The following is a 55,294-nucleotide window of genomic DNA, read 5'->3' on the forward strand; positions in this document are numbered from 1 at the left end:
CAGCGACATCGCTCCGTCGAGCGCCCGTACAGCGGCGCAGCGCCGAACGGCTGACCAGGATCCTCGACGCGTGCGCGGACCTCCTCGACGAGGTCGGCTACGACGCCCTGAGCACCCGGGCCGTCGCCCTGCGCGCCGGCGTCCCCATCGGCTCGGTCTACCGCTTCTTCGGCAACAAGCGCGCGATGGCCGACGCCCTCGCCCAGCGCAACCTGGAGCGCTACACCGAGCGCGTCACCGAGCGTCTCGAGGAGACCGGCGGTGCGGGAGGCTGGCGGGCGGCGATGGACGCCGTGCTCGACGAGTACCTCGCCATGAAGCGCACCGCCCCCGGCTTCTCCCTCGTCGACTTCGGCAACCAGATCCCGGTCGGCTCCGGCTACGCCGAACCCAATCACCGGGTCGCCGACCGGCTCACCGACCTCCTCTCCGGCTATCTCGACCGGGCACCGGACGAGGATGTGCGGCGCACCTTCCTCGTCGCCGTGGAAACCGCCGACACCCTCGTCCACCTGGCCTTCCGGGTGGCTCCGGAGGGCGACGGGAAGATCATCGAAGAGACTCGGGAGCTGCTGCGGGCCTACCTGGCGCGCGTCCTGGACTGACACCTCGGTCCCCTTCCGCCGGCTTCCGCCGGCAGTTCCGTCCCCGTCACCCCTCCCCACACGGCATACCGGTCGGTATGCTCGGTTCCGATCCGAGCGCCACCGTCGCCGCCGTCCTCGGGGAGGACCCGTGTCCCGCACCGCCCTGCGCATCTGCCCCCTCTGTGAGGCCACCTGCGGCCTGACCCTCACCATCGAGGGGACCAGGGTGACCGGCGCCCGTGGTGACCGCGACGACGTGTTCAGCCGCGGGTTCATCTGCCCCAAGGGGGCCTCCTTCGGGGCCGTCGACGGGGACCCCGACCGGCTGTGCACCCCGCTCGTCCGCAAGGACGGCGAGCTGCGCGAGGCCACCTGGGAGGAGGCCTTCGACGCGGTCGCCGCAGGCATCCGGACCGCCGTCGAGCGGTACGGACCGAACGCCGTCGGCGTCGTCCTCGGCAACCCCAACGTGCACACCATGGCCGGCGCGCTCTACCCGTCGGTGCTCCTCGCCGGGCTCGGCACCCGCAGCATCTTCACCGCGTCCACGGTCGACCAGATGCCCAAACACGTCTCCAGCGGGCTGCTGTACGGCGACGCCAACGCGATCCCCGTACCCGACCTGGACCACACCGATCACCTGCTGCTCCTGGGCGCCAACCCCCTGGAGTCCAACGGGAGTCTGTGCACCGCGGCCGACTTCCCCGGCAAGCTCAAGGCGCTCAAGGCCCGCGGCGGCACGCTCACCGTCGTCGACCCGCGCCGCACCCGCACCGCCAAGCTCGCCGACCGGCACCTCGCGATCCGGCCCGGCACCGACGCCCTGCTGCTCGCGGCGATGGCCCACGTCCTCTTCGAGGAAGGGCTCGTGGACCTCGGTGAGCTGGCCCCGCATGTGCAAGGGCTCGGCGAACTCGCCGCAGCCGTCCAGGACTTCACCCCCGAAGCCGTGGCCGAGGCCTGCGACGTGGACGCCGTCACGATCCGCGCCCTGGCCCGCGAACTCGCCGCCGCCCCCACCGCCGCCGTATACGGTCGCATCGGCAGCTGCACGGTCCCGCACGGCACCCTCGCCAGCTGGCTCGTCGACGTCCTCAACATCCTCACCGGCAACCTCGACCGCCCGGGCGGCGCCCTCTTCCCGCAGGCGGCCACCGACAGGACGCCGCGCCCCGCCGGGCCCGGCCACGGCTTCGCGCTCGGGCGCTGGCACTCCCGGGTGAGCGGGCACCCCGAGGCGAAGGGCGAGCTGCCGCTCTCCGCGCTCGCCGAGGAGATCGACACGGCCACCGAGCAGGGCGAACCGGTCCGCGCGCTCATCGCCGTCGCCGCCAACCCGGTGCTGTCCGCCCCCGACGGGGACCGGCTGGACAAGGCCCTCGACTCGCTCGACTTCATGGTCAGCGTCGACCCGTACCTGAACGAGACCTCGCGCCACGCCCACGTCGTGCTGCCGCCGCCCCCGCCCTCCCAGAGCCCGCACCACGACTTCGCCTTCAACACCCTCGCCGTCCGCAACCAGGTCCGCTACACCCGCCCCGCCGTGCCCCTGGAGCCCGGCCGGACGGCGGAGACCGAGATCCTGGCCCGACTGGTCCTGGCCGCGACCGGCATGCACGGCGCCGACCCGGCCGCCGTCGACGCGATGGTGATCGACCAGACCCTCGGCAAGGCGGTCAAGGAGCCGCACTCCCCGGTCCACGGCCGGGACCCGCGCGAACTCGCCGCACAGCTCACCGGTGAGAGCGGCCCCGAGCGGCGGCTCGACCTGATGCTGCGCCTCGGCCCCTACGGCGACGGCTTCGGCGTACGCCCGGACGGCCTGAGCCTGGAGAAACTGCTCGCGCATCCGCACGGCATCGACCTGGGGCCGCTGAGCCGGCGCCTGCCGCAGCCGCTGAAGACCCGCAGCGGCAAGGTCGAGCTGCTGCCGCGGCCGATCGCCGACGACCTGCCCCGCCTCCGGCAGGCCCTGCACGAGCGGCCCGCCGGGCTCGTCCTCGTCGGCCGCCGCCATCTGCGCTCCAACAACAGCTGGATGCACAACGTCCCCGCCCTCACCGGCGGCAGCAACCGCTGCACCCTGCACATCCACCCCGAGGACGCCGAACGGCTGGGCGTACGGGACGGGGCGCCGGTGCGGGTCAAGGGCTCCGGGGGAGAGGTCACCGCGCCCGCCGAGGTCACCGACGGGGTGCGCCGGGGTGTGGTGAGCCTGCCGCACGGCTGGGGCCACGACCGGCCCGGAACCCGGCTCAGCCACGCCTCCGCCGACCCCGGAGTCAACGTCAACCAGATCCTCGACGGCAGCCTGCTCGACCCGCTCTCGGGCAACGCCGTTCTCAACGGAGTGCCCGTCGAAGTCGCCGCCGTGACCGAAAAGTTCCCTGCTCTGACCTGAGCAAAGCTGTGACCAGGAGTTTTGCGCTTATTGCTCGCGTGTCAACGTCTTGTTAACGCCACTTGACGAGTCCTAACGTCGTCGCCACCGCCGGCCCTGGTGGGAGTTCAAGGGCGAACGTTAGGTATCCACTCATGCTGACCATCCTCGGCTTCGCCATGATCGCGACCTTCCTGGTCCTGATCATGATGAAGAAGATGTCGCCGATCGCGGCGCTCGTACTGATCCCCGCACTGTTCTGTGTGTTCGTGGGAAAGGGCGCCAAGCTCGGTGACTACGTCATCGACGGCGTCACCAGCCTCGCCCCCACCGCGGCGATGCTCATGTTCGCGATCGTCTACTTCGGTGTGATGATCGACGTCGGCCTCTTCGACCCGGTCGTTCGCGGGATCCTGAAGTTCGCGAAGGCCGACCCGATGCGGATCGTCGTCGGCACCGCGGTCCTCGCCGCGATCGTCTCGCTCGACGGCGACGGCTCGACCACCTTCATGATCACGGTCTCGGCGATGTACCCGCTGTACAAGCGCCTCAAGATGAGCCTGGTCGTCATGACCGGCGTCGCCGCCATGGCCAACGGCGTGATGAACACCCTGCCGTGGGGCGGCCCCACCGCCCGTGCCGCCACCGCCCTCAAGCTGGACGCCAGCGACATCTTCGTCCCGATGATCCCGGCCCTGCTGGTCGGCCTCCTCGGCGTCTTCATCCTGTCGTACGTCCTCGGCGTGCGGGAGCGCAGGCGGCTCGGCGTGCTGACGCTGGGCGAGGTCCTGGTGGAGGAGAAGGCCGAGAAGAAGGTCGAGGAGAAGGAGACCGAGACGGTCCTCGTCGGCGCGGGCGGTTCCGGCGACGGCACGACCCCGGCCCGTACCGGCGGCGCGGGCTTCGGCACCGACGCCGACGAGGAGGACGAGGACGACTTCCCGGGCCTCGACCAGAACCGGGCCACCCTGCGTCCCAAGCTCCTGTGGTTCAACTTCCTGCTCACGGTCGCGCTGCTCACCGCCATGATCATGGAGTACCTGCCGATTCCGGTGCTGTTCCTGATCGGCGCCGCGCTCGCGCTCACCGTGAACTTCCCGCACATCCCCGACCAGAAGGCCCGCCTCGCCGCCCACGCGGACAACGTCCTCAACGTCTCCGGCATGGTCTTCGCCGCCGCCGTCTTCACCGGCGTCCTCCAGGGCACCGGCATGGTCGACAGCATGGCCAAGTGGATGGTGGACGTCATCCCCGAGGGCATGGGCCCGCACATGGCCCTCGTCACCGGTGTCCTGAGCCTCCCCCTCACCTACTTCATGTCCAACGACGGCTTCTACTTCGGCGTCCTCCCGGTCCTCGCCGAGGCCGGCGCCGCGCACGGCGTCTCGCCGCTGGAGATGGCCCGTGCCTCGCTGGTCGGCCAGCCGCTGCACATGTCGAGCCCGCTCGTCCCGGCCGTGTACGTCCTGGTCGGCATGGCCAAGGTCGAGTTCGGCGACCACACCAGGTTCGTGGTCAAGTGGGCCGTGATGACATCTCTGATCATCCTCGGGGCAGGGATCCTCTTCGGAATCATCTGATGCACACCTCGACCAACTCCCCCTGGAGGGAACAACTGTGAGGCCCGGTGGGAACCGCGGCTGGCTGCTCCGCCTCGTCATCGCCTTCAGCTTCGCGCAGGGGGCGGTGTCGATGGCCCGGCCCGCCGTGTCCTACCGGGCCCTCGCGCTGGGCGCGGACGAGCGGGCCATCGGCGTCATCGCGGGCGTCTACGCGCTGTTGCCGCTCTTCGCCGCCGTCCCGCTGGGCCGCCGCACCGACCACGGCCGCTGCGCGCCCCTGCTGCCGGCCGGCGTGGTCCTGATATCCGGCGGCTGCGCCCTCAGCGGCATCGCCGACTCCCTGTGGGCCATGGCGGTCTGGAGCGGGGTGATGGGCCTCGGCCACCTCTGCTTCGTGATCGGCGCACAGTCGCTCGTGGCCCGCCAGTCCGCCCCGCACGAACAGGACCGCAACTTCGGCCACTTCACCATCGGCGCCTCCCTCGGCCAACTGGTCGGGCCGATCGCGGCGGGCGCCCTGATCGGCGGCCGGGACATGGCGGGCACCAGCGCGCTCGCCCTGGTCGTCGCCGGCGCGGGAGCCGCGGTCGCGTTCAGCTCGCTGTGGCGCATAGAGGACCGTACGGCGCTCACGTCCGGTACGGCACCCGGCGACCGCGTCCCCGTCCAGCGCATCCTGCGCGCCCGGGGCGTACCCGCGGGCATCTTCATCAGCCTCGCCGTGCTGTCCGCCACCGACATCCTCACCGCCTACCTCCCGGTGGTCGGCGAACACCGGGGCATCGCCCCGGCCGTGATCGGCCTCCTGCTCAGCCTGCGCGCCGCGGCCACGATCGCCTGCCGCCTGGTGCTGACGCCGCTGCTGCGGCTGCTGGGCCGGACGGTGCTGCTCACCGTCACCTGTCTGCTGGCGGCCGTGCTGTGCGCCGGCATCGCACTGCCGGTGCCGGTGTGGGGCCTGGCCCTGATACTCGCGGCCCTCGGCTTCTGCCTCGGCGTCGGACAGCCGCTGTCCATGACGACGGTCGTCCAGGCGGCCCCCGACGGCGCCCGCTCCACCGCCCTCGCCCTGCGCCTGACCGGCAACCGGCTCGGCCAGGTGGCCGCGCCCGCCGCCGCCGGCCTGATCGCGGGCGTCGCGGGCGTGGCCGCGCCGTTCGTGATGCTCGGCGCGCTGCTGCTGCTGTCCTCGGGGGTCGCACTGCGGTCGCCGGCCAGGCCGGCCGGGGAACGGGCGCCGGACTCCGAGCCCCGCAGGTCGCGGGTCGCACTGGACCGGAAGAGGGATGTCTGACGGGAGGCAGGTCGCTGCTCCCACCATCCGCGGCGCGGATGTGAAAGAGAGTCAGATCAACTGCGATTTGTACGAAAATCGTCTGACTCGGAGGAATCTGCATGCCCACGACGCCTCTTCTGCGCCGCGCCGGAGCGCGCACCGCCGCTCTCGCGGCGCTCACCGCCGCGGTGACCCCCCTGACGGGGGCGCCGACGGCGGGTGCCGTGCCGATGGCGCCCGGGGACAACGGCACCGTCAAGATCCACTCGGCACCGTACGACGGTGTCGAGCGCACACCCTTCGGCGACCCGCGGGACGAGCCGAAGGTCTGCAAGTTCTACATCGACGCCGCCCAGTTCGACACGATCCAGGCCGTCGACTGGACCATCCAGACGCAGCCGCCGGTGGCGGGCGGCGCGGAACGCCGTGGGGCCATCACGCTCATCGGCGGCTCCGGCCACAGTGAGGACATGGTGCTGCCCGACGGCCAGTACAAGCTCGTCTGGACGATCAGGGGCGGCAACGGCACGGGCAAGCAGAAGGTGTTCAAGGTCGACTGCACGGTGCAGCCGAGCGCGTCTCCCGGCCCCAACGGAGGTCCGCCCGCCGGCGGTGGCGGACTCGCCCGCGGTGAGGCCTTCACGCCGGTCGCCGGTGCCGCCGTCGTCGGCCTTGCCGCGGTGACCGGGACGGTCTGGTTCCGGCTCCGGCGTCGCCCGCATGGCGCGGCGTAGGCGTCCTCGCAGGCGCTGGTACCGCACACGCGCCTACCGCCTGGCCAGGACGGTCGTACTGACCGTCTCCCTGGTGGCGGGCGGCGTCTGGTGCGCCCAGGACGAGGAGCCCGGCGGGGCGGCGGCCGTCGCCCCGCCGGACACCCCGGGGCCGCCGGGGGCCCGGGTCGACGCGCGGGCGGCGCAACAGGAGCGGCTGCCCACCGGCACCGGACTGCACGGACCCCCGCCCGGTCGGGGCGGGACCCGCATCGGCGCCGACACCGGCGAGGCGGAGCCGACAGGGCCGCGGGCCCGCCCCCGGGCAGGCGGACCCGGTCAGCCCTCCGGCACCCGCGTGGACGCGGACGGCGCCCGGCGCGAGCCGCCCCGGCCCCGTGGTGCCCCGGCGGGCGCGGCACAACGGCCGCGTCCGGAGGCGAGGGCCGGCGCACACACGGGCAGGCCGCAGCCGCCCGGCACGCGCACCGACCCGGGCAGACGGCAGCCACCCGGCGCCCGCACCGGCGCGGGCGTGGCACCGCGGCCCAGGGCCGACGCCCGCCGTGCCCCGGCTCCGCCGCCGTACCGCCTCCTGTCCCGGTCCCGTGCGACCCGGCTGGCCATCCCCTACCTGGACGTCGACGCCCCGGTCATGGCGCTCCGTCTCGACCGTGAGCGGCGCCTGCCCGCGCCCCCGGACGACGACCCGAACCTGGTCGGCTGGTACGACGGCGGGCCGTCGCCCGGTGAGCAGGGGACCGCCGTGGCCGTCGGCCACCTCGACACGGACACCGGCCGTGCCGTCTTCGCGGGCCTCACCGAACTGAAGACCGGTCGCCTGATCGAGGCCCGGCGTGCCGACGGCCGGACCGCCGTCTACACCGTCGACGCCATCAAGAAGTACGAGAAGGCGGACTTCCCCGACCGGGAGGTGTACGGCGCCCGCGGCCGCCCCGAGCTGCGGCTGATCACCTGCGGGGGCAGCTACGACCGCAGGTCCGGCTACTCGGGCAACGTCGTCGTCTTCGCCCACCTCGTCAAGATCCGCGAACCGGACCGGCCCGCTCGCAGCCGCTGAACCCGGCCGTCCGCTTTCTCACCAGATGGACCGGGCATCCCGATCCCGCCAAGTGCCTTCCCCGGGCGCACACAATCCGTTAGCTTCCGTGACCCACACGCCCCGTACGACCCGCACGTGGCGTCCGACCGCGGAGCACCAGCGTTCGCTCAGTGAGCCCTCGGGGGCACCTGCCATGACACGCGCCATCTCTCTGCACGACGTGAGCAAGACCTATACGCGAGACGTCCGCGTGGTGGACCGGCTGTCGCTGGACATCGCGCCCGGCGAGTTCCTCGTGCTGCTCGGCCCCTCCGGCTGCGGCAAGTCCACGGTGCTCAGAATGATCGCCGGCCTGGAGGAGATCACCGAGGGGCAGTTGCTGCTCGACGGCGAGTACGCCAACGACCTGATCCCCTCCGAGCGGGACATGGCGATGGTGTTCCAGAACTTCGCCCTCTACCCGAACATGACGAGCCGCGGCAACATCGGCTTCCCGCTGCGCATCGAGGCGCCGGGCGAGGATCCGGCCCCGCGCGTGGACGCCACCGCCCGCATGCTGGGCATCGAGGACCTTCTCGACCGCCTCCCCGGCCAGCTCTCCGGCGGTGAACGCCAGCGCGTCGCCATGGGCCGGGCGATCGCCCGGCATCCCTCGGCCTTCCTGATGGACGAACCGCTGTCCAACCTGGACGCCAAGCTCCGCAACCACCTGCGCGCCGAGATCGCCGCACTCACCCGGCAGCTGGGTGTCACCACGGTGTACGTCACCCACGACCAGGCCGAGGCCATGTCGCTCGGCGACCGGGTCGCCGTCCTGCGCGGCGGCGTGCTCCAGCAGCTGGACACCCCGCGCACGGTGTACGCACTGCCCCGCAACGTCTTCGTCGCCGCCTTCATCGGCACCCCGCGCATCAACCTTCTGCGGGGCATCGTCCGCGCCCCGCTGGACGGCGCGATGACCATCAGCCTCGGCAAGCAGTACCTGCGGCTGCCCGAACCTCTCTCCCTGGACCACCAGTTGCTCCGCGTCCAGCAGGGCCGCGAGGTCATCGTCGGACTGCGCTCGGAGGCCGTCCGCATCGCCAAACCGGCCGCCGCCCGGCCCGGCGAGGTGGCGATCAGCGGGCTGGTGGAGCACGTGGAGTTCCAGGGCCACGAGATCCTGGTCCACTTCGACACCGGCTCCCGCCCCGCCGTCGTCCCGGACCTGGAGGCCCCGCGCCCCACCACCCGCCCGAACCGGCGCCGCCGCCGCGAGGGCACGGTCCTGGACCGCTTCCGGGACCGGGCGGGTGCGTTGCGGGCCGGCCCGGTGGTGGTCCTGGACGACCCGGCCGACCCCACCCCCGAAGCCGCCCCGGCCGAAGCCCGCCTCCCCGGCGACCTCGTCGTCCGCACCACCCCCGACCTCGACCTCCGCCGCGGGATGCACGTCCCGCTCCTCGTCGACATCGCCCACCTGTTCGTCTTCGACCAGCACGGCGAACGCATCTGCCCGGCGCCGGCACGGCTGCCGGACCTGGACGAGTGACGCCCTCGGCTCCCAGGGGGTTTTCGCCCCCGCCGCCCCTTCCCGTTCCCGTCCTTCTGGGGCTCCGCCCCAGACCCCGCTCCTCAAACGCCGGAGGGGCTGAATTTCAGCCCGTCCGGCGTTTGAGGACGAGGCCGTTCAGGCCGAAAAGCGGGGTCTGGGGGCGCAGCCCCCAGGGACGGGACGGGAAGGGGCGGCGGGGGCGGGAGCCTGGCGCATAAAAACTAACGCCGCTAGTTTATGAGGTGGACGACGCAGCCCCGCCCGGGAGGACGCACCATGAAGGCACACGACGGCATGTACATCGACGGTCAGTGGCGCCCCGCCGCCGGCCCGGAGTCGATCGAGGTCGTGAACCCGGCCGACGAGCAGGTCGTCGGCCGGGTCCCGGCCGGTACCGCGGAGGACGTCGACGCCGCCGTACGGGCCGCCCGAGCCGCCCTCCCGGCCTGGGCCGCGACCGCCCCCGCCGAGCGGGCCGCGCGCCTGGCCGCCCTCCGGGACGTGCTCGCGGCCCGCAAGGAGGAGATCGCCGAGACGGTCACCGCCGAGCTGGGCTCGCCCCTGAAGTTCTCGCAGAACGTCCACGCGGCCGTCCCGATCGCCGTCGCCGGCTCCTACGCCGAGCTGGCGGCGACGCACGTCTTCGAGGAGAAGGTCGGCAACTCGACCGTCCACCACGAGCCCGTCGGCGTGGTCGGCGCGATCACGCCCTGGAACTACCCGCTGCACCAGATCGTCGCCAAGGTCGCCCCGGCGCTGGCCGCGGGTTGCACGGTGGTCCTGAAGCCCGCAGAGGACACCCCGCTCGTCGCCCAGCTGTTCGCCGAGGCGGTCCACGAGGCAGGTGTCCCGGCCGGCGTCTTCAACCTGGTCACCGGGCTCGGTCCGGTCGCCGGACAGGCCCTGGCCGAGCATCCGGACGTCGACCTGGTCTCCTTCACCGGCTCCACGGCCGTCGGCCGGCGGATCGGCGCGACCGCCGGTGCCGCCGTCAAGAAGGTCGCCCTCGAACTGGGCGGCAAGTCCGCCAACGTCATCCTGCCGAGCGCCGACCTGGCCAAGGCGGTCAACGTCGGCGTCGCCAACGTCATGTCCAACTCGGGGCAGACGTGCAGTGCCTGGACGCGGATGCTCGTGCACCGGGAGCGGTACGACGAAGCCGTCGAGCTGGCCGCCACCGCCGCCGCGAAGTACGGCGACCGCATCGGTCCGGTCGTCAACGCCAAGCAGCAGGCGCGGGTGCGCGGTTACATCGAGAAGGGGGTGGCCGAGGGGGCCCGCCTGGCCGCGGGCGGTCCCGAAGCCCCGCGCGAACAGGGCTACTTCGTCAGCCCGACCGTCTTCGCGGACGTCACCCCGGACATGACCATCGCCCAGGAGGAGATCTTCGGCCCGGTCCTGTCGATCCTCCCCTACGAGGACGAGGAGGACGCCCTGCGCATCGCCAACGGCACCGTCTACGGCCTCGCGGGCGCCGTCTGGGCCGGCGACGAGGAGGAGGCGGTGGCCTTCGCGCGCCGCCTGGAGACCGGGCAGGTCGACATCAACGGCGGGCGCTTCAACCCCCTCGCCCCCTTCGGCGGTTACAAGCAGTCGGGTGTCGGCCGCGAACTCGGCGCGCACGGTCTCACCGAGTACCTCCAGACCAAGTCCCTGCAGTTCTGAGGAGCGTTCCCGTGGTTCGTGCCGCCGTACTTCCCGCCGTGGGCGCTCCGCTGGAGATCGCCGAGATCGACCTGCCGGACCCCGGCCCCGGCCAGGTCCGCGTCCGGCTCGCCGCCGCCGGAGTCTGCCACTCCGACCTGTCCCTGTCCGACGGCACCATGCGCGTGCCCGTCCCCGCCGTCCTCGGCCACGAGGGCGCCGGCACGGTCGTCGCCGTCGGCGAAGGGGTCACGCACCTCGCGCCCGGCGCCGAGGTGGTCCTCAACTGGGCCCCGTCCTGCGGCGGCTGCCACGCCTGCTCGCTCGGCGAGGTCTGGCTGTGCGCCAACGCCCTGAACGGCGCCGCCGACGTGTACGCGCAACGGGCGTCCGACGGCACCGACCTCCACCCCGGCCTGAACGTGGCCGCGTTCGCCGAGGAGACGGTCGTCTCCGCGAACTGCGTCCTGCCGGCCCCGGACGGCGTCCCCCTCACCGACGCGGCCCTCCTCGGCTGCGCGGTCCTCACCGGCTACGGCGCCGTCCACCACTCGGCCCGGGTCCGCCAGGGGGAGACGGTCGCGGTGTACGGCGTCGGGGGAGTGGGCCTCGCCGCGCTCCAGGCGGCCCGGATCGCGGGCGCGTCCAGGATCGTCGCGGTCGACGTCTCCCCGGCGAAGGAGGAGCTGGCGCGCGGCGCCGGCGCCACCGACTACGTGGTGGCCTCCGACACCACCGCCCGCGAGATCCGCGCCCTCACCGGCAGGCAGGGCGTCGACGTGGCCGTGGAGTGCGTCGGCCGCGCGGCCACCATCCGCACGGCCTGGGACTCCACCCGCCGCGGCGGCCGTACGACGGTCGTCGGCATCGGCGGCAAGGATCAGCAGGTCGCCTTCAACGCCCTGGAGCTCTTCCACTGGGGCCGGACCCTGGCGGGCTGCGTCTACGGCAACTCCGACCCGGCGCGGGACCTGCCGGTCCTCGCCCAACACGTGCGGGCGGGCCGCCTGGACCTGGGCGCGCTGGTGACGGAACGCATCGGCCTGGAGGGCATTCCGGCGGCCTTCGAGAACATGCTGGCCGGCAAGGGCGGCAGGGCACTGGTCGTCTTCTAGCGCCTGCCCCGCGCGTGCCCCGGCCTCCGTGCGGGACCGGGGCACGCGGCATGCCCGCACCCGTTCCCCGTGCCACGTACAGGTAAAACTCCCGGTGTGCGACCCGTTGACGTACATACCGTCCGGTCAGTACGTTCCCCGGAACCCGGGCCACCCCCTGTTCCGTCCCCCTGTTCCGTCCCCGCACCCATCGGAGTGTGCACGCATGGACACGGCACCTTCCGCCCAGCCGCTCACCCCCACCGCCACCGCCGTCGGCAACCGGCGCCGCGTGGCCACCGCGGCGGCGCTCGCCTCCGCCGTCGAGTGGTACGACTACTTCGTCTTCGGCATCGCCGCCGCCCTCGTGCTCGGCGATCTCTACTTCCCGGCGGGCAGTTCCACCGCCGGCGTACTCGCCGCCTTCGCCACCTTCGCCGTCGGGTTCCTCGCCCGCCCGCTCGGCGGCATCGTCGCCGGACACCTCGGCGACAAGCGCGGCCGCAAGCCGATGCTGGTCCTCGCCCTCACGCTGATGGGCCTGGCCACCACGGGCATCGGCCTGCTCCCGACGTACGACACGATCGGCGTCGCCGCCCCGGTCCTGCTGGTCGCCCTGCGCGTCGTCCAGGGCGTCGCCGGTCGGCGCGCAGTGGGGCGGCGCCATGCTGCTGGCCACCGAGTACGCCCCCGAGGGCAAGCGCGGTGTCTACGGCAGCGTCGTCCAGCTCGGCGTGCCCATCGGCGTGGTGACGGCCAACTCGGTCTTCCTGCTGGCCGGCGCGTTCACCACGGACAGCGAGTTCGCCGCGTGGGCCTGGCGGGTCCCGTTCCTCATCGGCCTGTTCGTGCTCGTCCTCGCCTGGTACATCCACACCAAGGTCGAGGAGACTCCCGAGTTCCGGGAGGCCGAGAAGGCGCTCGCCGAGCAGGAGAAGTCCCAGCAGAGCTCCCCGCTGCGCACGATCCTGCGCGACCACCTCGGCACGGTGCTCCTGGCCGGCGGCTCCTTCGCCGTGAACACCGCGACCTTCTACATCCTCATCACCGGCGTCCTCGACTACACGACCCGCGAGCTCGACATGAAGCGTGGCGCGGTGCTCACCGTCTCGCTCTGCGTCAGCCTCACCCAGCTCGTGCTGATCCCGGTCTCCGCCGCGCTCTCCGACCGCGTCGGCCGCATCCGGATCTACGCCTTCGGCGCCGCCGGCATCGCGCTGTGGGCCGTACCGATGTTCCTGCTGATCGACACCGGTTCGCTGCTGTGGCTCGCGGTCGGCACCTTCGTCGCCAGCTGCTTCCTCAGCATCATGTACGGGCCTCAGGCCGCCCTGTTCGCCGAGCTGTTCACCCCCGAGATGCGCTACACCGGCGCCTCCCTCGGCTACCAGATCGCGGCCGTCTTCGGCGGCGGCCTCGCGCCCTTCCTGATGGTGCTGCTGCTGGAGGCCACGGGCACCTCGATGGCGGTGTCCGGCTACATCATCGGCCTCGCGGTGATCTCCCTGCTCTCCATCAAGGTCCTCGCGGACCGGGCCCGGTCACGCTGACCGCCCGGACGCCTTCTCGGGCCGCGGCTCCGGTACCGCTCCCGGAGCCGCGGCCTTCCGCGTGCGCGAGCGGGACACCGCGACCCCGGCCAGGCACAGCAGACCGCCCGCGAGCGTGAGCGGCCCCGGCACCTCGCCGAGCGCCACCCACGACATCAGGACGACCAGGGCGGGCACGGCGTAGGTGGTCGCGCCCATCCGGCTGGCGGTCGTACGGGCCAGGGCGTAGGCCCAGGTGGTGAAGGCCAGCGCGGTCGGGAACACGCCCAGGTAGACCATGTTGAGGGTCGCCGAGACCGGCGCGCCGGCGGCCTCGTGGACGAGCTGACCGGCGAACGGCAGACACACCACGGCCCCGACCAGACATCCGAACGTCGTCACCTGCAACACGCTCGCCCGGCCGAGGGCGGGCTTCTGCGCCACGACACCGGTCGCGTAGCCGACCGCGGCGAGCAGACACAGCACCACGCCGAGCACCGAGGACCCGCCCTCGCCCGCCATCGACAGCCCGACCGTCACGGCGCCCGCGAACGACACCGCCATCCCCACGAGGAGCCGCGGCGGCATGACGTCCCCCAGCAGCCGCGCGCCGAGCAGCGCGACGAGGACCGGCCCGATGTTCACCACCAGGGCGGCCGTACCGGCGTCCACCTGCTGCTCGCCCCAGTTCAGGGCCACCATGTAGAAGCCGAACCACAGCACCCCGGATATCGCGATCCCCCGCCACGCCGCCCGCGGCGGCAGCCCCTCCCGCCGCAGGAGACAGATCACCCCCAGCGTCAGGGCTCCCGTCAACAGCCGCCCGAGAGCCAGCGCACCGGGCGAGTACGCGGTCCCCGCACTGCGGATCGACACGAAGGCGGAGGCCCACAGCACCACGGTGACCGTGGCGGCGCCGGCGGCGAGCAGTTCCGCGCGGCGGCCCGGCCGGGAGGGGGAGGAGTTCATCATGCTCCAGAGGTTAGGAGGGGACAGGGTCAGGAGTCTCGCGGATTTCGGGCATGACGCTGAGCGCTCCACCCCGGCCTGACTCAGCGCAACGCTTGACTCAGTGCATTGACTCAGCGCAACGCGCCCGCCTCGATACCGAGCAGTTCCGACAGCGCCCGCTCACCCGTCGCCGTCACCTTCACCGCGCGCTCGGAGCCGATGCGCACGCACCAGCCCGCGTCCAGGGCATGCCGGCACAGGGCCGCGCCCGCGACGCCCGCGAGGTGGGGGCGGCGTTCGGTCCAGTCGAGGCAGGCGCGGGCGAGGGGACGGCGGCTCGTGCGGTCGAGGTGGATACCGGCCGCCTCGAACCAGTCGAGGCCCGTGTCCGTGAGCGCGAATCCCACGTCCTGACGCAGCAGTTCGCGCGCGGTCAGGGCGTCGGCGACCGCGATGCCGAGCCGCCCGGCGAGATGGTCGTAGCAGGTGCGGCCCCGGGCCATGGCCGAGCCGGCAGCGGCCTCGCGCAGGTTCCGTGGCCGTACGGCGGCACCGCCCGGGGCCACCTGCGCGGCGAAGTCCTCCACCAGCTGGGCGGTCCGCGCGTCGGCCAGCCGTACGTACCGGTGCCGCCCCTGGCGTTCCTCGGTGAGCAGCCCGCCCGCGACGAGCTTGCCCAGGTGTTCGCTCAGTGTCGACGCGGCCACGCCCGCGTGCCGCGCCAGCTCACCGGCGGTCCACGCCCGCCCGTCCAGCAGGGCGAGCAGACACGTGGCCCGGGTCTCGTCGGCGACGAGAGCGGCGAGAGCGGCCAGCCGGGACGCCCGCGGGTCCTTCGAGGTCATGTTCCCCAGCATGGGACACGGACGGTTCGGCGCTCGCCGAAGTGTCCTACGACGCCCGCCTGACCTGCTCGTACTGCAGGGCCAGCCCGTCCAGCAGGGCCGTCAGCCCGGTCTCGAAGGCCCGCTCGTCGATCTTCTCCTGCTGCTCGGCGAGGAGGTGGGCCTGCCCCAGGTGCGGGTAGTCGGCGGGGTCGTACGCGCTCGCGTCGTCCACGAAGCCGCCGGCGAAGGAACCGAGCGCCGAGCCCATGACGAAGTACCGCATCAGCGCGCCGATGGAGGTGGCCTGCGCCGGCGGCCAGTCGGCCGCGACCATCGCGCCGTAGACGGCGTCGGCGAGGCGGAGTCCGGCCGGGCGCCGGCCGGGGCCGCGGGCCAGCACCGGGACGATGTTCGGGTGGTCGCGCAGGGCCGCCCGGTAGGAGAGCGCCCAGTCGTGCAGCGCGGTCCGCCAGTCCCGGCCGTCCTCGAACATCGACAGGTCGACCTGCGCGCTCACCGAGTCGGCGACCGCCTCCAGGATCTCGTCCTTGGTGCGGAAGTGGTTGTAGAGCGAGGGCCCGCTGACCCCCAGCTCGGCGGCGAGCCGGCGCGTCGAGACGGCCGCCAGGCCCTCCGCGTCCACGAGCACCCGCGCGGTCTCGACGATCCGGTCGGTGCTCAGCAAGGGCTTGCGCGGTCGGGCCATGGCGCACATAGTAGGGCTGCGAGAAGAAACTAGCAGTGCTAATTTAAAGGTACGGTCCTCACGGGCCGTCATCTGTGTCCTCAGTGGGGTGACTCGGCATGAACCTGGAGCTCAGCGAGGAGCAGACCGCCGTACGGCAGCTCGCCAAGGACTTCGTGGACCGCGAGATCGCCCCCCACGTCATCGCCTGGGACCGCGCCGAGGAGGTCGACCGGTCGATCGTCAAGAAGCTCGGCGAGGTCGGCTTCCTGGGGCTGACCATCGACGAGGAGTACGGCGGCTCGGGCGGCGACCATCTCGCGTACTGCCTGGTCACGGAGGAGCTCGGCCGCGGCGACTCGTCCGTGCGCGGCATCGTGTCCGTCTCGCTCGGCCTGGTCGCCAAGACCGTCGCCGCCTGGGGGAGCGAGGAGCACAAGCGGCGGTGGCTGCCGGGCCTCACCTCCGGCGCGTACGTCGGCTGCTTCGGCCTGACCGAGCCGGGCACCGGCTCCGACGCCGGCAACCTCACCACGCGCGCGGTGCGCGACGGCGACGAGTACGTCATCAACGGCACCAAGATGTTCATCACGAACGGCACGTGGGCCGACGTCGTGCTCCTGTTCGCCCGCTCCACCGACGCCCCCGGCCACCAGGGCGTCTCCGCCTTCCTCGTCCCGGCCGACACCCCCGGCCTGTCCCGCCGCACCATCCACGGCAAGCTCGGCCTGCGCGGCCAGGCGACAGCGGAGCTGGTCCTCGAGGACGTGCGCATCCCGGCTTCCGCGCTGCTGGCTCCCGAGGGCAAGGGCTTCTCGGTCGCCATGTCGGCCCTGGCCAAGGGGCGGATGTCGGTGGCCGCGGGCTGCGTCGGCATAGCCCAGGCCGCGCTGGACGTGGCCGTCCGGTACGCGGGCGAGCGCGAGCAGTTCGGCAGGACCATCGCCCACCACCAGCTCGTCCAGGAACTGATCAGCGACATCGCCGTCGACGTGGACGCCGCCCGTCTGCTGACCTGGCGGGTCGCCGACCTGATCGACCGCGGCCTGCCCTTCGCCACCGAGTCCTCCAAAGCCAAGCTCTTCGCCTCCGAGGCGGCCGTGCGCGCCGCGAACAACGCCCTCCAGGTCTTCGGCGGCTACGGCTACATCGACGAGTACCCGGCGGGCAAACTGCTGCGCGACGCCCGCGTGATGACCCTCTACGAGGGCACCAGCCAGATCCAGAAACTGGTCATCGGGCGGGCGCTGACGGGGGTTTCGGCGTTCTGAGGGCTTCTGAGTACGTCTTTGAGTACGTCGGCGGATGTGGCACGGGCCACGTCCGCCGATCCTTGTCCCCATGAGCGACTCACAGGGCAAGCAGCAGAACACGGCCGCCTTCTACGGACAGGCCGTCGCGTCCTTCTCCGTGGCCATGGCGGCCACCGGCATCGGCATCTACAACCTCCACGGCGACGCCTGGGTGCGCGGCTTCCTCGCGATCGCCGTCCTGTACCTGGTGACCTCCACCTTCACCCTCTCCAAGGTGATCCGGGACCGCCAGGACGCGGCGAGCGGGCCGTACCACCCCTTCGAGAAGCGCTGAACCCGTTTCGCGCAGCGCTGAGCGGCCACACTAAGCGCTCGCTCACCTTCGGCGGTATGGTGAGGGTCGTGCCAGTGGAGAGGGGCCAGTGATGAGTACGGCGGAGGAGACGGCCGACGGCGAGACGTCGGCGTGGGGCGAGGTCACGCCCGACGCGGCCCGGAGGCTGCTCGTCGCCGCGGTGGAGGCCTTCGCCGAGCGCGGCTACCACGCCACGACGACCCGCGACATCGCGGGCCGCGCCGGCATGAGCCCGGCCGCGCTCTACATCCACTACAAGACCAAGGAAGAGCTTCTCCACCGCATCAGCAGGATCGGCCACGAGAAGGCCGTGGACATCCTGCGGGTGGCGGCCCGGGGCGGGGGCGGCGCGGCCGAGCGGCTCGCCGACGCCGTGAGCTCCTTCGTCCGCTGGCACGCGGGCGGCCGCACCACCGCGCGGGTCGTGCAGTACGAACTCGACTCCCTCGGCCCGGACGCCCGCGCCGAGATCCTCGCCCTGCGCCGGCAGTGCGACGCCGAGGTGCGCGGCATCATCGAGGACGGTGTGGCGGCGGGCGAGTTCGACGTCCTGGACGTGCGCGGGACCACGCTCGCCGTGCTCTCCCTGTGCGTCGACGTGGCCCGCTGGTTCAACGTCGACGGTTCCCGCACGCCCGACGAGGTCGGCGAGCTCTACGCCGACCTCGTGCTGCGGATGGTGGGGGCGAAGTAGCCGTCCGCCGGCCGGGCACCGGGCGTACTAGACGTAGTAGCGCGAGACGGACTCCGCGACGCACACCGGCTTGTCGCCGCCCTCGCGCTCCACGGTGAAGGCGACGCTCACCTGGACGCCGCCCGGGACGTCGTCGACGCCGGTGATCGTGGCGGTGGAGCGCAGCCGGGAGCCGACCGGGACCGGGGCGGGGAAACGCACCTTGTTCGTCCCGTAGTTGACGCCCATCTTCACGCCCTCGACCTTGATCAGCTGCGGTCCGAAGAGGGGCAGCAGTGACAGCGTGAGGTAGCCGTGCGCGATGGTCGTGCCGAACGGTCCCGCGGCCGCCTTCTCCGGATCGACGTGGATCCACTGGTGGTCGCCGGTCGCCTCCGCGAACAGGTCGATCCGCTTCTGGTCGATCTCCAGCCAGTCGGTGTGCCCCAGCTGCTCGCCCACCGCCGCCTTCAGGTCGTCGACGGACGTGAAGATCCTCGGCTCTGCCATGTCCCGGGCCTCTCGTGTGATGTCTAAGCGACTGCTTAGCATGGTCGGCCGCGCACCCCATGTCAACGGACCGGCGCGATGAGGGGGTGGGTAGGCTTCGAGGGGTGCCCCAGATTCCCGAGAAGATCCACGAGCTCACGGTCGGCCAGCTCGCCGCCCGCAGCGGCGCCGCCGTCTCCGCCCTGCACTTCTACGAGTCCAAGGGCCTGATCAGCAGCCGCCGCACCACGGGCAACCAACGCCGCTACTCCCGGGACGCCCTGCGGCGGGTCGCCTTCGTCCGCGCCGCCCAGCGCGTCGGCATCCCGCTGGCCACCATCCGAGAGGCCCTCGCCCAGCTCCCCGAGGAACGCACCCCCACCCGCGAGGACTGGGCGCACCTCTCCGAGGCGTGGCGCTCCGAGCTCGACGAACGCATCAAGCAGCTCAACCGCCTGCGCGACCACCTCACCGACTGCATCGGCTGCGGCTGCCTCTCCCTGGACACGTGCGTCCTGTCCAACCCGGACGACGTCTTCGGTGAACGGCTGACCGGGTCGAGGCTGATGGCGGAGCAACGGACCGACGGGCCGGCCTAGGGCCTCCGGCGGATCAGGACGCGGGAGATCCGCGGCGCCTCATCGACGCAGGTGAGCGGGGCCCGGTGCGTCGAGCTGCACGGCGGAGGAGGGCGTCGACGCGATGGGGCCCCCCGCGCGGGCGAAGTCGAGAGTGGGGGAGTCGGCAACCGACGACAACACCGCAGACCGGCATGCCAGGCCCCGCCTCCGCGGCATGATCCGCCGGAAAGGCCCTGGCCGCCGGCCCCGTTCCCGCTACGAGGAGCGCTGGGCCCACGCGTACTGGGCCAGCCCCTCCGCCACCAACCGGGCGTTCGACAAGGCCCGTTGTCCGTCGGGCATGAGCAGGGTGTCCTCCAGGCCCACTCGGGTCGCCAGTCCCAGCCGCCCGGCCAGCCGCAGCACCGGCCACGCGCCGGCGTCCTCACCGTGCAGCAGCACCGGGCGGCCGTGTGCGGTGCCCAGGTCGGCCAGCAGCGCACGTGCGGTGTCCTCGGCCGTCTCGGCTGCCGGGTCCGTCACCTCCGCGAGGACCCGCAGCACTTTCGGGCCGAGCGGCGAGACGGCGAACCTCGCCGCCGCGTCCGTACCCGACCAGATGCCGGCCTCCACGCCCACCCCGAGGCCGATCAGGGCGGCGGCGACCTCCTCGGCGCCCGGCTCGTGCCAGTTGACCGAGGCGTGGTCCGGCAGCACGGTCCAGCTCCGGACGCGCTCCAGGCGGGCCGCCGGATCCGGCTCGGTCCAGGCGCCCGTGGTCACACCGACCGGCACCGGCACCCGCGCGCGTATCGCCTCGAGCGTCGCCGCCACCACCCGCGGCGACAGACTGTCCTGACCGCACGGCGTCTTGGGGTGGACATGGACGTCCGTGGCCCCGGCCGCGACGGCTTCGGCCGCGGACTCGGCCGACGCCTGCGGTGTGAGCGGCACCATCGCACCGTCGGCGGCCCCTCGGGGCCCGTTGAGACACACCTGCACCATGCCTCGATGGTGCCAGGCACCTCTGACAAAACAGGGGGTGCGGCATCCCCGGCGCACCCCCGCACGCACGGTTCCTGGGTTCGGTTCGGTTCGGTCGGTTCGGTCAGGCCGACACAAGCAGCCGTCCGCGCCTGGCGTCCGCCAGGGCCTCGGGTGTGAGAACGGGCCGCGGTACGAGAATTCCGCAGTCCGTGCAGACCGGACCGGTGGAGGGTTCGTGGTCCAGTTCGTACTTCCAGACGAGGCGTTCCGCGCCGCACACCGGGCACTCGGCGCCCGGCTCCCGCTCCAGCGCGGAGATCAGCCGGCGCAGCACTTCCGCCAGCGGCTCGTGCGGATGGACGCGCGGGTCGTCGCACCAGGCGACTCCGAAGCCGCCCCAGGTCAGCCGGTGCCAGTCGTCCACGCTGCCGGGCCTGCGCAGCCCGTCGTGCTTTTCCTTCTTGCGTCGCTCGGCGAACCCGACCTCGTAGGCCAGCCAGACCGAACGCGCCTCTTCCAACTCCTCCAGTGCGGCCACGAGCCGCGCTGGGTCGGGGGACCGGTCCTCGGGGCCGAACCCGGCCCGGGAGCACAAGTGGTCCCAGGTCGCCCTGTGTCCGTAAGGAGCGAACCGTTCAAGGCACTTGCGCAGCGAATAACGCCGGAGCGCCAGATCGCACCGCGGATCGCGCACCTGTCTCGCCAGACTCCGGAAACCGGCCATCGCCCTGCACCTCCGTCACACCTGTAGCTGTACTTCGGTCACTTCGGCGTCGTCGTTCGGACGTCGCCGAATAGACGTATCGACAAGCGATTTGGCTCCATCCGATTTCCGATGACTCCCATAAGCGATGTCGCCGACTCTGATAAGTGACGCATGTTCACCTTCAATCCCGGGGATACCGGCGGTAACGTCCGGCCCATCCCCGTCGGTAGGAGCTGCCATGCCACGGCGCACCTCACGCACCGTCCTCGACACACTGAGAACTCCCGGCGGATTCACCGGGTTCCTGAAGAGCGCAACGGTATGCGTCCTGATCGCCGGTCTCTTGTCACCGCTTTCCCAGGCGGCCGCGGCGGCCAAGTCCGAGGCGGTGGGGGCGGCGGCGGCCAACGACCACTGCGGGGGCCGGTGTTCCGACATCCTGCCGCCGGGCCAGAACGGCAACGCCACCCTCGCGCAGATCCTGCTCAACCAGGCGTTCGGCGCCCAGCCCGACCACGCCGGGGACCAGCTCGGCCCGTACGCCAACCTGGCGAAGGGCTATCCCTCGCTCACCGATGCCACGATCAACTCCTTCTTCAACGACGCGTCTTTCGGGGTCTCGGCCGATCAGGTCGCCTCCACGGTCAAGCCCGCCGGTCGCGGCGACGTGACGATCGTCCGCGACAAGAAGACGGGCGTACCGCACATCACCGGTACCACCAGATACGGCACGGAGTTCGGAGCGGGCTATGCCGCGGCCGAGGACCGGCTGTGGCTCATGGACGTCTTCCGGCACGTCGGACGCGGTCAGCTCACCTCCTTCGCGGGCGGTGACCCGTCCAACCAGGGCCTGGAGCAGCAGTTCTGGCGCACCGCCCCGTACACCGAGGCCGAGCTCCAGGCCCAGATCGACAACGCGGTCACCACGAACGGCGCCCGCGGGCAGCAGGCCCTCGCCGACGTCAACGCCTACGTCGCCGGCATCAACGCCTACATCGACGCCTCCGACAGGGGCCGCTCCTTCCCCGGCGAGTACGTCCTGACCGGCCACAAGGACTCCGTCACCAACGCCGGCACGATCGACCACTTCAAACCCACCGACCTGGTCGCGCTGGCCTCCGTCATCGGCGCGCTCTTCGGCTCAGGAGGCGGCGGCGAGGTCGACAACGCGCTGTCCCTGCTCGCCGCGCAGCAGAAGTACGGGGTGACCGAGGGCACCAGGGTCTGGGAGTCCTTCCGCGAGCGCAACGACCCCGAGGCGGTCCTCACCCTCCACGACGGCAGCTTCCCCTACGCCACCAAGCCCGCCGACCCGCAAGGGCTGGCCCTGCCCGACGCCGGCTCGGTGACCGAGGAGCAACTGGTCCACGACCGCACCGGCAGCGCGGCCACGTCGAGCGCCACCGGCGTCTCCGCCACGGCCGCGAAGACCGCCGTCACCTCGGCCAGGCGAGGCATGTCCAACGCCCTCGTGGTGAGCGGCGAACACACCGCGAGCGGCAACCCGGTCGCCGTGTTCGGCCCGCAGACCGGCTACTTCGCACCGCAGCTGCTCATGCTCCAGGAGATCCAGGGCCCCGGCCTCAGCGCCCGCGGCGCCTCCTTCGCCGGCCTGAGCATGTACGTCGAACTCGGCCGCGGCCAGGACTACGCGTGGAGTGCCACCACCTCCGGCCAGGACATCATCGACTCGTACGCCGTGGAGCTGTGCCAGGACGACCATCACTACCTGTACCGCGGCACCTGCACGGCGATGGAGAAGATCGAGCAGAAGAACGCCTGGACCCCGACCACGGCCGACGGCACCGCGGCCGGCTCGTACACGATGCGGGTGTGGCGTACGAAGTACGGCCCCGTGGAGTACCGCGCGACGGTCGGCGGCAAGAAGGTCGCCTACACCACCCTGCGCTCCTCCTTCATGCACGAGGCCGACTCGATCATCGGCTTCCAGATGCTGAACGACCCGGACTACGTCAACAGCCCGCAGACCTTCCAGTCCGCGGTGCAGCACGTCAACTACACGTTCAACTGGTTCTACGCCGACTCCGAGCACACCGCGTACTACAACAGCGGCGACAACCCGGTGCGCGCGGCCGGCGTCGACGCGGAGTTCCCGGTGTGGGCGCGGCCGGCGTACGAGTGGCGTAACTGGGACCCGACGACGAACACCGCCCAGTACACGCCGGCCTCGGCCCACCCGAACTCGATCGACCAGGACTACTACGTCTCCTGGAACAACAAGCAGGCCAAGGACTACACGACCGCCTCCTGGGGCGACGGCTCGGTCCACCGCGGCAACCTCCTCGACGACCGGGTGAAGAAGCTGGTCGCCGCGGGCGGGGTCACCCGGTCCTCGCTGGTGAAGGCCATGGCCGACGCCGGGCTGGCCGACCTCAGGGCACAGGACGTGCTGCCGGACCTCCTGAAGGTGGTCAACAGCTCGCCGGTGACCGACTCGGCGGCCGCGGCGGCGGTGAGCAGACTCCAGGCGTGGCTGACCGCGGGCGCCAGGCGGACCGAGACGACGGCCGGTTCGAAGAAGTACGCCGACGCCGACGCGATCCGCATCCTGGACGCGTGGTGGCCGCTGCTGGTGAAGGCCGAGTTCCAACCGGGCCTCGGCAGCGACCTGTACACGGCCTTCACCCGCAACCTGCCCGTCGACGAGACCCCGTCGGCCGCCCACGGCCCGACCGGCGCGCACGCCGGAAGCTCCTTCCAGTACGGCTGGTGGAGTTACGTCGACAAGGACATCAGGGCCGTGCTGGGCGAGCCGGTCCAGGGACCGCTCGCGGACAAGTACTGCGGCGGCGGCAGCCTCACCGCCTGCCGGGACGCCCTCGTCAGCACCCTGAAGGAGGCGGCCGGCAAGACGGCGGCCCAGGTCTACCCCGGTGACGGCCTGTGCTCGGCGGGCGACCAGTGGTGCGCCGACTCGATCGTCCAGCGCACGCTGGGCGGCATCAGGCACGGCAACATCAGCTGGCAGAACCGGCCGACGTTCCAGCAGGTCGTGGAGTTCACGTCACACCGGTAGGCCACGGACGGCGGCGGGTCAGCGGATGCGGCCCGCCGCCACCACCAGCTGCGCCAGCTCCCGGTGCAGGATGTCGCTGTGCGCGCCGGACGGCGGCCCACCCCGTTTGACCACCTCGGCCGCGTCGACGTTGACGCACCCCGAGACGGGCAGCCTTCCCTTCAACGCGGCCGCGAGCCCGAACGCCCGCGTGTCCGGCACGGCCTGCACGCCGTCGTACCCCATCGCCCCCCACTTGGCACTGAGCCCTCGGGCGATGGCCGGTCCGGCGGCGGCTCCCTGCGCGTCGCCCGCCATCCGCGAGGCCAGGGGGTAGATCGTCCCGAGAGCCGAGTCGTGCCGGGAGTGACAGCACACCAGAGGGCCGTCGATCCGCAGGTGCTGTCCCTGGAGGACGCCTCCCGCGCGCGGGTCGTGCGGCAGCCGGGCGGCGAACGCGTAATGGGAGAAGGCCCCTTGGAGCAGGGTCACCGACTTCACGGTGTGCACGCCCTCCGGCAGTCCGCGCAGCGCGAACGACACCAGCCGTGCGCCGAAGCTGTGGCCCACCAGGTGCACCCGCACATGCGGCGCCTTCGCGGCCAACCGCCCGACCACCCGACCCAGTCCGCGCTCGCCGACGGTCCCCGCGCGCCGTTTCATGGCGTAGTACGTCGCCTGCCGCAGCAGCTCGTGCGCGCCCTCCCACGGGTTGGGCAACGAGAGCCGCGCCGCCTCGCCGGGCGATTCGAACGCCGCCGGCGCCCGGGCGAACTCCTCGCAGATCTCCGCGGTGGACCCCGAGAACATCAACGGCTCGCTCTGCGGCACCCCTTCCGCCAGCGTGTCCGCGGCGAACAGCGCCTGCGGCCCCGGCGGTACCACGTCCACCAGCAGCCGTACCAGCCGCCCGAACTCCTCCAGTTCGGCCTCCTCGCGCGGCTGCTGGTCCAGCATCCGCGCGATCTGGTCGATGACGGTCGCCCGCCCGGGGAAGGTCTCCAGCAGCGCGTGCCGGGTGTCCTTGTCGAGCGCCGGCCGCGGGGGCATCTCGGCGGCCACGTCCCGCGGGAAGTCGGGGATCGGCTCGTCCGAGAACCGCATCGACGGCCAGACGACACCGACGAACCCGAGCCCGGCCGCCGGGGCGAGCGCCGGAATGGGCGCGAAGAAGCGGCTGTAGAGCCGGGTCGCCCCCGAACGGTCGCTGTTCCAGCCGTGAGCGAAGACGACGAGGTGACGGACGCCGTGCTCGGCGACCCCGGCGAACAGCCGGTCCCGCTTCCCGCCGTCCGTGTCCCCGTCCGCGTCGAAGGTGAGCTCCCAGTACGGACTCACGCTCATTGCCGGCTCTGCCATGACAGGCCCCCTCGTCCCCCGGAGTGGTGCGATGTGGGCGCATCGTCCTGCTGCCGTTCGGGGTTGGCCATACGTCATGACTCATCCGGGTGATACATCGGCTCACCGGTAGACGAGGTACTTCCGCCGCACCCTCCGGAAGTCGGCCAGCTCCTCCTCCCAGTCCGCCACCACCTCGTCGGCACCGGCCCCCGCGTCGATCATCGTGCGCACCCGCGTGGAGCCCGTGAGCTTGTCGATCCAGTTGTCGGGGCGCCAGGCGAAGCCGCTCCACGTCTTCTTGGCGGTCACCAGGAGCGCGATCCCGGTGCGTACGGGGTCGTAGGCGTCCCGGTCGTGCACATGGACCTGCACACCGCCGATCGTCTTCCCCTGGAACTTGGAGAAGGTGGGCGCGAAGTAGGCCTCCCTGAAGTGCACGCCCGGCAGTCCGAGTCCGTTCGCCGCCGCGGCCCACCGCCCGTCGACGCCCTCCGCGCCGAGCAGTTCGAAGGGGCGGGTCGTCCCCCGGCCCTCCGAGAGGTTCGTCCCCTCGAAGAGGCACGTTCCCGAGTACACGAGGGCGGTCTCCGGAGTCGGCATGTTCGGGCTCGGCGGCACCCAGGGCAGTCCCGAGTCGTCGAACCACGCGGTCCGCTTCCACCCGCTCATGAGTACGGTGTCCAGCTCCACCGGCGCCGCCAGGAACTCCCCGTTGAACAGCCGCGCCAGCTCCGCGACCGTCATCCCGTGCGCCTGCGGGATCGGCTGCCGCCCGACGAAGGTCGCGAACTCCTTGTGCAGGACGGGACCGAGGGCCGCCCGCCCGGTGACGGGGTTGGGCCGGTCGAGAACCACGAACCGCTTTCCCGCGAGTCGGGCCGCCTCCATGCAGTCGTACAGCGTCCAGATGTAGGTGTAGAAGCGTGCGCCCACGTCCTGGATGTCGAAGACGACGGTGTCCACGCCGGACGCGGTGAAGACGTCGGCGAGCGGCCGGCCGCTCTTCAGGTACGTGTCGTAGACGGGCAGGCCGGTCGCCGGATCGTCGTAGCGGCCCTCGGAACCGCCCGCCTGCGCGGTGCCGCGGAAGCCGTGCTCGGGACCGAAGACCGCGATCAGGTCCACGCGGTCGTCGGCGTGCATGACGTCCACGATGTGACGTACGTCCCTGGTGACGCCGGTGGGGTTGGTGACGATGCCGGTGCGCCGGCCGCTGAGCTGGGCGTAGTTGTTCGCGGCCAGGTTCTCGAAGCCGGTTCGTCTGCGGCGGGTGGCCGCGGAAGCGGGGGACGCCGCGGGGAGTGCTGCTGCTGCCGTCGTTGCTGCGAGCAGGCTGCGTCTGGTCAGGCGCATGTGACCTCCTGGAAAGTGGACGTCGGCATGGGCACGGTATTCGCTTCCGCGGGTTGTGTGGAGGCTGCGGGTTCGTTGTGGCCTGTCGCGCGGTTCCCCGCGCCACTGAGGGGGCCCAGTCACCCTTCCCTGCAACATACCGACCGGTTAGTCTGGTCGTTGCGGGGGCAGAGCCGAGTCTTGTCGTGTCGAAGGAGACCGATGGTGGAAGCGCAGGATGCGGGAGTGGTCGTCACCGGAGCGGGAGGCGGCATCGGAGCCGCGCTGGCCCGGCGCTTCGCCGCCGAGGGGGCCCGGGTCGTCGTCAACGACCTGGACGCCGAGCGGGCGAAGGCCGTCGCCGAGGAGATCGGCGGCATCGCTCTCCCGGGCGACGCCTCGGCGATCGTCACCGAGGCCCGGAAGGCCCTCGGCGGCACGGTCGACGTGTACTGCGCCAACGCGGGCGTCGCCTTCGAGGGCGGGGAGAGCGGCGAGGCGTTCGACGAGCGGCCCTGGGCGCTGTCCTGGGACGTGAACGTCATGGCGCACGTCCGCGCGGCCCACGAACTGCTCCCGGACTGGCTGGAGCGCGGCAGCGGCCGTTTCGTCTCCACCGTGTCCGCCGCCGGACTGCTCACCATGATCGGCGCCGCGCCGTACAGCGTCACCAAGCACGGCGCGTACGCCTTCGCCGAGTGGCTGTCGCTGACGTACCGCCACCGCGGTCTGAAGGTGCACGCGATCTGTCCGCAGGGTGTGCGCACCGACATGCTGGCGGCCACCGGCAGCGCGGGCGACCTGGTGCTCCAGCCGACCGCGATCGCCCCGGCGGAGGTGGCGGACGCCCTCTTCAAGGGCATCGAGGAGGACCGCTTCCTGATCCTGCCGCACCCCGAGGTCGCCGGGTACTACCAGGCCAGGGCCGCCGAGCCCGACCGCTGGCTGACCAACATGAACCACCTCCAGCGCAAGTGGGAGGCCGCCCGGTGACCGACTCCCGTTACGCGGCCAAGCCCTGGCTCGGTCTGCTCGACGACGCCCAGCGCGCGCCCATAGAGCCGGCCGACTCCCTCGTCCACGCCCTGCGCAAGGCGGTCGAACTGACCCCCGACCGCACCTTCCTCGCCTACTTCGACGGCCGCCTGACCTACCGCGAGGCCGACGAGCTGAGCGACTCCGTGGCCGGTCACCTGGCCGCCCGCGGCCTGGAGCGCGGCGAGCGGGTGGCGATCCTGCTGCAGAACTCCCCGCACTTCGTGCTCGCGCTGCTCGGCGCCTGGAAGGCGGGCGCGATCGTCGTTCCCGTGAACCCCATGTACAAGTCGGGGGAGGTCGGGCACGTCCTGCGGGACGGCGAGGTGGCCGCGCTGGTCTGCTCGGACCACGCCTGGGAGTCGTATCTGCGGGACACCGCCGCCGACGCGCCCCCGCGGATCGTGCTGACCGCCTGCGAGCTGGACTTCCAGACCCGCCAGGACGCGCGCGTGCTGACCTTCGAGCGGCTTGCGCAGGCCGCGGACGCCGACGACCTGACGGCCGTCGCGCGGGCCGGTCACCAGGCGCCGGAGGGCCGCGACCCGGCCCCCGCCGACATCGCGCTGATCAGCTACACCTCGGGCACCAGCGGCACCCCCAAGGGCGCCACCAACACGCACGGCAACATCATGCACAACGCCGAGCGGCAGCGGACCGGCCTGAACCTTCCCGAGGCGCCCGTCTACTTCGCGATGGCGCCGCTGTTCCACATCACCGGCATGGTCTGCCAGCTGGGTGCCTGTCTGAACAGCGCGGGCACGCTCGCCCTGGCGTACCGCTTCGAGGCGGGTGTCGTCCTGGACGCGTTCGCCGAGCACCGGCCGCACTACACGGTCGGCCCGTCGACCGCCTTCATGGCGCTGGCCGCCCACCCGTCCGTCACCCCGGAGCACTTCTCCTCCTTCGTCAACATCTCCTCCGGCGGTGCACCCCTTCCGCCCGCCCTGGTGGAGAAGTTCCGGGCCGGCTTCGGGCCGTACATCCGCAACGGCTACGGGCTCACCGAGTGCACCGCGCCCTGCGCCTCCGTACCGCCGGCCCTGGAAGCGCCCGTCGATCCGGTCTCCGGGACGCTGGCCGTGGGCGCGCCCGGCCCCGACACGGTCGTCCGGATCGTCGACGACCAGGGCGCCGAGGTGCCCTTCGGGGAACAGGGCGAGATCCTCGTGCGGGGGCCGCAGGTCGTCCCCGGCTACTGGCGGCGCCCCGACGCCACCGCCGAGACGTTCCCGGACGGGGAGCTGCGCACCGGGGACATCGGTTTCATGGACGAGCGGGGCTGGCTGTACGTCGTCGACCGCAAGAAGGACATGATCAACGCGTCCGGCTTCAAGGTGTGGCCGCGCGAGGTCGAGGACGTGCTCTACACCCACCCGGCGGTGCGCGAGGCGGCCGTCGTCGGCGTGCCCGACGGGTACCGGGGGGAGACCGTCAAGGCGTACATCAGCCTGCGTCCGGGTTCCGACACGGCCCCGGATGCGCTCGCCGCGTACTGCAAGGAGAGACTGGCCGCCTACAAGTACCCGCGGGAGGTCGAGATCCTGCCGGACTTGCCGAAGACGGCGAGTGGGAAGATCCTCCGGCGGGAACTGCGTTCCCGCACGCACGACTAGAAGCAGCAACAGAAGAATGCCTCGGAAAGCAGGTGGCGGCAGTGCCCAGGACTACGGACGGTGACGGGACCCCCGTACCGCAGCGGCTCCTCGCCGCCGCCACCCGGCTCTTCGCCGAGCAGGGCTACGACCGCACCTCGGTGCAGGAGATCGTCGAGGCGGCGGGCGTCACCAAGGGGGCGCTCTACCACTACTTCGGCTCCAAGGACGACCTCCTGCACGAGGTGTACGCGCGCGTGCTGCGCGTACAGCAGGAAAGACTCGACGCGTTCGCGAACGCGGACGAGCCGATCGAGAAGCGCCTCAGGGGCGCGGCGGCCGACGTCGTCGTCACCACCATCGACAACCTCGACGACGCGTCGATCTTCTTCCGCTCGATGCACCACCTCAGCCCCGAGAAGCACAAGCAGGTGCGCGCCGAACGCCGGCGCTACCACGAACGCTTCCGCGCGCTCGTCGAGGAGGGCCAGCAGGCCGGCGTCTTCTCCGAGGCGACCCCCGCCGACCTGGTCGTGGACTACCACTTCGGCTCCGTCCACCACCTGTCCACCTGGTACCGGCCCGACGGCCCGCTCAGCCCTCAGGAGGTCGCCGACCACCTCGCGGACCTCCTGCTGCGGGCGCTGCGGCCCTAGGCCCTTCGTCCTGGCACGCGCGCGTGAGGGGCGGCTGCCACCGGCGGCCGCCCCTCACCCGTCACCTCACATGTACTTCTTCAGCTCCCGGCGCGCCAGCGACCGCTGGTGCACCTCGTCCGGCCCGTCGGCGATCATCAGGGTCCGGGCGCCGGCGTAGAGCTCGGCGAGGGGGAAGTCCTGGCTCACGCCACCCGCGCCGTGCAGCTGGATGGCCCGGTCGATGATGTCGACGACCGCGCGGGGCGTGGCGATCTTGATGGCCTGGATCTCGGCGTGGGCGCCCCGGTTGCCGACCGTGTCCATCAGCCAGGCCGTCTTCAGCACCAGCAGCCGCAGCTGCTCGACGGTCACCCGTGCGTCGGCGATCCAGTTGTGGACGACCCCCTGCTGGGCCAGCGCCTTGCCGAAGGCGTCGCGCGCGACGGCCCGCCTGCACATCAGCTCGATCGCCCGCTCGGCCATGCCGATCAGCCGCATGCAGTGGTGGATGCGGCCGGGACCCAGCCGGGCCTGCGCGATGGCGAAGCCGCCGCCCTCCTCGCCGATCAGGTTCGACGCCGGCACGCGCGCGTGGTCGAAGACCACCTCGGCGTGGCCGCCGTGGGAGTGGTCCTCGTAGCCGAACACCCGCATCGCCCGCTGGACCGTGACGCCCGGGGTGTCGCGGGGGACGAGGATCATGGACTGCTGACGGCGGATGTCGGCACCGTCCGGGTCCGTCTTGCCCATCACGATGAAGATCTTGCAGTCGGGGTTCATCGCCCCGGAGATGTACCACTTGCGGCCGGTGACGACGTACTCGTCCGTGCCGTCGGAGGCCCGCTCGATGTGCGTGGTGATGTTCGTGGCGTCCGAGGAGGCCACCTCCGGCTCGGTCATCGCGAACGCCGAGCGGATCTCACCGGCGAGCAGCGGCGCCAGCCACTGCTTCTTCTGCTGCTCGTCGCCGAACTGCGTGAGCACCTCCATGTTCCCGGTGTCGGGTGCCGCGCAGTTCAGCGCGGTGGGCGCCAACTGCGGGGAACGGCCGGTGATCTCGGCGAGCGGCGCGTACTGCAGGTTGGTCAGGCCGGCGCCGTACTCGCTGTCGGGAAGGAAGAGGTTCCACAGGCCCTGCCGGCGCGCCTCGGCCTTCAGCTCCTCGACCACGGCCGGGGTGTCCCACGGCGAGGCGAGCAGGGCGCGCTGCTCCTCCGCGACCGCCTCGGCCGGGTAGACGTACTCGTCCATGAAGGCGAGCAGCTTGGCGCGCAGCTCCTCGGTGCGTGCGTCGAACGTGAAGTCCATGTTCCGTCAGCCTTCCTGAAGAGTGGTCAGGCCGTGCCCGATGAAGACGGGGACCAGCTCACCGATGCGGTCGAAGCCCGGGCCGACCGTCTGGCCCAGGGTGTAGCGGTAGTGGATGCCCTCCAGGATCACGGCGAGCTTGAACCAGGCGAACGCCGTGTACCAGGAGACCGCCTGGACGTCGCGGCCCGAGCGGGCCGCGTACCGCTCGATCAGTTCGGCGGGCGAGGGGTGCCCGGCGGCCTCCGCGGTCGTGGACACCGGCGAGTCGGGCGTGCCGAGCGGCATGCTGTACATCACCAGCAGGCCGAGGTCGGTCAGCGGGTCGCCGAGGGTCGACATCTCCCAGTCGAGGATCGCCTTGATCCGGTCGTCGTCGCCGATCAGGACGTTGTCGAGCCGGTAGTCGCCGTGCACCACGGTCGGGGCGGGGGAGTCGGGCAGCTGACGGCCGAGGGCCGCGTGCAGCTCGTCGATGCCGGACAGCTCACGGTTGCGGGAGGCGTCCAGCTGCTTGCCCCAGCGCCGCAGCTGGCGGTCCAGGAAGCCCTCCGGGCGGCCGAAGTCGCCGAGACCCACCTCGGCCGGGTCCACCGCGTGCAGCTCCACGAGCGTGTCCACCAGGGACAGCACGGCACCCCGGGTGCGCTCCGGGCCGAGCGGGGCGAGCTGGCCGGCCGTGCGGTACGGCGTCCCCTCCACGTACTCCATGACGTAGAAGGACGCCCCGAGCACCTCGTCGTCCTCGCACAGCAGCACGGGGCGGGGCACCGGCACGTTCGTCGGGTGCAGCGCGCTGATCACCCGGTGCTCGCGCTTCATGTCGTGCGCGGTGGCGAGCACATGGCCGAGCGGAGGCCGTCGTACGACCCACTTCGACGTGCCGTCGGAGACCGCGTAGGTGAGGTTCGACCGTCCGCCCTCGATCAGCCGGCCGGTCAGGGGGCCGTGCACCAGGCCGGGCCGCTCGCGGTCGAGCAGGCCGCGCAGCCGGTCGAGATCGAGTCCGGGCGGGTGGTCGGGGCTCATTCGTTGCTCCTACGGACGGACGAATTCAACGCGACCAATGATGCCGACCGGTCGGTATGTCGTCCAGTAGGGGAACGGAACCAGGAACGTGATCGGGGCCACCCTAGGCCGACAACTCCCCGAGCAGGGTGCCCGGGGAGCTGCCGGCGGTGACTTCTCGGCCGGGCCGGCTCAGTGATCGTCCCAGTGGCCCTCGTGCTGGGCGTGCCGGTGGCCGTCGTGGAGGTAGTCCACGTGGTCGCCGTGCAGGGCGCTCTCGTGCCCGCAGTCCTGCCCGTGCCGGTGATCGTGGCCCTCATGGGCGACATGCGCGTCGGCTTCGCACTCGTCCCAGTGGCCGCCGTGCTCGCGGTGCATGTGCCCGTCGTGCGCGTAGTCGACGTGGTCGCCGTGCCGTACCTCGGCGTGGCCGCAGTCCGGGCCGTGCGTGTGCGGGTGGGAGGCGTGTTCCTGGTGCAGGGTGGTCATGGTGCTCACCTTCGGGGGTGCGGGCGATGACGTCGGACAGGCTGCCACGCGAACGCCGCGTATCGGACGATTCGGACCTGTGTGGCGTCCGCCGGGTACCCGCAAGGAGGCGGGCCCATGGAGTTGCCGGCGCGGATCGCGTACGGGGATCCGCCCCGGGTGGCCTGGTGGAACCTGACGACAGGGCCTTAGGGGTCCTTTCACTATGCCCGTCCGGGTCGCGTGGTCTGGCACCGCACCTCGCCGCGTTGCCGAAACGCCCACGTGGCTCCTCCCCCACGCTCGAACAACCTCGCGCGGGGGGACCCCCATCGCGGCCGCTCCGGCGCCTTGCGATGCACGGCACCAGACCACGCGACCTGATCGGACGCTCATAGTGAAAGGACCCCTAAAGGATCAGCGCCGCCGCGCACACCGCGAGCCCCACCGTGAGCAGTGCCCCCGCCGACGCGTGCCGGGGGGAGAGTGCCGCCGGGCTGCTCGTGGCGGACAGGACGCGGATGCGTCGGTGCGCGATCAGCAGAAAGGCCGTCCAGAGGCCGCAGGACAGGACGCCGAGGACGATCCCGGACACCGAGGTCCCGCCGTGCAGCGTGGTCTTCAGGGCGAGCAGGGCGGCGGCGGTGCTGGACAGGGTCGTGCGCCGCCAGGCCAGCCGGGTCCGCTCGGGCTGCAGCCCGGGGTCCCGGTCCGGGGCCTTTCGGGCGGGCGCCGCGCTCATCCCTCCCACCCGAAGAGCACCACGACGACCATCGCGACGGCCACCACCGCGACGGCGAGGCTCAGCAGCGCCGGGAACCGGGACACCGGCAGGTCCTCGCCCCGGCGCATGGCCCGCTCACAGCGCACCCAGTGGTTGACCGCCCGCAGCGCGCACAGCACGCCCGCCGCGAGCAGCGCGAGCGCGAGCCCGACCCGCCAGCCCCAGCGCAGGTCCGGCAGGAACTGGTCCACGGCGAAGCCGCCGCCGATCAGCGCGAGCGCGGTGCGCAGCCAGGCCAGGAAGGTGCGTTCGTTCGCCAGCGAGAAGCGGTAGTCGGGGGTGCTGCCCTCCCGCCGGATCTCCTGGGGGGCGAACCACAGCCGGGCGTTGCGTGCGAAACCGATCACGGGCAGGACCCTACCGGGGCTCTGTCACGGGGCTTGTCGGTGCCGCCCGCTACCGTTCGGAGGCATGGATGTCCCCACGTCACTGGCCGGGTACGCGCAGCCGGGGTATGGCATCGTCCCCGCCGAGCAACTGCTCGGCCTGCCCGGGTTCTGGCCGGCGTACTTCGGCCCGGTCTGGAGCGGGTTCGCCGACGAGCCGGAGGTGTTCGGCGCGGACCTGGCGGACGTGGACGCGGCGGGCGAGGCGTTGTACGGCGCGACGCAGGTGTGGCCCGCGTACCGCATACCGCTGCCCGGCGGGCACCCGCTGTGGATCGTCCACCGGAACTTCCCCGACGACCCGGGCACGGACTACCTGCTCACCCACCCCGGCCGGGCCCGGGAGACGTGCCTGGCGACCACCGACGGCCACTTCACCGGGCCGGGGCTGTCCTGGCCGGACCTGCTCGCGGTCGCCGACTCGGCCCCGGCCCGTAGCGAGGGCGTACGCGATCCGGACCTGCGGCTGCTCCTGCTGCTGCCGGCGTTCGGTGACGCGGACACCCCGGTGGAGGAGGCGGTGGAGCGGATCGCCGCCGCGCTCGTCGCCGTGGGCGTGACGGCGGGGGACGCTCCCGAGGCGGCCGAGCGGTTCCTCGACCACCCCTTCCGGGAGAGCCCCTGCCGGCACGTTCCGGGCAGCAGTCCGCTGAGCGGGGGGACGCGTCGCCCCGGCCCGCTCCACCGGGCCCTGATCAGCGGAGCCGGCGGCTCGCCGGCTCAGCCCGTCGACCGGTAGGCCCGCAGCCGCTCGTACGCGGCCAGCCCGTCCGGCACCCACTCCCACTCCGTCAGCCGGCGCCGCACCTCGTCCTCCGGCAGGAAGTCGTGCCAGGCCACCTCCTCGGCCTGCGGGCTGACCGGAAGGTCGCAGCGGACCTCGTACACCGAGGACCACCAGGTCCGGCCGGCGCCGTCGTCGTAGAGGAACGTGAAGAGGTGCCCGGGGCGTGGCAGCCCGCTCACGCCCAGTTCCTCCTCGGCCTCGCGCAGGGCCGCGTCGTCGTAGGACTCGCCCGCGCCGACCACTCCGCCGACGAACATGTCGTACAGGGACGGGAAGACCAGTTTGGTCGGCGTGCGGCGGTGTACGAAGATCCGGCCCTCGGCGTCCCGGGCCTCGATGAAGACGCAGCGGTGGCGCAGGCCCTTCGCGTAGGCCTCGCCGCGCGGGGACTGTCCGACGACGTTGTCGTTCTCGTCGACGATGTCGAGGATCTCGTCAGCAGCGCTCATGGCCCCATCCAAGCAGGGGCCGCAGGCCGCGTCAGGCCCGGGCCTCGGCCGGCTGGGGGTCCCGCGCCCGCTCGGTCTGCGTGCACGGCATCGCCGGGTGCATGCCGAGGAGCACGATGCCGCCGACGATCGCCGCGAGCCCCGCCGCCTCCCAGGCCAGCGCGCCCGTGTCGGTGCGCAGCCGGTCGCCGAGGAAGCCGACACCGCAGATGATCCCGGCCAGCGGCTGGGCCGCGGTCAGGGCGGGCAGCGACATCCGCAGCGGAGCGGTCTCGAAGGCGCTCTGCACGAGGATGAGGCCGGTGACGCCGAGCACCAGCACGGCGTACGGCTGCCAGCCGGTCAGCAGCTCCACGAGGCCGCCCTCGGAGAAGCGCTGGCCGCTCACCCGGGTCAGCGCGTCCTGGACGCCGTACAGCAGACCGGCTGCCAGGGCGAGCAGGACCGGGCCGGAGCTCAGCCGGGAGCGCTTGGCGTAGGCGGTGAGCAGCAGGGCGAGGCCGGTCATCACGCCGATGATCAGCCAGGGGCGCAGGGGGTCGGTGACCGGGGTGCCGCCGCGCGGCTCGCCCGCCACGATGAACGTGGTCACTCCGCCCGCGAGCAACAGGAGGCCCGCCCAGCCCTGCCGGCCCAGCGGCTGCTTGCTCTGCTTGCGGGACAGGGCGAGGGCGAACACCAGGTTGGTCGCGAGGAGGGGCTCCACCAGGGAGATCTCGCCCTGGCTCAGCGCCATCGCGCCGAGGGCCATGCCCGCCACCATCAGGCCGATGCCGCCGAGCCAGCGCGGCACCTTCATCAGGTCGAGCAGCAGCCGGGGGGAGAGGAAGTCGCTCAGCGGAGCCTGCCGGGCGGCGTTCTGCTGGAGTACGAACCCGAAGCCCAGACAGCAGGCCGCGCTCACGGCGAGAACAAGTACCAGAACCGACACGCTGCGTATACCTCGATCAATGGGGAGGGGCCACGGGGTAGGCGTCGACTGTAGCGCCCCGGGCCCGCCATGCCCCTGGGAGTAACCCCGGGGTCCGGGCGGTTGACTCGGTCCCGCCGTCCTCGCCCGGCCGGGGAAGGTGCGCGTGACCGTCCTGCCATCGTGCGGGCCATCGCGCGGCCGCGCTATGGCGTGGACCACAGACATTTCCGGCAATTCGTGCATGGCGTGTCCGACGCTCTCGCAAGTCCCCTTCGGGTCACGGAAGTTGACGCGTGTAACACCCGAAGGGCCCTTGACGGAAAGCATTGGCTGGGGGTTGGCTGTGCGTGATCAGTTGATGGCAAGCCGAAAAGTCCAGACCAGAAGGCCGGCCGCCACGTCGGCCGCACACCGACACCGAGCCGTGCCGCGTGAGGAAGTCCCCGCGGTGTCCCCACCCCCGCCACCCCTCGGGCGCAGTCGTCACCGCGCCGCCGCCCAGGCGCTCGACGCCGCCCTCGACGACGCCGAGCTCGTCGCCGCGCGGGCCGCCCTGAGGCAGGGGCGGTGGCAGGCCGCTCGTGCGCTGCTCGCGAGGACGGGGGACGACTGGGACCGGCGGGGGCACCGGCTGACGGTGCTCGCCCTGGAGCCCTCCAGCGCCGCGTGGGCCGGTGACTGGCTGCTCGCCGAGCCCGACTCCGTCGACGCGGCCGTCCTGCTCGCGCTGGCCCAGGTCCGGCGGGCGCTGGGGGGCAAGGAGAAGGCGGACCGGGCCCGCGAGGCCTGCAGGTCCGCCGCCGCGCTCGCGCCGGCCGACCCGACCCCCTGGCTGGGTCTGCTCATGCTGGCGAAGCGACTCCGCGCCGGTGAGGAGGTCGTCCGGCTCTTCGGGGAGGTCCGGGCGCGGTACGCCGACCACCACCACGCCCACCACCTGATGGTCGCCCACCTGGCCGAGAGCCGCTCCGGCACCGGCCCGGACCCCCTGCACGAGGTGTACGACTTCGCCCACTGGGCCGCCGAGCAGGCCCCCGCCGACTCCCCGCTCGCGATCCTCCCGGTCGTCGCACACGCCGAGCGCTACCGCGTGCTGGCCGCCGACGGGCACGAGCCCTCCGACCCCGCCGCCTCCGGGCACTGGAGCGGACGCCGGGCCCGGCAGGTGATGAAGGCCGCCTTCGACTGGTGGCTGGAGTGGGAGCACGAGGGGCACCCCCGCCGACTGGTCGACCTCAACTTCCTCGCCCACGCCAAGGTCTGCGAGGGCCGGGGCGCCGAGGCCGCCGCCCTCTTCCACCGCATCGGCGAACACGCGACCCCGGCGCCGTGGGCGTACCCGGACCGCGACCCCTACCCCGCCTTCCGTGCCGCACGCGCCGGCGCGCTCGGCACGGCGTAATCCCCATTTCCCGGAATAAGGACGGTCACCCCCATGACGACGGACAGCTCGAGCACGCGCAGAACCACCGACGGCATCAGCACGTTCAAGGGCGAGGAGCGTGCCCTGCGCTCGGACCGCCTCGGCACCGGCGGCCTGCTGCTCTCCGTCCTCGCCGCGACCGCCCCCCTCATGGTCGTCGCGGGTGTCATGCCCACCACATTCGCGGTGATGGGCATCGTCGGACAGCCGCTGCTCTTCGTCGTCCTCGGCGTCGTCCTGGCCCTCTTCGGCATCGGCTACGCGGAGATGAGCCGGCACGTCCACAACGCCGGCGCCTTCTACGCGTACATCTCCCGCGGCCTCGGCGGCACCGCCGGCGCGAGCGCAGCCGTGGTCGCCCTCGTCGCCTACAGCGCACTCCAGGTCGGCATCTACGGCATCTTCGGCTTCGAGGTCTCCGGCCTGTTCGCCACCTACGCCGACCTGGAGGTCGCCTGGTGGATACCGGCGCTGGCGGCCGCCCTCGTCGTCGGCGCGCTGGGCCGGCTGAAGATCGACGTCAACGCGCGCGTGCTCGGCGTTCTGCTGGTCGTCGAGGTCGCCCTGGTCGTGATCTTCGACATCGCGGCCGTCGCGGACCCCGGCCCCCAGGGTCTGTCGCTGCACGCCTTCAACCCGGACACGCTCACCGGCGCCGGCCTCGGCACCGCGCTGTGCTTCTGCATCGCCGCCTTCCTCGGCTTCGAGCAGGCGCCCGTGTACGCCGAGGAGACCAGCCGCCCGCACGTCCTGGTGCCGCGGGTGATGTTCCTGGCGGTCGGTGGGGTCGCCGTCTTCTTCGCGCTCAGCAGCTGGGCCCTCACCGTCGCCACCGGTCCCTCGGCGATCGTCGGCCAGGCACAGCAGCAGAGCGCCGGACTGCTGTTCACCCTCACCGAGTCCCGGCTCGGCGGCACCTTCACGGACGTCCTGCACATCCTCTTCGTGACCGGCATGTTCGCGGCCCTGCTCAGCTTCCACAACGTCGTCGCCCGGTACGCCTTCGCCATGGGCCGCGAGGGCCTGCTGCCCGCCGCCTTCGGCCGCACCACCGGCGCGAGCGGCGCCCCCGGCACCGGCTCCCTGCTCCAGACGGCCGTGTCCGTGCTGGTCGTGGCCGCCTTCGCGGTCGCCGACGACAAGCCGTCCGGGGACCCCACCGCCCCCGTACTGCAGCTGTTCACCTGGTGCGGCAACATCGGCGCGCTCGGCGTGATCGTGCTGATGGCGGCGGCCTCCCTCTCGGTCGTCGTGTTCTTCACCCGCCGCGGTGCCGCTGGCGCCCAGGCCTGGCGCCTGCTCACCTCGGCCGTCGCGGGCATCGCCCTCCTGGTGATCGCCGCCTACACGGTCAAGGACTTCGACGTCCTGGTCGGCGCCGGCCCCGGCTCGGCCCTGAGCTGGGTCCTGCCCGGCGTCATCGGCCTCGCCCTGGTGGCCGGCCTGGTCCAGGGCCTGCTCCTGCGTTCCAGGGCACCCGAGGCGCACGCCCGCATCGGGCTCGGCAACGAGGCGTTCCAGCTGGAGAAGGCGGCCGAGAAGACGTCGTGACCACCTGAGAACCGTGTGAGAAGAGATGACGGAACTCTGACGAACACCCGTGACCCCTGGCCGCCCCGGGGTCGCGGGTGCTCGAATGAACCCGTGAACTCCGAACAGCCCGAAGAAGCGGACGAAGCGGGCACAGACCGGTCCGAGACACGCGGCACCCCCGTCGGCCGCCGCGTCTTCCTCGGCACCCTCGGCCTGGGCGCGCTGGGCGTCGTCGCCGCGCCCACCCTGCAACGCGGCCTGGAGGCCTTCCTCGGCAGCGCCGCCGACAAGGACCCCACCGGCCTGACCGGCCTGCTCCCCAACGGCGGCGGCTTCCGCTACTACTCGGTCACGTCCTCCGTGCCCCGCAAGAACGCCGAGAACTACCGGCTCACCATCGACGGCCTGGTCGACCGCCCGAAGACCTACACGCTGGCCGACCTGCGAGCCCTGCCCCAGACCCGCATGGTCAAGGACGTCCAGTGCGTCACCGGCTGGCGGGTCCCCGACACCCCCTTCGAGGGGGTACGCCTGTCCCGGCTCCTGGACGCCGCGGGAGTGCGCCCCTCGGCCGGGGCGGTGCGTTTCACCTGCTTCGACGGCGCCTACTCCGAGAGCCTGACCCTCGACCAGGCCCGCCGCGCGGACGTCCTGGTCGCCCTGCGCATGCAGGACAAGGACCTCGGCCACTCCCACGGCGGCCCGGTCCGCCTCTACGTGGCCCCCATGTACTTCTACAAGTCCGCCAAGTGGCTCTCCGGCATCACCGTCACCGAGGACGTGAAGCCGGGCTACTGGGAGAACCGCGGCTACGACATCGACGCCTGGGTGGGCCGTTCGAACGGGCGGGACGATGACCCTACGAGCTGACACCCCGGTGACCACCCGGGTCCGCCGCTTCACCCGCGCCGAACGGTGGGTGCACCGCACCACGGCCGTCCTGATGGGCGTGTGCGTGGTGACGGCGGCCTGTCTGTACGTCCCGCAGCTCGCCGAACTCGTCGGCCGCCGCGAGCTGGTCGTCCGCGTCCACGAGTGGGCCGGCCTCGCCCTGCCCGTGCCGGTCCTGGCCGGTCTCGCCTCCCGCGCCTTCCGCACCGACCTGCGCTTCCTCAACCGTTTCGGCCCGCACGACCGCCTCTGGCTGCGTGCCGCCCTGCGCCGTGACAAGCGGCGCGCCTCCCGCCCGGCGGGCAAGTTCAACGCCGGTCAGAAGGTGTACGCGGCCTGGGTCGCCGGCGCCACCCTGGTCATGCTCGGCACCGGCCTGATCATGTGGTTCACCCACCTCACCCCGGTGATGTGGCGCACCAGCGCGACCTTCGTCCACGACTGGCTGGCACTGACCATCGGCATCGTCCTGGCCGGCCACATCGGGATGGCTCTGGGCGACCCGGAGGCGCGACGGGGGATGCGCACCGGCTCGGTGAGCCGGGAGTGGGCGGAGCGCGAACACCGGTTGTGGCGGCCCTAGACGCCGACCGGAAGCGGACAGCACCGGCCGGCGTCTTCGTCGGCGTCTTCGGAAAGTGCCCTCGGAACCTCAGACGCCGAAGTCCAGCAGCACCTTGCACGACCGGCTCCGGTCCGCGGCCAGGGCGAACGCCGTCTCCGCCTCCGTCACCGGCACCACCGAGCTGATCAGGGCGTCGAAGGCGGGCTCCGCGGCGAGCAGTTCCAGTGCCTCGTCGAACTCGCCGTCGAAGCGGAACGCGCCCCGCAGTTCGATCTCCCGGCTCACCACCAGGTTCCCCGCGAACGGACTCGGCCCCGGCGGCAGCATCCCGAGCTGCACGACGACCCCACCGCGCCGCACCCGACCCAGACACGTGTTCAGCCCGGCGGCCACCCCCGACGCCTCCACGGCGACGTCGGCCTCGGACGGCCGGCCGGGGTCGGACGGGGCGTCGGCCCGTACGACGGTGTCGGCGCCCGCGGCCCGGGCGTACCGCAGCGCCGCCGGGAGCAGGTCCGTCGCCGTCACGTGCGCGGCGCCCGCGGCCTTCGCCGCCGCGACCACGAGGCATCCGATGGGGCCCGCCCCGGTGACCAGGACGTGCCGGTCGCGCACGTCCCCGGCCCGCCGCACCGCGTGCAGCGCCACCGACAGCGGCTCCGCGAGCGCCGCGCGGCGCAGGCCGAGACCGGCCGGAAGCGGCCTCAACTGCTCGGCGGGGACGACCACCTGGGCCGCGAAGCCGCCCTGGACGTGCGGGAAGCGGGCCGCGCTGCCGAGGTAGCGGGTGTCCCGGCAGACGTTCCGCCGTCCGTCCGCACACTCCGGGCACACCCCGCAGGGACTGGCCGGGTGCACGGCAACGGCCGTACCGGCGACCGGACCTGACGTGCCGTCGCCGTAGGACACGACCGTCCCGACCACCTCGTGGCCCAGCAGCATCGGCTCCCGCAGCCGGAAGTCGCCGACCCCGCCGTGCCGCCAGTAGTGGAGGTCGGAGCCGCAGATCCCGCCGTAGCGGACGGCGACCAGCGCCTGCCCCGGACCGGGGGCGGGCACCTTCAGCTCATCGGCCCGCAGGTCGTCCTGACCGTGGATCACACAACCCAGCATCACAGTCCCCCACAGGTCACAGCACGCTCGTCATGCCGCCGTCGACATACAGCACCTGCCCGCCGACGAAGTTCGCGGCGGGCGAGGCCAGGAACAGCACCCCGCCCACCAGGTCCTCCGTACGGCCCCAGCGCCCGGCCGGGGTGCGTCGCCGCACCCACGCGCTGAACTCCTCGTCCTCGACGAGGGGCTGGGTCAGCTCGGTCTCGATGTAGCCGGGGCCGAGGCCGTTGACCTGGACGCCGCATGGCCCCCAGTCCGCGCACATGCCCTTGGTGAGCATCTTCAGCGCGCCCTTGGTGGCCGCGTAGGGCGCGATACCGGGCCGGGCCACCTCGCTCTGCAGCGAGCAGATGTTGATGATCTTGCCGTGGCCGCGTTCCGTCATCCGGCGCGCGGCTTCCCTGCCGACGAGGAACGCGCTGGTCAGGTTGGTGTCCAGGATCCGGTGCCAGTCCGATTCGGTGAACTCCAGGAGCGGGGCCCGCAGTTGCATGCCCGCGTTGTTGACGAGGATGTCGAGCGGGCCGACCCGTTCCTCCACGTCCGCGACCCCGGCCCGCACCGACGCCCCGTCGGTCACGTCGAACACGGCCGTGTGGACGTCTCCGGGCAATTCGGCGGCGGCCTTGGCCAGCCGGTCGCCGTCGCGCCCGTTGAGGACGACCCGGCAGCCGGCCTCCGCGAGCCCGCGGGCCAGCGCGAGGCCGATGCCCCGGCTGGAGCCGGTGACCAGGGCGGTTCGGCCGCTGATGTCGAACAGAGGGTGACTCATCCTCGTATCCCTAAATGATCAGCGAGAGGAGCAGGACGACGGCTCCGGCGACCACCGAGATGATCGTCTCCATGACGGACCAGGTCTTGAGGGTCTGACCGACCGTCAGGCCGAAGTACTCCTTCACCAGCCAGAACCCGGCGTCGTTGACATGGCTGAAGAACAGCGAGCCGGCGCCGATGGCCAGGACGAGCAGGGCCGTGTGGGTCGTCGACATGTCGGCCGCGAGCGGGGCGACCAGACCGGCCGCCGAGATCGTGGCCACAGTCGCCGAACCGGTCGCCAGCCGGATCGCCACCGCGATCAGCCAGGCCAGCAGCAGCGCCGGGATCGACCAGTCCTCGGAGATGTCCAGGATCATCTGGCCGACGCCGGAGTCGATCAGCGTCTGCTTGAAGCCGCCGCCCGCACCGACGATCAGCAGGATGCCGGCGATGGGCGCGAGGCCCTTCTCGACGAGCTGGGAGACCCGCTCCTTGGAGAACCCGGCGGGCCGCAGGAGCGTGAAGATGCCGACCAGCACGGCGGCGAGCAGGGCGATCAGCGGGGAGCCGATGACGTCGAAGGCGCGCTGCACGCTGTGCGTCGGGTCGTCGATGACGATGTCGACCAGTGCCTTGGAGAGCATCAGGACGACCGGCAGGAGGATCGTGGCGAGGGTGGCGCCGAAGCCGGGGGTCCGCTCCAGTTCCTCGGAGGCGCGCTGCGGGACCATCCGGTCCGGGGCGGGGACGTCCACCCAGCGGGCCGCGTACCGGGAGAACAGCGGACCGGCGATGATCACGGTCGGTATGGCGACCAGGACGCCGAGCGCCAGCGTGACGCCGAGGTTGGCCTGGACCGCGTCGATCGCGACGAGTGGACCGGGGTGCGGCGGGACCAGACCGTGCATCACGGACAGACCGGCGAGCGCCGGGATGCCGATCCGCATCAGCGAGTAGTTGCCCCGCTTGGCGACCATCAGCACGACCGGGATCAGCAGCACCACGCCGACCTCGAAGAACAGCGGCAGACCGATCACCGAGGCGATCAGCACCATCGCCCAGGGCATCGTGCGGCCGTTCGCCTTCGCGAGGATCGTGTCGACGATCTGGTCGGCGCCGCCCGAGTCGGCGAGCATCTTGCCGAGGATCGCGCCCAGCGCGATCAGCACGCCCACACCGGCGACCGTGGAGCCGAGCCCGGTGGTGAAGCTGGTGATGGTCTTGTCGAGCGGTGCCCCGGCGAACGCGCCGAGCGCCAGTGACCCGATCGTCAGCGACAGGAAGGCGTGGAGCTTGAACCTGGTGATGAGCAGAACGATGACTGCGATGCCCGCCAGTACGGCGATGCCCAGCTGAGCGTGGCCGGCCGAGGTGATCGGCTCGGGTGCGTCCGCTGCCAGCATCTCGACACTGAGTCTGGTCACGGGGGGAGTTCCCTTGCAGGTACGGGGATGGGGGGAGGGGTGTTACCGGGGTGCGTCGGGGAGGGGTGTCGCCGCGAGCGCGTCCAGCGCCCGGGCGGCTCGCTCGGTGATCTCCTCCGGGCTGCCTGACACGTCCACGGCGACTCCCGCCTCGTCCGCCTGGAGCGGCTGGAGCGTGGCGAACTGGGAGTCCAGCAGCGCGGTCGGCATGAAGTGACCCTGGCGGTGGGCCATCCGGTCCTCGATCAGCGACCGGTCGCCCGCGAGGTGCACGAACACGACGGTGGGAGCGGCGGCCCTGAGCCGGTCGCGGTACGACCGTTTCAGCGCCGAACAGCTGACCACTCCGCCGAGCCCGGCCCGACCGTGCGCCCAGTCACCGATGGCGTCGAGCCACGGCCACCGGTCCGCGTCCCCGAGCGGGGTGCCGGCCGACATCTTGTCGATGTTGGCCTGAGGGTGGAAGTCGTCGCCCTCGGCGTAGGGAACGCCCAGCCGGGCCGCGAGCAGGGGACCGATCGTGGTCTTGCCCGTGCCGGCGACGCCCATCACCACGACGACGTGAGGGGTACGCATCACTGCCTCGCTGTCTTCCTCGACATCCGACGCCGACATCTGACGTCGGCCACACTGAAACGCATTAGGTACGACGAATTCAAGAGCCTGTGACGAATAAGTCTGACTTTTTAGTCCTGTGACGTGCCCCGTACGCTGAGTGCATGAGCACATCGGGCCGCGGGCTGCACGGCCGTGTACTGGAGACACTCGGCCCCGCGATCACCGCGGGCGAGTACCCGCCGGGCAGTGTCCTGCGCACCGACGAGCTGGCACAGAGCTTCGACGTCTCACGTTCCGTGATGCGCGAGGCGGTCCGCGTCCTGGAGTCCATGCACCTCGTCGAGTCCCGCCGCCGCGTGGGCGTGACGGTCCGTCCCACGAAAGAGTGGAACGTCTACGACCCCCAGGTCATCCGCTGGCGCCTGGCCGGCGCCGACCGCCCCCGCCAGCTGCGCTCGCTCACGGTCCTGCGCTCCGCGGTCGAACCGATCGCCGCGGGCCTCGCCGCCAAGTACGCCACGGCCGACCAGTGCGCCGAACTCACCGAGTGCGCCCTGGGGATGGTGGCGCACTCACGAGGTCACCAGCTCGAGGGCTACCTGATCCACGACATCGCCTTCCACCGCGTCATCCTCAACGCCTCCGGCAACGAGATGTTCGCCCGTCTCGGTGACGTCGTCGCCGAGGTTTTGGCCGGCCGCACCCACCACGAGGTCATGTTCGAGGACCCCGCCCCGGCCGCCGTCACCCTGCACGTCCAGGTCGCCGAAGCGGTCAGAGCGGGCGACGCGACCCGCGCGGAGGCCCTGACCCGGGAGATCACCGTGGGCGCGCTGCAGGAACTGGACATCCTGGCGCCGTAGGCCTCGCCGGTCCCCCCGGGTCCGCGTCACTGGTCGAGGAACTCCCCGTCGACGTACACCCAGGCCCCGTCCACCCGCTCGAACCGGCTCCGCTCGTGCAGCGACCCGCCCCGGAACGAGGCGCGGAAGGTCACGGTCCCGGTGGTGTGGAACGCGGATCCGTCGCCCGTGCCGAGGATGTCCAGCCCGGTCCACCGCGTCCCCGGATCGAACTCGACCCGCGCGGGCCGCGTCCGCGGATGCCAGGTCCGCAGCAGATACGCCTCGTCCCGTTTCACGAAGGCGCTGTACCGCGACCGCATGAGCGCCTCCGCGGTGGGCGCCGCGGCGCCGGAGTGGTACCGGCCGCAGCACTGGTCGTACGCCTGAGGCAGCCCGCACGGGCAGGAACGCGTGGTCATGCCGGTCATTCTGCTAGACGGCAGCCCGTCGCTCGGGCATGGGCAGGGGCGGCAACGACGCCCCGTACACCCACGCCTCGAACAGCTCGTCCAGCGGCTCGGGCGCGAAGCGGGCCACGTGCGCGGTGAACGTCGTCGTGCTCACCGCACCGCCCCGGTGCAGCGAGACCCACCCGCGCAGCATCCGGAAGAAGTCGGGGTCGCCCATCGCGCACCGCACCGCGTGCAGGGTGAGGCCGCCGCGTTCGTAGAGGCGGTCGTCGAACATCGACTTGCGGCCGGGGTCCGACAGCCGAAGATCCTGGGGGAGGGAGGACAGCAGACGGTGGGCGGTCGCGGCGAGTTGGTGGGCCGTGCGGCCGCCCGAGCGCTCCGACCACAGCCACTCGGCGTACTTGGCGAACCCCTCGTTCAGCCAGATGTGCCGCCAGTCGGCGATGGACACGCTGTTGCCGAACCACTGGTGGGCCAGCTCGTGCGCGACCAGCCGCTCCGAACCCCGCGCCCCGTCCACGTGGTTGGCGCCGAACAGCGACAACCCCTGTGCCTCGACGGGGACGTCGAGTTCCTCCTCGGTCACCACGACCGCGTACTCGTCGAAGGGGTACGGCCCGAACAGCTCCTGGAACAGGTCCATCATCCGGGGCTGCCGCGCGAAGTCCCGGGAGAACTCGGGCAGCAGATGCGCCGGGATGTGCCCGTGCTGCGGGACGCCGCCAAGGCCCGGATCGCCCAGCAGCACCGTCTGGTACTTGCCGATGGACAGCCCGACCAGATAGCTGGACGTCGGCGCGGACTGCTCGTACACCCAGGTGGTCGTCGAGGCCTTCGTCGTGCGGGTCAGCAGACGCCCGCCCGCCACCACCGCGTACGCGGACGGCGTGGTGACCGAGATCTGGTACGACGCCTTGTCGGCGGGCCGGTCGTTGCACGGGTACCAGGACGGCGCCCCGACCGGCTGGCTCGCCACCAGTGCCCCGTCCGCCAGCTCCTCCCAGCCGAGCCCGCCCCAGGGGCTGGTCACCGGCCTGGGGTTGCCCGACCAGTGCACCTCCACCGTGAAGGCCGCCCCGGCGCGGAGCGGCTTCGCGGGGCGGACCCGCAGCCGCCCGCCCCGGTGGGTGTAGTGCGTCTGACGGCCGTCCACCCGGACCCGGCCGATCTTGAAGTCGGCGAGATTCAACACGAACTCCGCCAGCGGCGACCGTCCCGCTATGCCGTTGATCCGGGCCGTCCCGGACAGCCGGTTGGGGCCGGGGCGGTAGTCCAGCGCGAGCTCGTAGCGGTGCACCCGGTAACGGGGATCGCCGTTGGCCGGAAAGTACGGGTCCGGACCCACTGCCTGCTGAACGGTCACTGCTGCGTCTGCTCCCTGCGCTGTGCTCGGACGTCGTGCCGGTGCACCGTCCTCGTCAGGCCCCGACCCGGACGAGCCGCGCGGCGTCCTCAGGAACGCCATGACTCGATCGGATTGCCCAGCCAGCGGGTGTCGTCGGGAACGGACTCCGACGCCATCACCAGCGACGCCGGACCCAGAGTCGTACGGGCCCCGACCGTGCTGCCGGGCAGGACGATGCCGCCAGGACCCAGCGTCGCGCCCTCACGGAGGACCACAGTATCCGTCCGCAAGATCCGGTCGTGGAAGAGGTGCGTCTGGAGCACGCAGCCCCGGTTGACCGTCGCCGCGTCCTCCAGCGTCACCAGGTCCGTCTCGGGCAGCCAGTAGCTCTCCACCCACACGCCCCGCCCGATCCGTGCCCCGAGCCCGCGCAGCCACGCCGTCATCACCGGCGTACCCGGCACCGAACCGGCCAGCCACGGCACGGCCACGACCTCGACGAAGGTGTCCGCCAGCTCGTTGCGCCACACGAACCCGCTCCACAGCGGGTGCTCCCCGCTGCGGTGCCGCCCCACGAGTGCCCACTTCGCCACGACGGACAGCAGCCCCGCCGCGATCCCGGCCCCGAGCAGCACGAGCCCCGACAGCAGCGGCGCCCACGCACCCAGGGTGCTCAGCGCGCTCAGCGCCGCGACCGTCAGCACGGCGATCCCCGCCGAGCAGAACACCGGCACGATCCGGCACAGCTCCACCAGCCCGCGCGCCCACAGCAGCCGCGCCGGCGGATCGTACGTCCGGCTCTGGTCACCGCCCGCCGCCGAGCGGGGCAGCTTCACCGGCGGCAGCCCCAGATAGGAGCTGCCCTTCTTCGCCTTCTTCGGCGTCGCCGACAGCACACCCACCAGCCCGCCGTCCGGCACCGACCGGCCCGGCCCGGTCATCCCCGAGTTCCCGAGGAAGGCCCGCCGCCCGATCTCCGCCCGCCCGATCCGCATCCAGCCGCCGCCGAGCTCGTACGGCGCGGTCAGCGTGTCGTCGGCCAGGAACGCGCCCTCGCCGACCGTCGTCAGGCTCGGCAGCGCGAGCACCGTCGAGACCTCGGCACCGCGCCCGATCCGCATGCCGAGCAGCCGCAGCCACACCGGCGTGACCAGCCCGGCGTACAGCGGGAACAGCGTCTCGCGCGAGCGGTCCATCAGCTGCGTGACCGTCCAGGCCTGCCAGCCGATCCGGCTGTGGGTGGGGTGCGTGCCCTCACGCAGGCCAAGGCTCAGCAGTCGTACGGCGGTCAGGAGCAGCAGCGCGTACGCCAGCCCGAAGGCGAGCGTCGCCGGGACCAGGGCGAGCGCGGCACCCTTGAGCGCTTCTCCGAGCCCGGCGCCCGATTCCACGAACACGCGCGCCACCAGCAGTGCCACCAGGCCCGCCAGCACCGGCAGCAGCGTCAGTGCGAAGCCCGCCACGCCGTACAGGACGCGCCAGTACATGCCCCGCACCGGCCGTTCCTTCGGCCAGTTCCGCTTGGCCTTGCCGAGCTTGACCGCGGGAGCGCCCGCCCAGCGCTGCCCGGTCGGGATCTGACCGGTGACGGCCGAGCCGGGCGCCACCTCGGCGCGCTTGCCGACCCGGGCACCGGGAAAGAGCATGCTGCGCGTGCCGACGACGGCGTGCCCGCCGACCCTGACCGGGCCGATCTCCAGCCGGTCCCCGTCCAGCCACCAGCCGGACAGGTCCACCTCGGACTCCACGGCCGCGCCCCGCCCCAGCCTGAGCATGCCGGTGACCGGCGGCAGCGAGTGCAGGTCCACGTCAGGACCGACCTTGGCGCCGAGCGCCCGCGCGTACCGCTCCAGCCACGACCCGGTCAGCGAGCCCGCCCCGCTGAACTCGGCCAGCCGCTCGGCGGACCAGAGCCGAAGATGCACGCTGCCACCGCGCGGGTACCGCCCCGGCCGCACCCCCCTCAGCAGCAACCGGGCCCCGCCCGCCGCGAGCGCCAGCCGTCCCGGCGGGCTGAAGAACAGCAGCGCCCCGGCCCCGACGAGCCACCAAGGGGCGCTCGGCAGCCAGGAGTAGGCGGGCAGCAGGTTCCCGAGCGCGGCCAGCGCCACACTCCAGCGCAGCCCGAGCAGCGTGAACAGGGGGAGGAGCACCAGGAGCTGGACCACCTGGGCGCGGACCGGCACCGGAGCGACGGTCCGCTCGGCGCCGTCGTCCTGCGCCGACTTCTCCAGATGCCGCGCCAACTTCCGCAGCACGGGCTGCTGGTAGATGTCGAGGACGGCGGCGCTCGGGTAGCGGCTGCGCAGCCGCGTGGTCAGCTGGGCGGCGGCGAGGCTGCTGCCGCCGATCGCGAAGAAGTCGTCCCGCGCACTCGCCACGGGGATGCCGAGAACCTCGCTCCACTGCTCGGCGAGCCAGGCCTCGGTGCCGTACAGCTGCTCGGCCGGGCCACCGGTCGCCAGCCCCTCCAGCGGCCAGGGCAGGGCCTTGCGGTCGACCTTGCCGCTCGTCCGGGTCGGCAGGTCGTCGACCGGCGCGAGCAGCGGGACCAGCGCGGCCGGCAGCTCGGCGCGCAGCTTCTCCACGGCCGCCGCGTGGTCCCAGCCGTCCTGGGTGACGACATAGCCGACGAGGAGCTGGTTGCCGCTACGGGCGGTGCGCACAGCGGCGGCGGCCCCCGCCACCCCGGGCAGCGCCTGCAGGGCCGCGTCCACCTCACCGAGTTCGATGCGCCGCCCGCCGAGCTTGATCTGCTCGTCGGCCCGCCCGAGGAAGACCAGCCCCTCGGGCTCCGCCGTGACGAGGTCCCCGCTCCGGTACGCCCGCTCCCACCCCAGCGACTCCAGGGGCGCGTACTTCTCCGCGTCCTTCCCGGCGTCGAGATACCGCGCGAGCCCGACCCCGCCGATCACCAGCTGCCCCGTGCCGCCCATCGGCACGGGCTCCCCGGCCTCGTCCACGACGGCCAGCTCCCAGCCGTCCAGCGGCAGCCCGATCCTGATCGGCTCCGCACCGCTCATCAGCGACGCGCAGGCCACGACGGTCGCCTCGGTGGGCCCGTACGTGTTCCAGACCTCGCGCCCCTCCGTCACCAGCCGCTGCACCAGCTCCGGCGGGCAGGCCTCACCGCCGAAGATCAGCAGCCGTACGTCGTTCAGGTGCTCGGGCTCCCACAGCGAGGCCAGCGTCGGCACGGTCGACACCACGCTGATCTCCTGCTCGACCAGCCAGGGCCCGAGATCGGCACCGCTCCTGACCTGCGCACGCGGCACCGGCACCAGGCAGGCCCCGTACCGCCACGCCAGCCACATCTCCTCGCAGGACGCGTCGAACGCGACCGACAGCCCCGCCATGACCCGGTCCCCCGGCCCGATCGGATCCTCGGTGAGGAACAGCGCGGCCTCGGCGTCCACGAACGCGGCGGCGCTGCGATGGCTGACGGCGACGCCCTTGGGCTTCCCGGTGGACCCGGAGGTGAAGATGATCCAGGCGTCGTGCTCCGTGCCGGGCCGGGCCGCGGGAACGTCGCTCTCGGAGAACACGGTCAGCGCGTGCCCGCCCCCGACGACGGCCCGCACCTCAGCCTCCCCGAACACCAGCTCGGCCCGCTCGTCCGGGTCCTCGGCGTCCACGGGCACATAGGCGGCCCCGGCGGCCAGTACGGCGAGAATCGCGACGTACAGCTCGTTGGTGCCGGACGGCACCCGGACCCCCACCCGGTCGCCCAGCCCGACCCCGGCTCCGGCCAGCGCGCGCCGCAGCTGTTCCACCTCGGCGGCGAGCTGCCGGTAGGTGAGCCGTGTCGCCCCGTCGTCCAGGGCGACTTCGTCGGGATACGACCGTACGGACGCGTCGAAGACGTCGACGAGCGTGCGCGGCGAGGCCGCCGGCCCACCGGAGAAACGTGCCCTGTCGCCGAACCGTTCGCGGATCTCTTCGTCCAGACCGAGAGCACTGCTCTCGTGTATGGCTGCCATCGGGCCCTCGCGTCTCGATCCCGGAAATCCGGGGTGCTGGCGGGTCCGCAGGTCTGCCTGGGGTTGTCCGGATCCAGCTCCGTTCCGTAACAAGCCGGAAATTTTAGTACGAGGGTAGGCTCGGCCCCTTCTGTCGGCCACTTCGGAACGGCCTTCCGGGGGTCGCCCGGGCGGGTCCGGGGGCGCTGACCTGGTGATCTTCGGACCGAGGAGAGATGGCCCACACAACGAGCGAGGGCCGCGATCCAGTGATCGCGACCCTCGCTCATCTCGTGTGTCCGAGGGGGGACTTGAACCCCCACGCCCGATAAAGGGCACTAGCACCTCAAGCTAGCGCGTCTGCCATTCCGCCACCCGGACAAGGTGCCTGTCGTGCGGGGTTTCCCTCGCGGCGACGGAGGAAACATTACCAGGCTTTTCGAGTGCCCCCGGGGCACCCCCGTCGCCCCCCGACGCACCCCCGGCCGGGCGTGAACGACGTGTGACGGGCCGGGACCGGTCTTGGGGTGCGCGCCGTGGGAGGAGGAGGATGCGGGGGGAACCACCAGCAGCGAAGGCGTGGGAGGAAGCAGCGTGAGCGAGTCGGACACGGCCAGGGGCGTCACCGGCGAGGACGAGGTCGTGGACCTCTGCCGCGAGCTGATCCAGATCGACACCAGCAACTACGGGGACAACTCGGGCCCGGGGGAGCGCAAGGCGGCCGAGTACGTCGCCGAGAAGCTCGCCGAGGTGGGACTCGAACCGCGGATCTTCGAGTCCCACCCGGGCCGCGCGTCCACCGTGGCCCGCATCGAGGGCGCGGACCCGTCCCGGCCCGCGCTGCTCATCCACGGCCACACCGACGTCGTACCGGCCAACGCGGCCGACTGGACCCACCACCCCTTCTCCGGCGAGGTCGCGGACGGGTGCGTGTGGGGCCGCGGGGCCGTCGACATGAAGGACATGGACGCGATGACCCTCGCGGTCGTACGGGACCGGCTGCGCAGCGGCCGCAAGCCGCCCCGGGACATCGTCCTCGCGTTCCTCGCGGACGAGGAGGCGGGCGGCACGTACGGTGCCAAGCACCTCGTCAAGAACCATCCCGATCTCTTCGAGGGCGTCACCGAGGCGATCAGCGAGGTGGGCGGGTTCTCGTTCACGGTGAGCGAGGAGCGGCGGCTCTATCTGATCCAGACGGCCGAGAAGGGCATGCACTGGATGAAGCTGACCGTGGCCGGCACGGCGGGCCACGGATCGATGATCCACCGGGACAACGCCATCACCGAGCTGTCGGAGGCGGTCGCGCGGATCGGGCGGCACACGTTCCCGGTGCGGGTCACCAAGACCACCCGGGCCTTCCTCGACGAACTCGGCGACGCGCTCGGCGTCGAGCTCGACGCCGAGGACATGGAGTCGACGCTCGCCCGGCTCGGCGGCATCGCCAAGCTGATCGGCGCGACCCTGAGCAACACGGCCAACCCCACGCAGCTCGGCGCCGGCTACAAGGTCAACGTCATTCCGGGGGAGGCCACCGCGCACGTCGACGGGCGGTTCCTGCCGGGCCACGAGGAGGAGTTCCTCGCCGACCTCGACCGGATCCTCGGGCCGAAGGTGCGGCGCGAGGACGTGCACGCGGACAAGGCAGTCGAGACCACCTTCGACGGGGCGCTGGTGGCGGCGATGCAGTCGGCGCTGGTCGCCGAGGACCCGGCCGCGAAGGCGATTCCCTACATGCTCTCCGGCGGGACCGACGCCAAGTCCTTCGACGACCTCGGCATCCGGGGCTTCGGCTTCGCCCCGCTCAAGCTGCCGCCGGAGCTGGACTTCGCCGGGATGTTCCACGGTGTCGACGAGCGGGTGCCGGTGGACGGGCTGCAGTTCGGCGTACGGGTGCTCGACCGGTTCATCGATGCGTCCTGAATTGCCTCACTGAAACGACACTTCAGTATTCGCTCGGGCGTGCGAAATTTACTGGGAAGAGTGAATGCGACGATAAGCTCGTAGCTCCATTACTCCCTCCTCGTTACTGGTGATGCGATCCGCTACTTGGGATCGCATTGCCAACAAGGAGAGAATAATGATCAAGAAGATCGTCGCCGCTGCCGTTGCCACGGGTGGTCTGGTTCTCGCGGGCGCGGGCATGGCCGTCGCCGACTCGGGCGCCCAGGGTGCGGCCGTGCACTCCCCGGGTGTCCTTTCCGGCAACGTCGTCCAGGTTCCCGTTCACATCCCCGTGAACGTCTGCGGCAACACGGTCTCCGTGATCGGGCTGCTGAACCCCGCCTTCGGCAACACCTGCGTCAACAACTGACGTTGTGCCTCGCCCCGTGAGGGGCTGAGCCCGTCGGCCTCGGAGTGCGCGCCATGCGCTCCGGGGCCGACCGGCCTTTTCGGAACGATTCTTTTCGAACGGTGAGAACGCGCACGTCGGAACTCGAATGCCCGAACCGGACTTCGAGAACTTGATGACCGCGGACTCGACCGTCGAGAATGCGAACTTCCAGAATTCGGGACAAGGTCGAAAGCAGGGATTCAGCGATGCGACAGGTCACCCGCAAAGGCCTGATGACCATGGCCGCCGCCACCGGCGTGATCGCCGCGACCGGTGGCGCGGCGCACGCGGACTCGGGCGCGAGCGGTGCGAGCACGAACTCGCCCGGCGTGCTGTCGGGCAACTCGGTGCAGGCGCCGGTGCACGCGCCGGTGAACGTCTGCGGCAACACGGTCAATGTCGTCGGGCTTCTCAACCCGGCGATGGGCAACAAGTGCGTCAACACCGGTGTCGAGAGCGGCGGCGGCAGCGGCTCGTCCGGTGGGCACGCCGACTCCGGCGGGCACGGCGGACACGGCGGACACGCCGGCTCCGGCGGCTCGGACGCGGGCGGGCACACCGGCGGTTCGCCCGGTGTCGGCTCCGGCAACCACGTCGAGGTGCCGATCGACGCACCGGTGAACGTCTGCGGCAACAGCGTCGACGTCATCGGCATCGGCAACTCCACCACGGCCAACGACTGTGCCAACGGGGGCGGTTCCGGCGGGACCGTGCCTCAGGGGAGCGGTCAGGAGACGCCGCCCGGCGGCTCCGGACAGCCGGGCAACCCGGTGGAGCAGGGTCGCCCCGGCGCCCCGAACACGCTGCCCGGCTCGGGCGACGAGGCGCCGGGCGGCTCCTCGCACGCCAACCAGCCCGCGGCGCAGTTCCTCACCCAGCCGCGAGCCGCCGCCCAGCTCGCGGACACCGGCAGTGACCTGCCGATGGGCCTCGCGCTCCCCGCGGGCGCGGGCGCGCTGCTGGCGGGCGCGCTGCTCTACCGCAAGGCGCGCGCCTCGGCATAGACCGGGGCGGGGGGTGCAAAGCACCACGAACATCCCCGGCGGTGCGTACAACGGAGCGGGCCCGGTCTCGGTGGGCCCGCTCCGTTTCCGTCACCTCACATCACCACGTGGCGCGAACCTGGCGGATGATCCGCCGGCGCAGCCGCACTCTGCGGCTGCCGTCGCGCAGCAGGCTCAGGCGGTCCAACTCCCAGTGTCCGTACTCGGCATGGTCCGTCAGCAGACGTGTGGCGTCTTTGCGGGAGACCCCGCGCGGTACGTACACGTCGACAAATTCGTATTCCGGCATCGCATCTATTGTGCGGTCTGGGGTCGGGTACGGATAGCGTCTGCACTATGTCTGATGCTGCGCAGCCCACCGCTGCCGAGGTACGCGCCGCCGCCGAGGCGGTCAAGACCGCGCTCGACCGCCACCTGGCCGCGGTCGAACGCCGGTCGGGTGAGGACGACCCGGCCGTCTACGAGGCGTTCAACCAGCTGGCCGCCGCCGCGGAGGCGTACGACGAACTGCTCTACGACCGCTATGACGAGGTCACGCCCTTCGAGATCCCCGGCGCGGACGACTCGCTGCCGCCGTACATCGGCCCCGAGGAGCCGAACGCCCTCAGTGTGCTGATCCGCCGCGACTACACCGTGGTGGAGCCCCAGCGGCTGCTGGCGCAGGCCGAGCGGGTCGAGGCGGCGGACTACGACGAGAGCGGGGAAGCCTCCGGCACGGTGCACGGGGCGCTCGGCATCCTGTTCGGCGAGTTCGAGGCGGACGAGATCGCCTCCCGGCACAAGGACTTCGGTCTGGAGGAGGGCGACTCCACCCTCTGGGTGACGGCGGCGGACGAGACGGCCGTGCCCGGCGAGTGGCTGGAGGCGCCGTTCGAGCAGGTCGACCCGCAGCGGGTGGTGTGCCGCTTCGACGTCAGCGCGGTCTTCGACGACGACGCGGATGACATCGACGACGAAGACGACGACGAGGACGACGGGGACGACGGTGCCGTGGAAGACGTCGCCGAGATCGACGAAGCGGCCGGGGACGGGGATCTGGAGCGGCTGGACGCGGATCGCTCAGCGGGCCGCTGAGCGCCCCCTCGCCGCGAGACCGTCCGTGACCACGGCGGGGGGGGGGGGGGGGGGGGGGGGGGTTTCCCGCGGCAACCACCGGGGTGTTCCCGTGGGGTGGGGGGTGAAAGGACCTCGAGACTCCGCGG

Annotated in this window: 50 protein-coding genes, 1 tRNA gene and 1 pseudogene (1 of these 52 cut by a window edge); 28 read left to right on the forward strand and 24 right to left on the reverse strand. The window is 72.0% G+C overall.

Annotated features, from left to right (window positions below):
* The 10 genes and pseudogenes from ACZ5XS_RS21725 to ACZ5XS_RS21770 form a co-directional block, all read left to right on the forward strand.
* A protein-coding gene (locus ACZ5XS_RS21725; RefSeq protein WP_468653660.1) for a TetR/AcrR family transcriptional regulator crosses the window boundary here: on the forward strand, positions 1-605 show its 3' portion. It extends 16 nt beyond the left edge of the window; 605 of the gene's 621 nt are visible here — the last part of the coding sequence; its start codon lies beyond the left edge, outside the window; its stop codon occupies positions 603-605.
* A 130-nt stretch (positions 606-735) separates the two neighbouring features.
* The gene (locus tag ACZ5XS_RS21730; RefSeq protein WP_468653662.1) at positions 736-2,988 is read left to right on the forward strand and encodes a molybdopterin oxidoreductase family protein; all 2,253 of its coding nucleotides are present in this window, start codon (positions 736-738) and stop codon (positions 2,986-2,988) included.
* Positions 2,989-3,122: 134 nt separating this feature from the next.
* Positions 3,123-4,547: a CitMHS family transporter gene (locus ACZ5XS_RS21735; protein WP_468653664.1), complete on the forward strand. Its 1,425-nt coding sequence runs from the start codon at positions 3,123-3,125 to the stop codon at positions 4,545-4,547.
* Positions 4,548-4,584: 37 nt separating this feature from the next.
* Entirely contained in the window at positions 4,585-5,823 is a 1,239-nt protein-coding gene (locus tag ACZ5XS_RS21740) for an MFS transporter (RefSeq protein WP_468653666.1), read from the forward strand.
* A gap of 101 nt (positions 5,824-5,924) precedes the next feature.
* On the forward strand, positions 5,925-6,539 hold the full coding sequence (locus tag ACZ5XS_RS21745) for a hypothetical protein (RefSeq protein ID WP_468653668.1): 615 nt from the start codon (positions 5,925-5,927) through the stop codon (positions 6,537-6,539).
* Positions 6,526-7,599 (forward strand): class F sortase, encoded by a 1,074-nt coding sequence (locus tag ACZ5XS_RS21750; RefSeq protein WP_468653670.1) that lies wholly within the window; start codon positions 6,526-6,528, stop codon positions 7,597-7,599. The genes ACZ5XS_RS21745 and ACZ5XS_RS21750 overlap by 14 nt, the downstream gene beginning before the upstream one ends.
* Before the next feature lie 175 nt (positions 7,600-7,774).
* Entirely contained in the window at positions 7,775-9,112 is a 1,338-nt protein-coding gene (locus tag ACZ5XS_RS21755) for an ABC transporter ATP-binding protein (protein ID WP_468653672.1), read from the forward strand.
* A 279-nt stretch (positions 9,113-9,391) separates the two neighbouring features.
* Positions 9,392-10,780 carry an aldehyde dehydrogenase family protein gene (locus tag ACZ5XS_RS21760; protein ID WP_468653674.1) on the forward strand — a complete coding sequence of 463 codons (1,389 nt, stop codon included), beginning with the start codon at positions 9,392-9,394 and terminating at the stop codon, positions 10,778-10,780.
* 11 nt (positions 10,781-10,791) lie between these two features.
* Positions 10,792-11,874 (forward strand): Zn-dependent alcohol dehydrogenase, encoded by a 1,083-nt coding sequence (locus tag ACZ5XS_RS21765; RefSeq protein WP_468653676.1) that lies wholly within the window; start codon positions 10,792-10,794, stop codon positions 11,872-11,874.
* Positions 11,875-12,079: 205 nt separating this feature from the next.
* Positions 12,080-13,403: pseudogene (locus ACZ5XS_RS21770) on the forward strand (MFS transporter).
* On the opposite strand, the gene ACZ5XS_RS21775 reads toward ACZ5XS_RS21770, so the two are convergent.
* The 3 genes from ACZ5XS_RS21775 to ACZ5XS_RS21785 form a co-directional block, all read right to left on the reverse strand.
* Entirely contained in the window at positions 13,395-14,354 is a 960-nt protein-coding gene (locus tag ACZ5XS_RS21775) for a DMT family transporter (RefSeq protein ID WP_468653678.1), read from the reverse strand. The pseudogene ACZ5XS_RS21770 and the gene ACZ5XS_RS21775 sit on opposite strands and share 9 nt — an antisense overlap.
* 110 nt (positions 14,355-14,464) lie before the next feature.
* Positions 14,465-15,178: an ArsR/SmtB family transcription factor gene (locus ACZ5XS_RS21780; RefSeq protein ID WP_468653680.1), complete on the reverse strand. Its 714-nt coding sequence runs from the start codon at positions 15,176-15,178 to the stop codon at positions 14,465-14,467.
* A gap of 46 nt (positions 15,179-15,224) precedes the next feature.
* Complete coding sequence (locus ACZ5XS_RS21785; protein ID WP_217238858.1) at positions 15,225-15,866, reverse strand: TetR/AcrR family transcriptional regulator; 642 nt, start codon at positions 15,864-15,866, stop codon at positions 15,225-15,227.
* Between the two features lie 98 nt (positions 15,867-15,964).
* Between ACZ5XS_RS21785 and ACZ5XS_RS21790 the strand changes: the two genes are divergently transcribed.
* From ACZ5XS_RS21790 to ACZ5XS_RS21800, 3 genes are all read left to right on the forward strand, one after another.
* Positions 15,965-17,116 (forward strand): acyl-CoA dehydrogenase family protein, encoded by a 1,152-nt coding sequence (locus tag ACZ5XS_RS21790; RefSeq protein WP_468653682.1) that lies wholly within the window; start codon positions 15,965-15,967, stop codon positions 17,114-17,116.
* Positions 17,117-17,186: 70 nt separating this feature from the next.
* A complete protein-coding gene (locus tag ACZ5XS_RS21795) occupies positions 17,187-17,432 on the forward strand; it encodes a YiaA/YiaB family inner membrane protein (RefSeq protein ID WP_468653684.1) in 246 nt (81 codons plus the stop codon).
* A 91-nt stretch (positions 17,433-17,523) separates the two neighbouring features.
* Positions 17,524-18,147 (forward strand): TetR/AcrR family transcriptional regulator, encoded by a 624-nt coding sequence (locus ACZ5XS_RS21800; protein WP_468653686.1) that lies wholly within the window; start codon positions 17,524-17,526, stop codon positions 18,145-18,147.
* A 27-nt stretch (positions 18,148-18,174) separates the two neighbouring features.
* Here ACZ5XS_RS21800 and ACZ5XS_RS21805 read toward each other — a convergent pair whose 3' ends face one another.
* Entirely contained in the window at positions 18,175-18,636 is a 462-nt protein-coding gene (locus ACZ5XS_RS21805; RefSeq protein WP_217238862.1) for a MaoC family dehydratase, read from the reverse strand.
* Positions 18,637-18,740: 104 nt separating this feature from the next.
* On the opposite strand from ACZ5XS_RS21805, the gene soxR reads away from it, so the two are divergent.
* Positions 18,741-19,214: a redox-sensitive transcriptional activator SoxR gene (gene soxR, locus ACZ5XS_RS21810; protein ID WP_468653688.1), complete on the forward strand. Its 474-nt coding sequence runs from the start codon at positions 18,741-18,743 to the stop codon at positions 19,212-19,214.
* 237 nt (positions 19,215-19,451) lie between these two features.
* Here the strand turns inward: soxR and ACZ5XS_RS21815 are convergent, their stop codons facing one another.
* Together ACZ5XS_RS21815 and ACZ5XS_RS21820 are read right to left on the reverse strand one after the other, a co-directional pair.
* Entirely contained in the window at positions 19,452-20,180 is a 729-nt protein-coding gene (locus ACZ5XS_RS21815) for a 3-keto-5-aminohexanoate cleavage protein (protein ID WP_468653690.1), read from the reverse strand.
* Positions 20,181-20,283: 103 nt separating this feature from the next.
* On the reverse strand, positions 20,284-20,886 hold the full coding sequence (locus ACZ5XS_RS21820) for a hypothetical protein (protein ID WP_468653692.1): 603 nt from the start codon (positions 20,884-20,886) through the stop codon (positions 20,284-20,286).
* A gap of 220 nt (positions 20,887-21,106) precedes the next feature.
* Here ACZ5XS_RS21820 and ACZ5XS_RS21825 point away from each other — a divergent pair, with 220 nt between their 5' ends.
* Positions 21,107-23,905 carry a penicillin acylase family protein gene (locus ACZ5XS_RS21825; protein ID WP_468653694.1) on the forward strand — a complete coding sequence of 933 codons (2,799 nt, stop codon included), beginning with the start codon at positions 21,107-21,109 and terminating at the stop codon, positions 23,903-23,905.
* An 18-nt stretch (positions 23,906-23,923) separates the two neighbouring features.
* Here ACZ5XS_RS21825 and ACZ5XS_RS21830 read toward each other — a convergent pair whose 3' ends face one another.
* Positions 23,924-25,243, reverse strand: coding sequence for a serine-threonine protein kinase (locus ACZ5XS_RS21830; protein WP_468653696.1), 1,320 nt, complete (start codon positions 25,241-25,243; stop codon positions 23,924-23,926).
* 102 nt (positions 25,244-25,345) lie between these two features.
* Positions 25,346-26,578 (reverse strand): exo-beta-N-acetylmuramidase NamZ family protein, encoded by a 1,233-nt coding sequence (locus tag ACZ5XS_RS21835; protein ID WP_468653698.1) that lies wholly within the window; start codon positions 26,576-26,578, stop codon positions 25,346-25,348.
* 201 nt (positions 26,579-26,779) lie between these two features.
* Here ACZ5XS_RS21835 and ACZ5XS_RS21840 point away from each other — a divergent pair, with 201 nt between their 5' ends.
* The 3 genes from ACZ5XS_RS21840 to ACZ5XS_RS21850 are packed head-to-tail and all read left to right on the forward strand — an operon-like array spanning position 26,780 to position 29,843.
* Positions 26,780-27,550: an SDR family oxidoreductase gene (locus ACZ5XS_RS21840; RefSeq protein ID WP_468653700.1), complete on the forward strand. Its 771-nt coding sequence runs from the start codon at positions 26,780-26,782 to the stop codon at positions 27,548-27,550.
* On the forward strand, positions 27,547-29,208 hold the full coding sequence (locus tag ACZ5XS_RS21845; RefSeq protein ID WP_468653702.1) for a class I adenylate-forming enzyme family protein: 1,662 nt from the start codon (positions 27,547-27,549) through the stop codon (positions 29,206-29,208). Before ACZ5XS_RS21840 ends, ACZ5XS_RS21845 begins: the two co-directional genes overlap by 4 nt.
* A 41-nt stretch (positions 29,209-29,249) precedes the next feature.
* A complete protein-coding gene (locus tag ACZ5XS_RS21850) occupies positions 29,250-29,843 on the forward strand; it encodes a TetR/AcrR family transcriptional regulator (RefSeq protein ID WP_217238871.1) in 594 nt (197 codons plus the stop codon).
* Positions 29,844-29,909: 66 nt separating this feature from the next.
* Here ACZ5XS_RS21850 and ACZ5XS_RS21855 read toward each other — a convergent pair whose 3' ends face one another.
* From ACZ5XS_RS21855 to ACZ5XS_RS21875, 5 genes are all read right to left on the reverse strand, one after another.
* Positions 29,910-31,133: an acyl-CoA dehydrogenase family protein gene (locus ACZ5XS_RS21855; protein WP_468653704.1), complete on the reverse strand. Its 1,224-nt coding sequence runs from the start codon at positions 31,131-31,133 to the stop codon at positions 29,910-29,912.
* 6 nt (positions 31,134-31,139) lie between these two features.
* Positions 31,140-32,162: a phosphotransferase family protein gene (locus ACZ5XS_RS21860; protein ID WP_468653706.1), complete on the reverse strand. Its 1,023-nt coding sequence runs from the start codon at positions 32,160-32,162 to the stop codon at positions 31,140-31,142.
* A 171-nt stretch (positions 32,163-32,333) separates the two neighbouring features.
* Positions 32,334-32,630: a hypothetical protein gene (locus ACZ5XS_RS21865; protein WP_468653708.1), complete on the reverse strand. Its 297-nt coding sequence runs from the start codon at positions 32,628-32,630 to the stop codon at positions 32,334-32,336.
* Positions 32,631-33,018: 388 nt separating this feature from the next.
* Positions 33,019-33,351 carry a DUF202 domain-containing protein gene (locus ACZ5XS_RS21870; RefSeq protein WP_468653710.1) on the reverse strand — a complete coding sequence of 111 codons (333 nt, stop codon included), beginning with the start codon at positions 33,349-33,351 and terminating at the stop codon, positions 33,019-33,021.
* Positions 33,348-33,740, reverse strand: coding sequence for a YidH family protein (locus ACZ5XS_RS21875; RefSeq protein ID WP_468653712.1), 393 nt, complete (start codon positions 33,738-33,740; stop codon positions 33,348-33,350). The genes ACZ5XS_RS21870 and ACZ5XS_RS21875 overlap by 4 nt, the downstream gene beginning before the upstream one ends.
* A gap of 64 nt (positions 33,741-33,804) precedes the next feature.
* Here ACZ5XS_RS21875 and ACZ5XS_RS21880 point away from each other — a divergent pair, with 64 nt between their 5' ends.
* Positions 33,805-34,518, forward strand: a complete 714-nt coding sequence (locus ACZ5XS_RS21880) for a hypothetical protein (RefSeq protein WP_468653714.1) — start codon at positions 33,805-33,807, stop codon at positions 34,516-34,518.
* Here the strand turns inward: ACZ5XS_RS21880 and ACZ5XS_RS21885 are convergent.
* Positions 34,500-35,015, reverse strand: a complete 516-nt coding sequence (locus ACZ5XS_RS21885; protein ID WP_468653716.1) for an NUDIX hydrolase — start codon at positions 35,013-35,015, stop codon at positions 34,500-34,502. The genes ACZ5XS_RS21880 and ACZ5XS_RS21885 overlap by 19 nt on opposite strands.
* 31 nt (positions 35,016-35,046) lie before the next feature.
* Positions 35,047-35,946, reverse strand: coding sequence for a DMT family transporter (locus ACZ5XS_RS21890; RefSeq protein WP_468653718.1), 900 nt, complete (start codon positions 35,944-35,946; stop codon positions 35,047-35,049).
* A gap of 430 nt (positions 35,947-36,376) precedes the next feature.
* Between ACZ5XS_RS21890 and ACZ5XS_RS21895 the strand changes: the two genes are divergently transcribed.
* From ACZ5XS_RS21895 to ACZ5XS_RS21910, 4 genes are all read left to right on the forward strand, one after another.
* Entirely contained in the window at positions 36,377-37,330 is a 954-nt protein-coding gene (locus ACZ5XS_RS21895) for a hypothetical protein (protein ID WP_468653720.1), read from the forward strand.
* A gap of 33 nt (positions 37,331-37,363) precedes the next feature.
* Complete coding sequence (locus ACZ5XS_RS21900; protein WP_468653722.1) at positions 37,364-38,902, forward strand: APC family permease; 1,539 nt, start codon at positions 37,364-37,366, stop codon at positions 38,900-38,902.
* 93 nt (positions 38,903-38,995) lie between these two features.
* Positions 38,996-39,754 carry a molybdopterin-dependent oxidoreductase gene (locus tag ACZ5XS_RS21905; RefSeq protein ID WP_468653724.1) on the forward strand — a complete coding sequence of 253 codons (759 nt, stop codon included), beginning with the start codon at positions 38,996-38,998 and terminating at the stop codon, positions 39,752-39,754.
* Positions 39,738-40,358: a cytochrome b/b6 domain-containing protein gene (locus ACZ5XS_RS21910; RefSeq protein ID WP_468653726.1), complete on the forward strand. Its 621-nt coding sequence runs from the start codon at positions 39,738-39,740 to the stop codon at positions 40,356-40,358. Before ACZ5XS_RS21905 ends, ACZ5XS_RS21910 begins: the two co-directional genes overlap by 17 nt.
* Positions 40,359-40,427: 69 nt before the next feature.
* Here ACZ5XS_RS21910 and ACZ5XS_RS21915 read toward each other — a convergent pair whose 3' ends face one another.
* The 4 genes from ACZ5XS_RS21915 to ACZ5XS_RS21930 are packed head-to-tail and all read right to left on the reverse strand — an operon-like array spanning position 40,428 to position 44,212.
* Entirely contained in the window at positions 40,428-41,453 is a 1,026-nt protein-coding gene (locus ACZ5XS_RS21915) for an L-idonate 5-dehydrogenase (protein ID WP_468653728.1), read from the reverse strand.
* Positions 41,454-41,469: 16 nt separating this feature from the next.
* Positions 41,470-42,228: a glucose 1-dehydrogenase gene (locus ACZ5XS_RS21920; protein ID WP_468653729.1), complete on the reverse strand. Its 759-nt coding sequence runs from the start codon at positions 42,226-42,228 to the stop codon at positions 41,470-41,472.
* 10 nt (positions 42,229-42,238) lie between these two features.
* A complete protein-coding gene (locus ACZ5XS_RS21925; RefSeq protein ID WP_468653731.1) occupies positions 42,239-43,636 on the reverse strand; it encodes a GntP family permease in 1,398 nt (465 codons plus the stop codon).
* 42 nt (positions 43,637-43,678) lie between these two features.
* Positions 43,679-44,212, reverse strand: coding sequence for a gluconokinase (locus ACZ5XS_RS21930; protein ID WP_468653733.1), 534 nt, complete (start codon positions 44,210-44,212; stop codon positions 43,679-43,681).
* A gap of 143 nt (positions 44,213-44,355) precedes the next feature.
* Between ACZ5XS_RS21930 and ACZ5XS_RS21935 the strand changes: the two genes are divergently transcribed.
* Positions 44,356-45,057 carry a FadR/GntR family transcriptional regulator gene (locus ACZ5XS_RS21935; protein ID WP_468653735.1) on the forward strand — a complete coding sequence of 234 codons (702 nt, stop codon included), beginning with the start codon at positions 44,356-44,358 and terminating at the stop codon, positions 45,055-45,057.
* Between the two features lie 26 nt (positions 45,058-45,083).
* Here ACZ5XS_RS21935 and ACZ5XS_RS21940 read toward each other — a convergent pair whose 3' ends face one another.
* The 4 genes from ACZ5XS_RS21940 to ACZ5XS_RS21955 form a co-directional block, all read right to left on the reverse strand.
* Positions 45,084-45,467 carry a YchJ family protein gene (locus ACZ5XS_RS21940; RefSeq protein ID WP_468653737.1) on the reverse strand — a complete coding sequence of 128 codons (384 nt, stop codon included), beginning with the start codon at positions 45,465-45,467 and terminating at the stop codon, positions 45,084-45,086.
* 4 nt (positions 45,468-45,471) lie between these two features.
* Entirely contained in the window at positions 45,472-46,815 is a 1,344-nt protein-coding gene (locus ACZ5XS_RS21945; RefSeq protein WP_468653739.1) for a M1 family metallopeptidase, read from the reverse strand.
* Positions 46,816-46,904: 89 nt separating this feature from the next.
* The gene (locus ACZ5XS_RS21950) at positions 46,905-50,777 is read right to left on the reverse strand and encodes a Pls/PosA family non-ribosomal peptide synthetase (protein ID WP_468653741.1); all 3,873 of its coding nucleotides are present in this window, start codon (positions 50,775-50,777) and stop codon (positions 46,905-46,907) included.
* 275 nt (positions 50,778-51,052) lie between these two features.
* Positions 51,053-51,137, reverse strand: a tRNA-Leu gene (locus ACZ5XS_RS21955).
* A 213-nt stretch (positions 51,138-51,350) separates the two neighbouring features.
* On the opposite strand from ACZ5XS_RS21955, the gene ACZ5XS_RS21960 reads away from it, so the two are divergent.
* The 3 genes from ACZ5XS_RS21960 (at position 51,351) to ACZ5XS_RS21970 (ending at position 54,092) form a co-directional block, all read left to right on the forward strand.
* Positions 51,351-52,676, forward strand: a complete 1,326-nt coding sequence (locus tag ACZ5XS_RS21960; protein WP_468653743.1) for a M20/M25/M40 family metallo-hydrolase — start codon at positions 51,351-51,353, stop codon at positions 52,674-52,676.
* A gap of 157 nt (positions 52,677-52,833) precedes the next feature.
* Positions 52,834-53,067 carry a chaplin ChpH gene (gene chpH, locus ACZ5XS_RS21965; protein ID WP_468653745.1) on the forward strand — a complete coding sequence of 78 codons (234 nt, stop codon included), beginning with the start codon at positions 52,834-52,836 and terminating at the stop codon, positions 53,065-53,067.
* Positions 53,068-53,294: 227 nt separating this feature from the next.
* Positions 53,295-54,092, forward strand: a complete 798-nt coding sequence (locus ACZ5XS_RS21970) for a chaplin (protein WP_468653747.1) — start codon at positions 53,295-53,297, stop codon at positions 54,090-54,092.
* A gap of 100 nt (positions 54,093-54,192) precedes the next feature.
* Here ACZ5XS_RS21970 and ACZ5XS_RS21975 read toward each other — a convergent pair whose 3' ends face one another.
* Positions 54,193-54,381 carry a DUF5703 family protein gene (locus ACZ5XS_RS21975; RefSeq protein WP_005485166.1) on the reverse strand — a complete coding sequence of 63 codons (189 nt, stop codon included), beginning with the start codon at positions 54,379-54,381 and terminating at the stop codon, positions 54,193-54,195.
* A 47-nt stretch (positions 54,382-54,428) separates the two neighbouring features.
* Between ACZ5XS_RS21975 and ACZ5XS_RS21980 the strand changes: the two genes are divergently transcribed.
* The gene (locus ACZ5XS_RS21980) at positions 54,429-55,166 is read left to right on the forward strand and encodes a hypothetical protein (RefSeq protein WP_468653748.1); all 738 of its coding nucleotides are present in this window, start codon (positions 54,429-54,431) and stop codon (positions 55,164-55,166) included.
* Positions 55,167-55,294 lie beyond the last annotated feature (128 nt).

The organism is Streptomyces sp. NPDC033131 (assembly GCF_055578365.1).

Bases quoted from the DNA above. Each gene is read 5' to 3' on its own strand.
- ACZ5XS_RS21980 (WP_468653748.1), top strand. From the start codon at position 54,429: ATGTCTGATGCTGCGCAGCCCACCGCTGCCGAGGTACGCGCCGCCGCC.
- ACZ5XS_RS21950 (WP_468653741.1), bottom strand. From the start codon at position 50,777: ATGGCAGCCATACACGAGAGCAGTGCTCTCGGTCTGGACGAAGAGATC.
- ACZ5XS_RS21930 (WP_468653733.1), bottom strand. From the start codon at position 44,212: ATGCGTACCCCTCACGTCGTCGTGGTGATGGGCGTCGCCGGCACGGGC.
- ACZ5XS_RS21880 (WP_468653714.1), top strand. From the start codon at position 33,805: ATGGATGTCCCCACGTCACTGGCCGGGTACGCGCAGCCGGGGTATGGC.
- ACZ5XS_RS21855 (WP_468653704.1), bottom strand. From the start codon at position 31,133: ATGGACTTCACGTTCGACGCACGCACCGAGGAGCTGCGCGCCAAGCTG.
- ACZ5XS_RS21865 (WP_468653708.1), bottom strand. From the start codon at position 32,630: ATGACCACCCTGCACCAGGAACACGCCTCCCACCCGCACACGCACGGC.
- ACZ5XS_RS21910 (WP_468653726.1), top strand. From the start codon at position 39,738: ATGACCCTACGAGCTGACACCCCGGTGACCACCCGGGTCCGCCGCTTC.
- chpH (WP_468653745.1), top strand. From the start codon at position 52,834: ATGATCAAGAAGATCGTCGCCGCTGCCGTTGCCACGGGTGGTCTGGTT.
- ACZ5XS_RS21915 (WP_468653728.1), bottom strand. From the start codon at position 41,453: ATGCTGGGTTGTGTGATCCACGGTCAGGACGACCTGCGGGCCGATGAG.
- ACZ5XS_RS21750 (WP_468653670.1), top strand. From the start codon at position 6,526: ATGGCGCGGCGTAGGCGTCCTCGCAGGCGCTGGTACCGCACACGCGCC.
- ACZ5XS_RS21835 (WP_468653698.1), bottom strand. From the start codon at position 26,578: ATGCGCCTGACCAGACGCAGCCTGCTCGCAGCAACGACGGCAGCAGCA.
- ACZ5XS_RS21975 (WP_005485166.1), bottom strand. From the start codon at position 54,381: ATGCCGGAATACGAATTTGTCGACGTGTACGTACCGCGCGGGGTCTCC.
- ACZ5XS_RS21825 (WP_468653694.1), top strand. From the start codon at position 21,107: ATGCCACGGCGCACCTCACGCACCGTCCTCGACACACTGAGAACTCCC.
- ACZ5XS_RS21775 (WP_468653678.1), bottom strand. From the start codon at position 14,354: ATGATGAACTCCTCCCCCTCCCGGCCGGGCCGCCGCGCGGAACTGCTC.
- ACZ5XS_RS21795 (WP_468653684.1), top strand. From the start codon at position 17,187: ATGAGCGACTCACAGGGCAAGCAGCAGAACACGGCCGCCTTCTACGGA.
- ACZ5XS_RS21935 (WP_468653735.1), top strand. From the start codon at position 44,356: ATGAGCACATCGGGCCGCGGGCTGCACGGCCGTGTACTGGAGACACTC.
- ACZ5XS_RS21870 (WP_468653710.1), bottom strand. From the start codon at position 33,351: ATGAGCGCGGCGCCCGCCCGAAAGGCCCCGGACCGGGACCCCGGGCTG.
- ACZ5XS_RS21805 (WP_217238862.1), bottom strand. From the start codon at position 18,636: ATGGCAGAGCCGAGGATCTTCACGTCCGTCGACGACCTGAAGGCGGCG.
- ACZ5XS_RS21735 (WP_468653664.1), top strand. From the start codon at position 3,123: ATGCTGACCATCCTCGGCTTCGCCATGATCGCGACCTTCCTGGTCCTG.
- ACZ5XS_RS21780 (WP_468653680.1), bottom strand. From the start codon at position 15,178: ATGACCTCGAAGGACCCGCGGGCGTCCCGGCTGGCCGCTCTCGCCGCT.
- ACZ5XS_RS21830 (WP_468653696.1), bottom strand. From the start codon at position 25,243: ATGGCAGAGCCGGCAATGAGCGTGAGTCCGTACTGGGAGCTCACCTTC.
- ACZ5XS_RS21745 (WP_468653668.1), top strand. From the start codon at position 5,925: ATGCCCACGACGCCTCTTCTGCGCCGCGCCGGAGCGCGCACCGCCGCT.
- ACZ5XS_RS21860 (WP_468653706.1), bottom strand. From the start codon at position 32,162: ATGAGCCCCGACCACCCGCCCGGACTCGATCTCGACCGGCTGCGCGGC.
- ACZ5XS_RS21940 (WP_468653737.1), bottom strand. From the start codon at position 45,467: ATGACCGGCATGACCACGCGTTCCTGCCCGTGCGGGCTGCCTCAGGCG.
- ACZ5XS_RS21815 (WP_468653690.1), bottom strand. From the start codon at position 20,180: ATGGTGCAGGTGTGTCTCAACGGGCCCCGAGGGGCCGCCGACGGTGCG.
- ACZ5XS_RS21785 (WP_217238858.1), bottom strand. From the start codon at position 15,866: ATGGCCCGACCGCGCAAGCCCTTGCTGAGCACCGACCGGATCGTCGAG.
- ACZ5XS_RS21900 (WP_468653722.1), top strand. From the start codon at position 37,364: ATGACGACGGACAGCTCGAGCACGCGCAGAACCACCGACGGCATCAGC.
- ACZ5XS_RS21755 (WP_468653672.1), top strand. From the start codon at position 7,775: ATGACACGCGCCATCTCTCTGCACGACGTGAGCAAGACCTATACGCGA.
- ACZ5XS_RS21800 (WP_468653686.1), top strand. From the start codon at position 17,524: ATGAGTACGGCGGAGGAGACGGCCGACGGCGAGACGTCGGCGTGGGGC.
- ACZ5XS_RS21840 (WP_468653700.1), top strand. From the start codon at position 26,780: ATGGTGGAAGCGCAGGATGCGGGAGTGGTCGTCACCGGAGCGGGAGGC.
- ACZ5XS_RS21885 (WP_468653716.1), bottom strand. From the start codon at position 35,015: ATGAGCGCTGCTGACGAGATCCTCGACATCGTCGACGAGAACGACAAC.
- ACZ5XS_RS21760 (WP_468653674.1), top strand. From the start codon at position 9,392: ATGAAGGCACACGACGGCATGTACATCGACGGTCAGTGGCGCCCCGCC.
- ACZ5XS_RS21820 (WP_468653692.1), bottom strand. From the start codon at position 20,886: ATGGCCGGTTTCCGGAGTCTGGCGAGACAGGTGCGCGATCCGCGGTGC.
- ACZ5XS_RS21920 (WP_468653729.1), bottom strand. From the start codon at position 42,228: ATGAGTCACCCTCTGTTCGACATCAGCGGCCGAACCGCCCTGGTCACC.
- ACZ5XS_RS21970 (WP_468653747.1), top strand. From the start codon at position 53,295: ATGCGACAGGTCACCCGCAAAGGCCTGATGACCATGGCCGCCGCCACC.
- ACZ5XS_RS21790 (WP_468653682.1), top strand. From the start codon at position 15,965: ATGAACCTGGAGCTCAGCGAGGAGCAGACCGCCGTACGGCAGCTCGCC.